The 51134-nt window shown below is 56.5% G+C and carries 47 protein-coding genes, 2 tRNA genes and 8 pseudogenes; 21 read left to right on the top strand and 36 right to left on the bottom strand.

The genetic code is table 11. The features are described from left to right. A partial coding sequence (locus JCM25146_RS08710; protein ID WP_148299012.1) for a DUF3164 family protein occupies positions 1-314 on the bottom strand: 314 nt, incomplete at its 3' end. 151 nt (positions 315-465) lie between these two features. Between JCM25146_RS08710 and JCM25146_RS21995 the strand changes: the two genes are divergently transcribed. After that, positions 466-717 (top strand): hypothetical protein, encoded by a 252-nt coding sequence (locus JCM25146_RS21995; protein ID WP_148299011.1) that lies wholly within the window; start codon positions 466-468, stop codon positions 715-717. 233 nt (positions 718-950) lie between these two features. Here the strand turns inward: JCM25146_RS21995 and JCM25146_RS22895 are convergent, their stop codons facing one another. The 4 genes from JCM25146_RS22895 to JCM25146_RS21360 form a co-directional block, all read right to left on the bottom strand. Beyond that, positions 951-1976, bottom strand: a complete 1026-nt coding sequence (locus JCM25146_RS22895) for a site-specific integrase (RefSeq protein WP_199897721.1) — start codon at positions 1974-1976, stop codon at positions 951-953. Next, positions 1912-2406: a hypothetical protein gene (locus JCM25146_RS22890; protein WP_025827339.1), complete on the bottom strand. Its 495-nt coding sequence runs from the start codon at positions 2404-2406 to the stop codon at positions 1912-1914. The genes JCM25146_RS22895 and JCM25146_RS22890 overlap by 65 nt, the downstream gene beginning before the upstream one ends. Positions 2407-2964: 558 nt before the next feature. Then, entirely contained in the window at positions 2965-3789 is an 825-nt protein-coding gene (locus JCM25146_RS08690) for a hypothetical protein (protein ID WP_025827337.1), read from the bottom strand. Further along, positions 3786-4037, bottom strand: coding sequence for a helix-turn-helix domain-containing protein (locus tag JCM25146_RS21360; protein WP_081774798.1), 252 nt, complete (start codon positions 4035-4037; stop codon positions 3786-3788). The genes JCM25146_RS08690 and JCM25146_RS21360 overlap by 4 nt, the downstream gene beginning before the upstream one ends. Before the next feature lie 156 nt (positions 4038-4193). On the opposite strand from JCM25146_RS21360, the gene JCM25146_RS08685 reads away from it, so the two are divergent. Both JCM25146_RS08685 and JCM25146_RS08680 read left to right on the top strand, forming a co-directional pair. Beyond that, positions 4194-5498 (top strand): HsdM family class I SAM-dependent methyltransferase, encoded by a 1305-nt coding sequence (locus JCM25146_RS08685; RefSeq protein ID WP_159101974.1) that lies wholly within the window; start codon positions 4194-4196, stop codon positions 5496-5498. Continuing rightward, a complete protein-coding gene (locus JCM25146_RS08680; protein ID WP_025827333.1) occupies positions 5499-6191 on the top strand; it encodes a restriction endonuclease subunit S domain-containing protein in 693 nt (230 codons plus the stop codon). On the opposite strand, the gene JCM25146_RS24885 is transcribed toward JCM25146_RS08680, so the two are convergent. The 12 genes and pseudogenes from JCM25146_RS24885 to JCM25146_RS08630 all read right to left on the bottom strand — a co-directional run bounded on the left by JCM25146_RS24885 (position 6184) and on the right by JCM25146_RS08630 (position 17209). Next, positions 6184-6603, bottom strand: coding sequence for an HNH endonuclease (locus JCM25146_RS24885; protein WP_369347404.1), 420 nt, complete (start codon positions 6601-6603; stop codon positions 6184-6186). The two genes, JCM25146_RS08680 and JCM25146_RS24885, sit on opposite strands and share 8 nt — an antisense overlap. A 71-nt stretch (positions 6604-6674) precedes the next feature. Continuing rightward, complete coding sequence (gene mobF, locus JCM25146_RS08675; RefSeq protein WP_025827331.1) at positions 6675-9458, bottom strand: MobF family relaxase; 2784 nt, start codon at positions 9456-9458, stop codon at positions 6675-6677. After that, positions 9458-11353 carry a type IV secretion system DNA-binding domain-containing protein gene (locus tag JCM25146_RS08670; RefSeq protein ID WP_025827329.1) on the bottom strand — a complete coding sequence of 632 codons (1896 nt, stop codon included), beginning with the start codon at positions 11351-11353 and terminating at the stop codon, positions 9458-9460. Before JCM25146_RS08670 ends, mobF begins: the two co-directional genes overlap by 1 nt. Continuing rightward, a complete protein-coding gene (locus tag JCM25146_RS18360) occupies positions 11350-11715 on the bottom strand; it encodes a hypothetical protein (RefSeq protein ID WP_242401021.1) in 366 nt (121 codons plus the stop codon). Before JCM25146_RS18360 ends, JCM25146_RS08670 begins: the two co-directional genes overlap by 4 nt. Before the next feature lie 207 nt (positions 11716-11922). Further along, positions 11923-12504: a hypothetical protein gene (locus JCM25146_RS18355; RefSeq protein WP_025827327.1), complete on the bottom strand. Its 582-nt coding sequence runs from the start codon at positions 12502-12504 to the stop codon at positions 11923-11925. 106 nt (positions 12505-12610) lie between these two features. Continuing rightward, a complete protein-coding gene (locus JCM25146_RS21350) occupies positions 12611-12817 on the bottom strand; it encodes a helix-turn-helix transcriptional regulator (RefSeq protein WP_081774795.1) in 207 nt (68 codons plus the stop codon). A 114-nt stretch (positions 12818-12931) separates the two neighbouring features. Then, positions 12932-14056, bottom strand: a complete 1125-nt coding sequence (locus tag JCM25146_RS08655) for a hypothetical protein (RefSeq protein WP_025827325.1) — start codon at positions 14054-14056, stop codon at positions 12932-12934. Then, positions 14049-15188 carry a tyrosine-type recombinase/integrase gene (locus tag JCM25146_RS08650; RefSeq protein ID WP_025827323.1) on the bottom strand — a complete coding sequence of 380 codons (1140 nt, stop codon included), beginning with the start codon at positions 15186-15188 and terminating at the stop codon, positions 14049-14051. The genes JCM25146_RS08655 and JCM25146_RS08650 overlap by 8 nt, the downstream gene beginning before the upstream one ends. A 136-nt stretch (positions 15189-15324) precedes the next feature. Further along, positions 15325-15415: transfer RNA gene (locus JCM25146_RS08645), tRNA-Ser, on the bottom strand. A 73-nt stretch (positions 15416-15488) separates the two neighbouring features. After that, positions 15489-16133, bottom strand: a complete 645-nt coding sequence (locus tag JCM25146_RS08640) for a phosphoribosylanthranilate isomerase (protein WP_025827321.1) — start codon at positions 16131-16133, stop codon at positions 15489-15491. 6 nt (positions 16134-16139) lie between these two features. After that, positions 16140-16851: pseudogene (pyrF, locus tag JCM25146_RS18350) on the bottom strand (orotidine-5'-phosphate decarboxylase). Further along, positions 16844-17209 carry a lipopolysaccharide assembly protein LapA domain-containing protein gene (locus JCM25146_RS08630; protein ID WP_025827319.1) on the bottom strand — a complete coding sequence of 122 codons (366 nt, stop codon included), beginning with the start codon at positions 17207-17209 and terminating at the stop codon, positions 16844-16846. The pseudogene pyrF and the gene JCM25146_RS08630 overlap by 8 nt, the downstream one beginning before the upstream one ends. 217 nt (positions 17210-17426) lie before the next feature. On the opposite strand from JCM25146_RS08630, the gene pdxA reads away from it, so the two are divergent. The 7 genes and pseudogenes from pdxA (at position 17427) to JCM25146_RS18345 (ending at position 22970) form a co-directional block, all read left to right on the top strand. Next, positions 17427-18398: a 4-hydroxythreonine-4-phosphate dehydrogenase PdxA gene (gene pdxA, locus JCM25146_RS08625; protein WP_025827317.1), complete on the top strand. Its 972-nt coding sequence runs from the start codon at positions 17427-17429 to the stop codon at positions 18396-18398. Continuing rightward, positions 18395-19117: a pyridoxine 5'-phosphate synthase gene (locus tag JCM25146_RS08620; RefSeq protein WP_025827315.1), complete on the top strand. Its 723-nt coding sequence runs from the start codon at positions 18395-18397 to the stop codon at positions 19115-19117. The genes pdxA and JCM25146_RS08620 overlap by 4 nt, the downstream gene beginning before the upstream one ends. Then, positions 19118-19450 (top strand): hypothetical protein, encoded by a 333-nt coding sequence (locus JCM25146_RS08615; protein ID WP_025827313.1) that lies wholly within the window; start codon positions 19118-19120, stop codon positions 19448-19450. A gap of 7 nt (positions 19451-19457) precedes the next feature. Then, positions 19458-20633 carry an anhydro-N-acetylmuramic acid kinase gene (locus tag JCM25146_RS08610; RefSeq protein ID WP_025827311.1) on the top strand — a complete coding sequence of 392 codons (1176 nt, stop codon included), beginning with the start codon at positions 19458-19460 and terminating at the stop codon, positions 20631-20633. Positions 20634-20651: 18 nt separating this feature from the next. Next, positions 20652-21143: a hypothetical protein gene (locus JCM25146_RS08605; protein WP_025827309.1), complete on the top strand. Its 492-nt coding sequence runs from the start codon at positions 20652-20654 to the stop codon at positions 21141-21143. 179 nt (positions 21144-21322) lie between these two features. Continuing rightward, positions 21323-21502, top strand: coding sequence for a DUF3311 domain-containing protein (locus tag JCM25146_RS08600; protein WP_025827307.1), 180 nt, complete (start codon positions 21323-21325; stop codon positions 21500-21502). Continuing rightward, positions 21499-22970: pseudogene (locus JCM25146_RS18345) on the top strand (sodium:solute symporter family protein). The gene JCM25146_RS08600 and the pseudogene JCM25146_RS18345 overlap by 4 nt, the downstream one beginning before the upstream one ends. 91 nt (positions 22971-23061) lie before the next feature. On the opposite strand, the gene JCM25146_RS08590 reads toward JCM25146_RS18345, so the two are convergent. Next, positions 23062-23451: a hypothetical protein gene (locus tag JCM25146_RS08590; protein ID WP_025827305.1), complete on the bottom strand. Its 390-nt coding sequence runs from the start codon at positions 23449-23451 to the stop codon at positions 23062-23064. A gap of 114 nt (positions 23452-23565) precedes the next feature. Between JCM25146_RS08590 and alkB the strand changes: the two genes are divergently transcribed. From alkB to JCM25146_RS18340, 5 genes are all read left to right on the top strand, one after another. Continuing rightward, positions 23566-24264 carry a DNA oxidative demethylase AlkB gene (gene alkB, locus JCM25146_RS08585; RefSeq protein ID WP_242401020.1) on the top strand — a complete coding sequence of 233 codons (699 nt, stop codon included), beginning with the start codon at positions 23566-23568 and terminating at the stop codon, positions 24262-24264. A 13-nt stretch (positions 24265-24277) separates the two neighbouring features. Then, positions 24278-25459: a serine hydrolase domain-containing protein gene (locus tag JCM25146_RS08580; protein WP_025827300.1), complete on the top strand. Its 1182-nt coding sequence runs from the start codon at positions 24278-24280 to the stop codon at positions 25457-25459. Between the two features lie 179 nt (positions 25460-25638). Next, a complete protein-coding gene (locus JCM25146_RS25140; protein ID WP_408734914.1) occupies positions 25639-25857 on the top strand; it encodes a hypothetical protein in 219 nt (72 codons plus the stop codon). Further along, complete coding sequence (locus tag JCM25146_RS25135) at positions 25854-26111, top strand: hypothetical protein (RefSeq protein ID WP_408734913.1); 258 nt, start codon at positions 25854-25856, stop codon at positions 26109-26111. The genes JCM25146_RS25140 and JCM25146_RS25135 overlap by 4 nt, the downstream gene beginning before the upstream one ends. 101 nt (positions 26112-26212) lie before the next feature. Beyond that, positions 26213-27997, top strand: coding sequence for a TonB-dependent siderophore receptor (locus JCM25146_RS18340; RefSeq protein WP_408734915.1), 1785 nt, complete (start codon positions 26213-26215; stop codon positions 27995-27997). A gap of 131 nt (positions 27998-28128) precedes the next feature. On the opposite strand, the gene JCM25146_RS08570 is transcribed toward JCM25146_RS18340, so the two are convergent. From JCM25146_RS08570 to JCM25146_RS08530, 10 genes and pseudogenes are all read right to left on the bottom strand, one after another. Further along, positions 28129-28497 carry a helix-turn-helix domain-containing protein gene (locus JCM25146_RS08570; RefSeq protein ID WP_025827298.1) on the bottom strand — a complete coding sequence of 123 codons (369 nt, stop codon included), beginning with the start codon at positions 28495-28497 and terminating at the stop codon, positions 28129-28131. A 469-nt stretch (positions 28498-28966) separates the two neighbouring features. Beyond that, positions 28967-29637: pseudogene (locus tag JCM25146_RS18335) on the bottom strand (methionine ABC transporter permease). Continuing rightward, the gene (locus JCM25146_RS08560) at positions 29618-30598 is read right to left on the bottom strand and encodes a methionine ABC transporter ATP-binding protein (RefSeq protein ID WP_025827295.1); all 981 of its coding nucleotides are present in this window, start codon (positions 30596-30598) and stop codon (positions 29618-29620) included. The pseudogene JCM25146_RS18335 and the gene JCM25146_RS08560 overlap by 20 nt, the downstream one beginning before the upstream one ends. Beyond that, complete coding sequence (locus JCM25146_RS08555; RefSeq protein ID WP_025827293.1) at positions 30595-31410, bottom strand: MetQ/NlpA family ABC transporter substrate-binding protein; 816 nt, start codon at positions 31408-31410, stop codon at positions 30595-30597. Before JCM25146_RS08555 ends, JCM25146_RS08560 begins: the two co-directional genes overlap by 4 nt. 139 nt (positions 31411-31549) lie before the next feature. Then, positions 31550-32973 (bottom strand): annotated as a pseudogene (locus tag JCM25146_RS18330) (FAD-binding oxidoreductase). A 29-nt stretch (positions 32974-33002) separates the two neighbouring features. Further along, positions 33003-34472, bottom strand: a complete 1470-nt coding sequence (locus JCM25146_RS08545) for a mannose-1-phosphate guanylyltransferase/mannose-6-phosphate isomerase (RefSeq protein ID WP_051544146.1) — start codon at positions 34470-34472, stop codon at positions 33003-33005. A 146-nt stretch (positions 34473-34618) separates the two neighbouring features. Then, positions 34619-34939: a hypothetical protein gene (locus JCM25146_RS23730; RefSeq protein ID WP_242401019.1), complete on the bottom strand. Its 321-nt coding sequence runs from the start codon at positions 34937-34939 to the stop codon at positions 34619-34621. Beyond that, a complete protein-coding gene (locus JCM25146_RS18325) occupies positions 34909-35718 on the bottom strand; it encodes an asparaginase (RefSeq protein WP_242401018.1) in 810 nt (269 codons plus the stop codon). The genes JCM25146_RS23730 and JCM25146_RS18325 overlap by 31 nt, the downstream gene beginning before the upstream one ends. A 405-nt stretch (positions 35719-36123) precedes the next feature. Then, a tRNA-Glu gene (locus tag JCM25146_RS08535) sits at positions 36124-36199 on the bottom strand. Positions 36200-36250: 51 nt separating this feature from the next. Then, a complete protein-coding gene (locus JCM25146_RS08530) occupies positions 36251-37144 on the bottom strand; it encodes an energy transducer TonB (protein WP_159101972.1) in 894 nt (297 codons plus the stop codon). 133 nt (positions 37145-37277) lie between these two features. Between JCM25146_RS08530 and JCM25146_RS08525 the strand changes: the two genes are divergently transcribed. Further along, entirely contained in the window at positions 37278-37751 is a 474-nt protein-coding gene (locus JCM25146_RS08525) for a DUF2946 domain-containing protein (protein WP_025827286.1), read from the top strand. 96 nt (positions 37752-37847) lie between these two features. Then, positions 37848-40008 (top strand): annotated as a pseudogene (locus tag JCM25146_RS24520) (TonB-dependent receptor). An 83-nt stretch (positions 40009-40091) separates the two neighbouring features. On the opposite strand, the gene JCM25146_RS08515 reads toward JCM25146_RS24520, so the two are convergent. Then, positions 40092-41546 (bottom strand): NAD-dependent succinate-semialdehyde dehydrogenase, encoded by a 1455-nt coding sequence (locus JCM25146_RS08515; protein WP_025827283.1) that lies wholly within the window; start codon positions 41544-41546, stop codon positions 40092-40094. A 237-nt stretch (positions 41547-41783) separates the two neighbouring features. Then, positions 41784-42350, bottom strand: coding sequence for a bifunctional adenosylcobinamide kinase/adenosylcobinamide-phosphate guanylyltransferase (gene cobU, locus JCM25146_RS08510; protein WP_025827281.1), 567 nt, complete (start codon positions 42348-42350; stop codon positions 41784-41786). A 60-nt stretch (positions 42351-42410) separates the two neighbouring features. On the opposite strand from cobU, the pseudogene cobT reads away from it, so the two are divergent. Together cobT and cobS are read left to right on the top strand one after the other, a co-directional pair. After that, positions 42411-43455: pseudogene (cobT, locus tag JCM25146_RS18315) on the top strand (nicotinate-nucleotide--dimethylbenzimidazole phosphoribosyltransferase). A 138-nt stretch (positions 43456-43593) separates the two neighbouring features. Next, positions 43594-44286 (top strand): adenosylcobinamide-GDP ribazoletransferase, encoded by a 693-nt coding sequence (gene cobS, locus JCM25146_RS18310; RefSeq protein WP_051544139.1) that lies wholly within the window; start codon positions 43594-43596, stop codon positions 44284-44286. A 76-nt stretch (positions 44287-44362) separates the two neighbouring features. Here the strand turns inward: cobS and JCM25146_RS08495 are convergent, their stop codons facing one another. Then, positions 44363-44626: a hypothetical protein gene (locus JCM25146_RS08495; RefSeq protein WP_025827279.1), complete on the bottom strand. Its 264-nt coding sequence runs from the start codon at positions 44624-44626 to the stop codon at positions 44363-44365. 151 nt (positions 44627-44777) lie between these two features. After that, positions 44778-45890, bottom strand: coding sequence for a threonine-phosphate decarboxylase CobD (gene cobD / locus JCM25146_RS08490; RefSeq protein WP_025827278.1), 1113 nt, complete (start codon positions 45888-45890; stop codon positions 44778-44780). Positions 45891-45901: 11 nt separating this feature from the next. On the opposite strand from cobD, the gene cbiB reads away from it, so the two are divergent. Next, the gene (gene cbiB, locus JCM25146_RS08485) at positions 45902-46891 is read left to right on the top strand and encodes an adenosylcobinamide-phosphate synthase CbiB (RefSeq protein WP_025827277.1); all 990 of its coding nucleotides are present in this window, start codon (positions 45902-45904) and stop codon (positions 46889-46891) included. Then, positions 46888-47526: a 5,6-dimethylbenzimidazole synthase gene (gene bluB, locus JCM25146_RS08480; RefSeq protein ID WP_025827276.1), complete on the top strand. Its 639-nt coding sequence runs from the start codon at positions 46888-46890 to the stop codon at positions 47524-47526. The genes cbiB and bluB overlap by 4 nt, the downstream gene beginning before the upstream one ends. A 34-nt stretch (positions 47527-47560) precedes the next feature. Here bluB and JCM25146_RS18305 read toward each other — a convergent pair. From JCM25146_RS18305 to JCM25146_RS08460, 4 genes and pseudogenes are all read right to left on the bottom strand, one after another. Beyond that, a pseudogene (locus JCM25146_RS18305) lies at positions 47561-49071 on the bottom strand (cobyric acid synthase). A gap of 14 nt (positions 49072-49085) precedes the next feature. Then, positions 49086-49715: a cob(I)yrinic acid a,c-diamide adenosyltransferase gene (gene cobO / locus JCM25146_RS08470; protein WP_025827274.1), complete on the bottom strand. Its 630-nt coding sequence runs from the start codon at positions 49713-49715 to the stop codon at positions 49086-49088. Between the two features lie 45 nt (positions 49716-49760). Beyond that, a complete protein-coding gene (locus tag JCM25146_RS08465) occupies positions 49761-50342 on the bottom strand; it encodes a histidine phosphatase family protein (protein ID WP_025827272.1) in 582 nt (193 codons plus the stop codon). Positions 50343-50466: 124 nt separating this feature from the next. Next, a pseudogene (locus tag JCM25146_RS08460) lies at positions 50467-51134 on the bottom strand (cobyrinate a,c-diamide synthase); the annotation flags it as partial.

Raw genomic sequence — 51134 nt, 5'->3', positions numbered from 1 at the left:
GTCGTTGGTAAACATAATGCGGCTGACACATCCAGCCTGAACAGATCAAACGAGATTAACTCCCACCTGGCATTGCCCATGCCACGGCGCTGCAACCACGCGTAGTCCTTGGCCACATCGAAGGCATCCATCACCATGACTTTCAGGTTGGCGTTGACACTTTCTGACCAGCAGCGCAGGCAATTATCAACCAGCATCTTGGCGGGCTTGATCTCTGGGCCAAAGGACACGACGCTGCCACCAGCGCCGCCCGACAGCATGATTAATGTCGCCCACGGTCGGAGCGGAGCAAGGTAGCGGATGCGCTGCGTCACCACCCTCAACTTTCTGCAAGGTGCCACCGAGCTTCGTGAATGTCTCCGTGGTTACCTCGGGACTGTTGGTGGTTGTTGTGTCCGGTCTTCGCCTCCCGTTCAGATCGAGGCTGTTGATAAGGGCAAGCGCCGCTTTATGGGGTGTGCCCTCATGTCAGTTGGTGCTCTGCTGGCCGTTGCCACCACGTCCGGCTGCTCTGTCACAACGACAAATGGCGTGACGACCATCACGCTGGATGTGGCAAAGGTGAAGGCTTACGGGCAGGCTGGCCTGAATGCGGCCGCCACCGTGAGCAGCTTCCTGTCTGCCTTCCCAGCGCTCGCGCCTTATGCCGCCGCCATCAGCGTTGCCGATACCGCCCTTTCCGGGGCGTTAACCGCACCCCCCTCAACGTCCGCCTAGACAATCTCCGTGTAGGCACTCAAGCTGAGAATATGGCTGACATGGCCCAGAAGGGTAGAGGCCACACAGCTTCCCGTTTCAAGGCAACAGAAATAGCTGCCATCGTGCGCCAGCTTAAAATGGGTATTTCTATCAACCAGCTTGCCCGTGCAACTGGGCGGTCACGCAAAGCCATACGCGCCCTATTAAGCCGTATAGCCCTCAGAGACTCACAGGAGTCCGCACAGGGCCTTCTAGGCTTCACTGGCTCTATCACAACCGCCTAACACCACGGGCCACTCTCGGGCAGTATCTGAGGGAATTAGCGTCATGCTCTTTCCTTTGGATGCTGCCCTTTTGTTCATGGTAGCCATATCATTATCGTGCGCCAGCGTTCGCCTGACAGACTCAGGCATACCAAGAGCAACCATATCCAGCACAGCACGATCATACAGGCTTCTATCTAATTGCCCCACATAGGTGTTGTCGCCCAGCGATTGAGAAACATGCCCAACAAGACGATCACGTATTAGGACTGTGCAGGCAGTGGCACCATTACCCGCAGCAGTTGCAAAATAAGTCATGAATGTGCCTCGGAGGTTGTGAAAGTTGTGCGGATCATCCTTGCCCAGAACCGCCTTCCGAAAATCACCAAATCGCTTTGCGAATGTCCATGACCGCTTGTTATCATCACCCCCCGGTGGCAACTCGGGAAATAGAGGTGCATCTGCATCAGACCCGGCATTGGCTACCCTCCGGGCAATGATAGGTTGCACAAGTGGGTGCAGGGGCACGATACGGAGGGCGTTACGTGCCTTGGCTACCTCTGAGGTAATCTTTACGGCCCAGAGACCCCCTTCCTTTTCAGGCGGGATAACTCTGCCCCTCGTAAGGCTGCATAACTCGTTCTGTCTTGCTCCGGTCATTAGCCCAAGGCGCAGCAGATCAAAAATGGCAGGGCCATACTTCCAGCGTTTGACCGCATCAGGATCAGCCTGCAAAAGCCGGAGTATGGCTTCCTCCTGATATGCAGAGGGTTTATCTTCTGTTTGCTCTTCACGTTCTGCCCGCTTTTTCAGCCCGGACGTTGCGCCGAGCCACGGATTAACGCCCGTCACATATCCTTTCCGTTCAGCCCAGCCCCAGAAGACCTTAAGCGGGCTTATACGGCTCTGAACGGTCTTTGCACGGAGGCCTTTCCTCTGAGCCAGCCATTCAGGAAAAGCACTGATAACACGCCTTGATAGGCTTTCTATCGCTATCGCTGGTTTTACGGTCACGCTCACTTGTCCGTATTGTGGTGCGGTGCGGCAATCCGTTCCTGTCTTCGGTATATACTTCCTCGGTCTGGTCTTCTCGGGTTGACGCCTTGGCAAGCTCTTTTCTGGCTTCAAGAGCCTCTGCAATAGTCTGCTCGTCTTCTGCCCACGGAAAGGCCCAGTCTGGTTGCCAGTCACCGTGCAGAGGGGGCAGGCCTATCTCCTGTAGTCTGACGTCTATTTCTTTGCGTATGTCTTCCAGCGCCTTGTAACGCCTGCCCATTGCTTCCTTGCGGTCGCTTGTGCCCAGCGTCTTAACGACCTCGGCCTTATGTCCGGTTTTTGTTCCGAACGCCTTACCTACGTCTGAACGACGAGCACGCGGCACATGGAAGCGGACACTCCACGTTTGTGAGCCAGCACGGCGGAAGATATTATACATGTCGTTCATATCCTCAGATATGTAACGCTGGACATGTAACGACACAATACAACACTGTAACTACAGGATTGTCTAAGTGGTTGTTTTTATAGGGAAAACAGCAGGTTGGCGGAGAGAGAGTCCGCTATGAATACAATATAATATATTGATAGTAATGGATTTTATTTACAATTTAAATTTTCATCCCACATAAAATACCCACCAAGAGCTTCTGAAGGAACGACACACAATATGCCTGCTAATGCCTTCTTTTAGATTATCACGATATGCCAACGTAGTTACCCAAGGGGTTATAGGTTTTTCCGGCCGAACAGCATGCGATTCGGGTTCGGGGGCTTATCGATGTGGCGGGTGAAATGTAGTCACAAAGTATCTGGGTTGCCCGAGACGGCCGCTTCCCAGCCCTGTCGACCGACAAGCGCGACGTCTCTAACAGGTTCCACGCCAATGACGGACCTTGCGCTGTTAAACTGCTCTCTTTTGAGAGGGTTACCCGCACCATCCTCTGGGAGAGTTCAATCTGGGAAATTTTTAGTAGAAGCAAAAATACAATTTTATTTTATGGACCTAAAGAACATCCGGGATTGGTTCGGGCACGACATCTCCATCGCCTTCTTTGTCGAACAGTGAAACATCTTGCCCAATACCAAGTGCACTGCATTTCTTCAGGAAGGCTTGCAACCCCGGATGAGGAATCCGCTTCAGTTTCCCAAAATTAGTATCTTCATTGAAATCCTTACCCTCGGACTCTTTGCGACCATAAGAGCTCTCATCAAGAGGTTGGCTGGCGGCAAGTTTCTGAGAACCTTTCTTGCTGACAATGCAGGGGGTTTCATAATTACCAAACCACCGTCCGCCCCCGTCCACCAATCGCCGGTCTCGTGCCTCAACGAGCTCAGTCATCGAAAAAACTTCAAGGTCAACGATGGTCGGCGTCATAGCAAGCTCATTTTCGGAATGAGGTTTGAGTTGGTATGCAATGACCAACATCGTATCTGTTTCCGGTACAACGTTTTTGACTGTGACCTTTTGAGTAAGCCGCGCTGACGGTTCTCTCTTGGTTGGAGGTCGCTTCATCTCAAGTTCGGGGTTGTCGATGTATAGGAGCTTCAACTCGGCGCGGAATCCAGAATCATGTTTGTAATCGGGATAGCCCTCACGGTCTCCCAGAATACCTTCATGCTTATGAAGGCCCACTTGGGGGATATCCGTCAGATGCGGAATAAGGGCGTCCATCAAAGACCCTACAATCGTACCAATCTGCGAAGGCTCGAAAGCCTTCATTGCAACCTTTGGGAGTGAAAGGCTCTGAAACTGTGTCCCTATTAGTGGAAGAACTTCTTCGCGCAGAGCTGCAATTTCCGGTGCAGACACCCCTTTTGACTCGCTCATTTGTCGCTAGCCTTAGGCACTGCAATGAGAGGCGGTAAAAGATCTTGAATGACCAAGCTAAGACTTGAGCACCATCGAGCGGCTTCAATTACATCGATACGGCGCTCACATGTTTCAACCTTTGAAACATACGATTGAGGTTTGTTGAGCAACTCTGCCAAGTCTCCTTGAGTATAGCCTCTGGCTTTGCGAGCGCGGCGAAGGCGCCCTATGAACTCAACATATTGAGGGTCATGGACTGTTTTCATTGCTACCCAACTAGCCGCTTGATTAGCATTTTGAATCACCCAAGAAAAAAACCCAAAATGGTATAAATAATAATCAGAGACGGTCGTCTTGACGTCGGTTAATAGGGCTAGTATGGTTAAGACGATGCGCTAAATTGCGTAATGGGTAGGACAATTATGGCGAAACGTCATACTAATCGGGTCTATGATCTTGAATCGATGTTTGTACGGCTAGAAGAGCTAGTTCTTGCAAATTCTGGTGAAAACGAATTCGAAGAGGTTTTTAAGCTCCTAATTGCAAAGCTCTGGGACGAGAAAAATACGAAAACACGCCGCTTCAAAGTGCGGGCTGACAATAATGAAACATATTCAGAGGTTCACGCGCTACTTCGGGAAGCAGAGCGGGCATGGCCAGGCATTCTTGAGCCTGGTGCCCGTCCAGGCCTTACCCCCGAACACTTGCAGGTGTGTGTTGAAGCGCTTTCCAATCATTCGATTTTGGATAGTACCTTTGAGGTTCTCGATAGTTTTTTCGAGTTCATGGTCTCGCGCGCAGCAAAGGGGACGAAAGGGCAATATTTTACCCCACGATACGTTGCGGAGCTGTGTGTACGAATGCTTGCCCCGCATTCGACTGAGACAGTTCTCGATCCTGCCTGTGGGTCGGGCGGGTTTTTAGTTCACGCCCTAAACCATGTGATCAAGCATGAGCAGCTAAAAGGCAAGCTCATTGCTAATTACTGCGAAACAAAACTTTGGGGATTTGATATAGATGACCGTGCTGTAAGGGTGGCTAAGGCTCTTATGGTCCTATCCGGGGACGGAAAGTCTAATATTATACGCGTAAACAGCCTTTTAAAGGAAGATGGCAACAGTTTACTTTCCACTCAGAGTAAAGATGTAAGTACTTTGACGGTGGAGGATGTCATGCGCACCCACCGGCGGCGCCATAAAGGCTTCGATATCATTCTTACAAACCCTCCTTTTGCAGGGGAGGTGCGGGAACGGCAAATGCTCGATTCGTATCAAGTCAGTCACGGGAAAATACGTATCGAGCGAGATATATTATTTCTGGAGAGATGCGTCGAGCTCCTGCGAACAGGAGGACGTATGGCAATAGTTCTCCCTCATAATAAATTTGCAGCGAAAGAGTTTGCAAAAGTGAGAAGCTGGCTCATCCAGCATTGTCGCATTTTGGCGGTAGTAGGTTTAGGGCGCCATACATTTCTTCCGCACACTCATCAGAAGGCAAGCATTCTTTTTGTTCAAAAGCGAGCAGAAAGACAGGCTGCGACCATAGACGAAAATATCTATTTTGCACTGAGTGAAAAAGATGGGAAGACCTCGAAGGGTAAGCTTTTGCTTAAGGAAAACAGAACCGAAGATGGTCCAATCTGGGATAGAGTCGACCACGATTTCGATGAAATCGTGACGGGATTTAGGACCTTCTGCAAACAAGAAAATATAAGGCTAGGATCTTAGATGGCACTTATCACGATCAAACCACGATTTGATATCGGCCCGATGTTCGTTTTGGCTCCTGAGCGATATGATCCTCGCCGAGATAGCCTAAAAAACGGAACTAACGTAAAGACCGTTGTCTTAGGAAATATTGCTTCCTCCGTTCGACAGACGATTAGTCCTCTACGCCGCGACATTGGCAAAAATCGGTATGTCGTCCTGGACACATCTGATGTGCGAGAAGGGATCGTCATTGGTAAGAAACAGCCTCTAGAGCTATCGGCTCTGGGGAGTGCAAAGAAAAGATTGCAGCCAAACGACGTTCTTATCTCTAGATTGCGGCCCTATCTTCGACAGGTGGCCTTTGTCGATAACGATCTAATCTCCGAAAATGGTGCAGATCTATTATGCTCGACTGAATTTTTTATTTTACGCCCTAAAACAGAGGAATCTATTGCCTTTCTAGTCCCGTTTTTGCTTTCCGCTCCAGTTCAAAAAGTTCTGTCTGCTTCACAAGAAGGTGGACATCATCCGCGCTTTGGCGAAGACGTATTACTAACTCTTCCGATCCCAGACCAACTTCTCGATACGAGAGTCGACACATCGAATGAAGTCATCCAAGGCGTTGCCGCTTATAGAAGGTCAGAGCGGACGCTCACACAACTTATTGAAGTTGCGGAATCAGCGATGAAGGTCACTAAGGTAATCATCTAAAATTGTCGCATGGGGTGAGCCGCGCCCCTGTCTTTGGACAAATTTGACGGATGGGTAGGTTATATTTCGGAGATCTGCTGACACGGAATGGCGACTGCTTCGGTGCGCTCGCAATCCGACAGTGGACATTCCGCCTCCCCCAAAAGTTGACAACATTCATCCATTTTTCGAACCGTCTTACTCGCTCTAGCAATTCGTTGTTTGAGATTGCTTGGTCGGCTCCAAAATGCGCCTGTCGGTGACAAGTTGGGCGCAGCGCAGCGACTGAAGCGGGGTGATCTGAGCCACCGTCACTCAGTTTGTGAACATGATGCGCTTCAAGATAAGGCTGCCCAGTGCCAGTCAAAAACGGAGCCGGGCTTCTGCAAGTTTCACACGTCCCTACGGCGCGGGTCAGAACGTAATCTCGCACTGCTTTACTACCAGCTCTCACATTGCCCAACGCAATACGCGGGCTCGCCGCAGCAGACACAACGGCGTGCCTCAAAGAGCGAGACTGGCTTCCTGAGCCTTTTCTCGCGCCTTGTAGTTCCCGTCCTGCATCTCGGCTCCGCGCTCTTTGAGTGCCCGCGCCGCCATTCCTGCACGCTCCTGGAGCCCAAGCTGCATTTTTGAGCGCTCATCCGTGTAGAGCACGCTCTCAGCCTTGGACCGTGAGAGGGCCACATAGAAGCTCTTCTGCTCCAAAAGATGCGTGGCCGAGCTCTCCGCATTGGCAAACACCCGATCCGCCGTTCGTCCTTGGGCCGCAAAAGCTGTGCACACATAAGCATGAGACAGATGCTGGTCTCGTGTGCGCTCCAAGCGGATCGTCTCAATCCGGTTGCCTTGGAGTTCGACGCGGGCAAGGCCTTGGTCTGCGTCGATTGCGAGCACGTCCCCAATCTGCCCATTCACGCGTCTCGCCGCTTTGTCATTCCGCGTAAACTGCACCCGATCGCCCACGCGGAGTTCTAAAGCTTCCTCGCGATAGACCTGAGCTTGTGCCGCGCCCCATTGCCTCGGATGCCAGGCGAGTTCTCGTCCGCGTTCATCTTGAAGCGTGACCACATTCCTGGCCTCATCCGCCTGAATGACCCGATAGGCGCCATGCCGAGAGATGCCTTTATCGGCGTAATCCTTGGCAAAGCGCACAATGTCGCCGAGCTCATAGCTCTCCGCCCGCTTGGCCTCCGCTTTTGTCAGATCTTTGGAGACAAACTTCGTCGCGTTGAGAGCCTCAGCTCCCAGCTGCCCGCGTTCAATGAGCTTTTTCCGAATATCCTGCGTCAGAGCATCTCGTCCTTCACGCGAGGGCTCAATGACCAACGTTTTCTGGCGTTCTTCGGTGCTGAGAGCGGCATAGTCCTCAGCAATCTGCGCAAAGCGGGCTTCACGACCAGCAATCTCCACCACACGCCCGCCGCCACGATCCAAAGCTTCTAATGCCTTCTTGGCGTTCCCCTCCAAACTGGCCTCAACCGCCGCTTTTGTATGTTCATTGGTCTGACGCAAGATCGTCGTCAGCTTGGCCGTCTCCATGCCGGCCTCTTGGAGCTGTTCAAACGCCGCCCCAGCCTCAATGGAGCCAAGCTGTTTGATATCGCCCACCAAAAGCACCCGCGCCCGATGGCTCTGGGCGGTGTTCAAGAGCTTCGCCATGTCTTTGGCAGACACAAGCGACGCCTCATCGACAATCCAGAGCTGAGGCTGGGAGGTCGGTCGTCCGGGGGCCAGAAGATGTCGCGCCAACGTATCGGCTCGACTGTCGAGCGCATCCCCCAGCCCCTGCGCGGCTGAGGCGGTCGGAGCCAGGGCTGTGACGCGATAGCCTTGCGCTTCCGCGCTTTTCGCAACAGTCGCCAAGACCGTCGATGTCTTAGCGGTACCCGCGTAGCCTTGGAGTCCAACGATCTGATTGGTGCTTTTGAGGATTTGAGCAGTCGCGGCACGCTGTTCCTCATTCCACGCATGTCCTTTTAGGGCTGAGCGTTGCTCAGCCTGAGCCACGGCTTTACCCGCCTCAAGGGGGGAGAGTATGGGTGCGGCTTTGTGGCGTCCTTCTTCTTCCAGCCGCAAGAGCGTCATCTCGTGCGCGATATTGGTTGCGGTCGTCATGCCGTCAAAGGCGGCACCCCGATAATCAAGATAGGTCCGCCTTTCCAGGCCGCCAGCCGTCTCAGCCCGTGTGATCGCGTCGGCAATCTCGGTCTGACTGACCGTGCCGAGCCCAAAACGTCCTGCCGCCTCATGCAGCGCTGTCGTGGCAAAGACAGAATTACGCTCGCCCAGCATCGCCGCCCCTTGAGCAACAGCCTGATCCGCCAACAACTCCCGACCAAACGCGTTGGAACTCTCTTGACCGGCTTGCGCCGCCAGGCGCCCCTGAGCTTCTGCCACAAGCTGACGGCGCTTTTCCTCTGTCAGTCCGGCTGAATCTGCGGCTTCTCTCCAAGCCTGCACGAGTTCAGCCTGGGGCACGGCCTCTTTGGCTTGGCGAGTATCCAGCGCGATCGTCTGTTTTTCGGCAGCACTCGCCTGAGCACGGGACTTCCCACGCTCCGCCAGTTGCGCCTCGATTGCCTGCGCTCTTTGGCTAAATGCCTCCAAGCTCTCAGGAGAGAGACCGGCAATCTCAAAGCTCGAATCTTTGCCTTTGCTGATCTCGTAGCCTAGCTGTGTCACCTCATGCGCTAACTCTTGCCGATAAAGCGCCCCCAGCTGCTTTTGGAGTTGATACAGAGCGCGGGGTTCCAAACTTCGCCAATGGCCGTCTTGATCCTGCGTCATGTTCAAAATGACGTTGTGGCTGTGGAGCTGCGGATCAAGTGCGCGGCTCGTCCCGTGCCGGAAGCTTGCAATCACAAGGTTCTGTGTCACCTCACGGCGCACCGCCCCATCTTCTCGGATGCGGGTTGCCGCCAAATGCTGCTCGGCAAGGGCAAGGGTGCGCTGGACGGCGGCCTCATGGGCTTCGATCAGACGACGATCGCCTGCTACTTCCGCCATGACCGATACAGACTTTGGCGCACTGAAGGTGAGATCCCAGCCAGGACGATGGCTCCATTCTCCATCGCGCTGCGTGCCCAAGCGCTGATCCTCGGCAATCTGTCCGTGTAGGAGGCATGTAAACGCCTCCTGATCGACGTCTCCAGAAAGGCCCAGCTCAGCCGCACCTTTTCCCAGCCAGACAGACGGCGCATGACCATCCTCAGAATAATAGTCTTCAGCCTCATAATAGGCACTGGCTTGCGCCGCATTGGTCAGTCCGGAAACGGTCGCCACCATCAGACAGGCCCCCGATCACGCGCGGGCTTGGGTGGAATGGCTGATGTCGGTTTTTGCGCCGTCTTGGATGGCGTTTTCTCAAGGGCGGCTTCATCACGCACAGCATTCTGTCTGTCTTGTTTGCCCCAGAATGTTTTGGCGGGGTCGATCGCTTCAAAAGCTGCGGCTTTTGGAGCGCCACGGGCCGCAATGTGGTCTGTGCTGAGCGTGATCTGCGCCACCGGAAAACCATCCGGGAGGAGCAGATAACCGCGTCCTGGAGGGAGGCGGAACAGGCTCTCCATCACAGCAGGCCGGACTTCCCGCCGAGAGCTCACGGTGATTTGGGGTTTGCGGGTCTTGGTATCCATCACGCCCGAGACAGTTTGGATCTCCACCTCGACCTTGCCGATCGTGCCAGAGGCGCGCTCGCGGCTTTCCGTATCTGAAAGCTGAAGAAACAGCTTTGTGTTGCAGTTGCCTAGAATGGCCTGGGCATCTTGCTCACCGTAGCGGCTGCGCATCTGGCCGATGGTCTGAAAAGTCAGGATGACCGCTGCCCCGAACTGTCGGCCTTGCGGCAAGAGGCGCGTCATATTGTCAACGCGAGGAAGATCAGGGAATTCGTCGAGCACAAACCACAGGCGCCGCGTGTTTGAGGGTGGTAACGCTAGAGTGGCGGAGGCCGCGCATTCGAGCCAAAGCGCCATGAGCGGTTTGACGGCTTCAAAGTAGTCTTCCTTGCGCGGCACAAAGACCCATGGGGCGCGTGTTCCGTTTTTGTGCTGATCCAAGATTTTGAAGAAGGCAGCAAAAGAGAAGCTCTTCGCGCCCGGTTCCGGCTCGGCCCGCAGGAACATCAGCAGATTGACGGCCTTGGCGAGCATGAAGAGCACGCTGGCTGTGGCGCGTTCAGCATCCTGGGCAAAGGTCCGCGCTGAGGAGGTATGGGCCAGCCATCGGCCCAGTTCTTCGCTCGTCATATATTGGAGCGCTTCAATCAGCGCGGTCGGTGTCCCACGCTTTTCCTCCCAAAGCTGGCGCAAGATATTGGCGACCAGGATGCGCGCCGTCTCCAACCAGACATCACGATCTCGGTCTCCGGTCTCGTTGATCAGATAGCGCGCAAGACGCGCTGCATCTGCCGGATGCTGGATCTCGTCGAAGAGATTCCAATAAGCTCCGCGGGCATCAAAGGGGCTGAGAATGATGTCGCCCCGCACGGGGTTATAATACTGAGCAACGAAACTGCCGGAGATGTCATAGATAATCGCAGGCTCGCCACGGGCTTCGATGCCGTCGAGCATCTGACGCATGGCTGTGGTTTTGCCGGACCCCGTCGAGCCATCCAGCTCAAAATGGCGGGTTTCAAAACCGCGCGGAATCGGCACTGATCCGATGAAGAGTGGCGCAGGGTCATCAGGGTTGGCCGTGGCCTTGGCGAGCGTTTGGGCTGAGACCAGTTGCGTTCCGCTGATATAGCGGTCTGCCAGCTCAGCAGCGGCTTTGCGCTGTCGTTTGTCTTTGGTGAGCCAAAGACCCGCAATTGCGGCACCGCAACCCAGGATCAGGCCGATTGCGACGCGCTCAAAAAGGCCAACCATGCGCCCCCGGAGCCAAGGCTCGCTCAGAACCTCCTGCGCGCCGGTGTCGTAGGTTTTGCCTTCAATACTTACGTGCATGGGCACGTCTTTGCCCGTCATCGCCATGACGGGGCGTTGCGCCTCTGCGTAGAGAAAAGGACCTGCCAGGCGCAGCGTCTCCTGTGGTGTCGTGGCAAGACCTGCCAGCAGGCCAGTCACGAGGGCCGCGAAGAGGACGATGAGTAGAGCCTGACGCGCACGGGCGCCGCTCTCGGAGCGTCGAAGGGCGCGCAAAGCTTGGGCATGAGCGCGTTGGTCGAGATCATTGCTCATGAGGCGTCTCCGGCATGAGAAAGCTGGCGCTGAAAGGCGGCCGTGATGTCATCACTGAGTTGGGTGTCATCGACACGGGCTGGTGCTGCGGCGCGGGCATAGACATAGGCTGCACACGCGACATAGAGCGTGCGTTCTGTCAGGCGCTCGACATGGGTGACGCGGGCGCTGAGGGCTCCCAGCTCCCACGCGATCTCGTTAAGGAGCGGGGTATGGTCGCGCTCGTCGATAACGCTCGCGAGTCCAGTGCGCACGCAGAGCTGTAGGAGCGCATAAGGGGTCAGCTCGCGAGCCGCCGCATGCTTGCGCAGAGCCTGATCGAGCGCCCTTGGCAGGCGCAAGGTGTGCTGCACGGTGCTCATGGCTGCACCTGCCCGTGTAGGCCATCCGCACTCTCGAAAAATCTAGGCGCGCCAAGGTGTCGAACAGAACTGCCGAATGTGTAGGCGGATCGCACGCGCTGAAAAGCGCAGCCCCAAGCCGCAGGCCAGTGCGTGGGGTGTGTTCTTCTTTCTGTGGCCCGAGACAAAGTCTCGGGTCGGTCGAACGGGAGAGAGACAGGCCGTCGTTTAGACATGCTGACCTCCCTTGGATGAGAAGGTCGAACGGCGGCGCTTCTGCGTTTTGAGCGGCGCAAACCGTGTCTCTAATGAGTCTAGATGAAACACTGAGGCCGTATCGTCAAGAAGCGTGTCGAGATCGACTGTTGGGCCTGGCGGATGGCGAGGCTCAGGGGCAGGCTCGCGCTCTTGATACTCCGCGACCCAATCGACGATCGTGCTTTCGATGGCCTGCTGGATCTGTTGGTCCAGGTCGTACGCGTCTTCTGGCGGTAGGCGAACATCGAAGCCGGGTGTCTCAATAATTGCCCCTGTTGGACGGTAGGCTTTGCCGTGCTCCAGCAACGGGCCAGAGATGACACAGGTCGATGTGGAGCCATGATAATAGGCCAGCGGGGGCACGTCATAGCGAAACCAATGCGATGTGGCGCAACGGTAGCTCTCGCCGATTTTGTCATCAGTGATGAGCTTCTCGATGATGGGGCCAACCCCCCGTAGAATACGGGCTGGCGCTGTGACCGAGAGGGTCAGGTCAGAGGCAGGCGATAGCCAGGACTGAAGGCGTGCAAAAGCACTCAGGAACACGGGCATGCGAGATCCTTTTCACGTTCGAGGACGCAAATTCGTGGAAGGGTGAGAATGTTCGGGAGGTCTGAGGCGGCGCGGCGCTTAACGACGCAAGCGCTGCCTCAGACCGTTAACGGTAGGATTGGGTCGGGAGGCTATTGAGCCAGTGCTCAATGTCGCCAGAGCGCCATCGGACGCGGCCTCCGCCGACCATGATCGGTAGCGGGATCTGGGAGCGCTTCATCAGGCGATAAATGCTCGATCGGCTGCGATAGCCTGTCATGCGGAGCACATCGTCGATCGTCAGGAGAAGAGTGTTTGGCGTCAAACTGTCCATGTGTGTGCAATCCCATTTCAAGTTGCACCACCACGTTGGACGCTTTGAAACTAAACGATAATATCGATGACGAATTATGATGAAAGATGATTGTTTTTGAAAAAATTGAGCTTCTTAAGAATCTGATCTTTTGTGGGACAGCGTGGAAAAATAGGGTCGGATATCTTTGGTGCCTCTTTTTCCGAGAAGCAAATTCGTCAGAGTTGTGCGACCAAAACCGCGAATTTTACGGGTCTTCATTTGAAGCTTGTCTCTGATCTCATCCTCGATATGTTCCTTTATTTTTTCGAGTGCGCCTCTGGCGCTTCCGCGCTTTAACTCGCGCCTCGCAACTGTGAGCGCCGTTTTGTAAATTGTCGACTTATAAGGCGGTATCTCGTCCAGAAGGAACGCATCTAGACACGTTTCGAACAATGATTCATCGCCTTGGCAGAGCCAATCATAGTCGAGATTTTTATTGTGATTAGGCTCCTCACGAGAAATGAGGGGCTGGCCGTCGTTGTGGCTTGGATCACTGCTATCGTGGGGGAGTTCTGCTACGTGGTCTTTAGTAGGCAACTGTCGTGAGGTCTCTGAGTCACCACCTTCATCATTCCTGATTATTTCGGGTTGACTGAGTTCAGGGTGCCTTAAAACGTATACTGGTCTGTCAAACCCCGCACCAAAACGAGAGACCGAAACATATGACCAAAGTTTCTTGCGCTGCGAAGCAAGCAGGGGAGAATATCGATTACGATAAAAATCAGGCGAAATCCTTTTATCGAGACAGATATTGTTTTTTGAGATTTTGGTATCGAGTGCAACTGCTCCTGGTAGCGCGCGATAGAAACTTTCCAGACGACCATTGAGTAAATCGTCAAAAATCTCAGAGAGGTAATTTTCTAGGGGATCAGCTGGCGTGAATTTATTCTCGTTTGTGCCCCGGTTTTGATTGAAATGGATGAATGGTACTATTCCGATCGCGGCTAAAATACTCGCAGGGAATAATAAAATACTAACTACATGGTAAATTTGATTCTGAGTGTTTATTGTTAAAAAAACACCAAACATAGAAATGACAAAAATAATTATGCATATAACAAAAAATATAGACGATAAATTATTTAACCTCCTAGCCCTGCGGAAAATATGTTTTATGTCGTTCTCAATATCGTTGTTGTTTTTTTGACTTTTATCGACAATGTATTGATTGAGTGTTACCGCTTCCAATTCGTGTATATTTGTGAGCGTATTAGACACAGTACTGCCCCCAAGCATTCATCATCACTCGCCGTTTATCGAGTAAGTTTCCTCGGCGATAAGCGGCCTCAACTTTATTTCCGATCGCATGGGCCAGGGCCATTTCAGCGATATCACCATCAAAGGTGGTTTCTTCTGCCACCCAGTCGCGGAAAGACGATCGGAAACCATGTGGGACGGCTTCGATTTTGGCGTCTCGACAGATTTTAGTCAGCGTCATGTCCGACAGCGGCTTCGCTCCTCGCTGTCCTGGAAAGACCAGAGGGCTCCGCGCCTCTCTATAGGCCGCAGCTTTCCGCAATAGCGCGAGTGCTGGTGGAGAGAGAGGAATGACATGCTCCCGGCCGGCCTTCATACGCTCAGCCGGGATCGTCCAGAGGGCATTCTCGAAGTCAATTTCATCCCACGTTGCGCCCCGGACCTCGCCCGAGCGTGTCGCCGTGAGGATCAAGATCGACAGCGCTAAGCGACCGATCGAATCACCGTCTTGAAGGTAAGACAGAAATTGCGGAACCTCCGCATAGGGAAGTGCCGCATGATGAACGGGCTTGGCTCTAATTCTGGGAAGAGATTTATCCATTGCTGCAAGCGGCAATGGGAGAGTTCGGTAGCCTTTGCCAATAGCCCAATCCACGACGCTGCCAATGCGTTGGCGGACCCGGCGCGCTGTTTCGGGCTTCTCTAACCAGATGGGGGCGACAACATCGCGCGCATGATGGCCGTCGAGCTCCGAGATGGAGAGGTCACCGATGATAGGGAAGGCGTAGCGCTCCAGCGTGGACAACCACTGAGCGCGGTGCTTCTGATTTTTCCAGCTCGCTTTGTTCTCAGCAAAGACCAGAGAAACGGCCTCGCGGAATGTGGGGATGCCTGCCTCTTTGCGGCGCTCTGAGACGGGGTCAATTCCGACCTCGACCTGCATGCGTGTTTTGACGGCGCGCTCCCGAGCAAGAGCCAAAGGCACCTTCTTGACGCTGCCTAAGCCGATATCCCGTCGCTTGCCGTTTTTCTGAACCCTGCAAACCCAGGATTTGCTGCCTGACTGCGTCACGACGAGATAGAGCCCATCGCCATCTCCGTAGCGTCCAGGCTCTTTGGTGGCTTTTACAGAGGTCGCTGATAATCGGCCCATCTATTCCCACACTCCATACCACGCGTGATGTGGGATACAGTGCAATTTGATGACTCGGGATGCAACACGAAATGAGAGGATATCCCCAGAAATCCGCCATTTGTGATACAGCTTAAAACTGTATTGTAAGGGTGATTGGCGGAGAGAGAGGGATTCGAACCCTCGGTACGCTATTAACGTACACACGCTTTCCAAGCGTGCGCCTTAAGCCGCTCGGCCATCTCTCCAGCGCGAGGACGGTAATAGCAAGATTATCAGAACAGGCAAGAGGGAAAGAAACACTTGTCTGTTTTTTTTCTCCTAAGCCCGGCCTGCCGTACGCGCATTACGCACAAAACTGGCAATTAAGGCGGGGTCTTTAATACCCGGTGCACTTTCCACACCAGATGAAACATCGACCGCAGGCACCCCTGTGCGCCGGACTGCCTCGGCCACGTTATCTACGTTCAGCCCTCCGGCGAGCATCCAAGGGAAGGCAGGCTTCCACCCCTCCAGCATAGACCAGTCCAGCTTTTGGGCATTCCCCCCCGGACGGGTCGCATTTTTAGGTGGTCTGGGCTCTATAAGCATCCGTTGAACAGGACAGGATTGAGGCAGGTCCTCCTTCTCCGCAACCGGGAAAGAAAGCCAGACCGGCAGGCCAAACACATCCGCCACCTGCCTGGCGCGCTCATCCGATGCATAAATCTGCATCACATCAAGCGGTGTGTGCTCCAGCACCCGTGCAATATCCTCATCCGTCGGATGAACAAACAGCCCCACGGTTCTAGCCTGCCCGCGCTCTCTCTGCGCAAGGCGTGCCGCGTTTTGTGGTGTTACAAACCGGGGGGAGCGCTCGAAAAAAACAAAGCCTATCCAATCCGCTCCATTTTCCACACAGGCATCAAAACCCGCCTCTTCTGTCAGACCGCAGATTTTAACACCTGTGTGACAATGCCCGGACATGGTGCCTCAGCCTTCCAGTTCCGCCACTATGGCAGCAGCAGCTGCTGCCGGGTCGGCAGCCTGTGTTATGGGCCGGCCAACCACCACCCAGTCCGCGCCCGCGTCACGCGCCTGAGCCGGGGTCATGACACGATTCTGATCCCCTTTGGCAGCGCCAGCCGGGCGAATACCCGGCGTGACAATAACCGGCTTGCTCCCCAGATCATCGCGCAGCACATCCAGTTCATGCGCGGAGCAGACCAACCCGTCCATGCCGGACTCAACTGCAAGCCGCGCCAGACGGCGCACCTGCGCACGCGCGCCATCTGGCACGCCTGTTTCCGCCAGCCCCTGATCATCCAGACTGGTCAGAACCGTAACACCGAGCAGGAGAGGACGCTGACCTTGTGGAAAAGCCTCGTCACACGCAATGCGGGCCGCTTCCATCATGCGCGGCCACCAGAGGCATGGAGGGTCAGCATCCGTGGGCGCAGGTGTGACAACGCACGCACCGCTGCCCCGACCGTGTTGGGGATATCATGCAGTTTCAGGTCCAGAAACAGCGGGCTATCACCGGCAACATCCGCCACGGCCTGAAACCCGGCAGCATAAGTAAATTCAAGCCCCAGCTTGATAATCCCGGACACAGGAGCAACATCCTGACCCACGCGCGCGCCTGAGCGGGGTCCTGCGTATCCAACGAGACAATAAGGCCGGTGCGCCGGGTTGTATTAGACATTTGAGTGTTCTTCGCTCCCTGCAAGATGGGGTTGTGATGTCACGACGGGTGGCACATCGGCGGCAGGCACAACGGGCGGCGCACGATTGGCGAGAATAGCCCGCATCTGCGCCAGTTGCGCCTCCAGGTCCCGGACCTGCTGTTCGGCCCTGCGCGCCCTGCGCCCCTGCCGGAACTCAACGACCCAGAGACAGAAAGCCCCGAGCAGAAAAGACAAAGCCCCCACGCTCAGGGCCAGCACTCCCAGCGAGCACTTCCAGCTATATGTGAGCATCCACATATCCAGCGGGTCCTGATTACTGGCACTGAACACAACAAGTGCAAGCAGGAATGGAACAACGATTATGAGCCTGATCATGGTAATGTGGTAGCCCTATCCTACGTAAAGAACAAGAATGCGGACAAACCCGCCGCATTGCCTCTTGACGCGACCCTACCACGCTCTTCTGGTTGCGTGTGACCTAAACACATTAGGCATTGACCTGCCTTAACACGCACCTACCCCCCTTTACGCATGCACTGTTCTGCGTTTTGCTGGCACAGATACATTATCCCGCAGATGGAGAAGAACAGACATGCTGGTACTGACACAGGGTGATCCGGCCAGTATTGCGCCAGAAATTACGGCCTCGGTCTGGCAGAAACTCCGCCAGAGCGGGCCTGCTTTTGTATTCATTGGCGACCCCACCCTGCTGGAGCGGCGTGTGCCGGTACAGACCATCCGCTACCTGTCCGAAGGTGCTGATATTTTTAGCCATGCTCTGCCTGTTCTACCCCTGCACCTGAGCACCCCACCCGCACCGGGGGAGCCGGACCGACGGAACGCCGCCAGCGTGATAGAAAGCATCCGACTGGCTGTTGAGCTGACCCTGAGCGGCGAATCCTCCGCCGTCATCACCAACCCGATCAGCAAGGATGTGGTGCAAAGCGCAGGCTTCAGACACCCCGGCCACACCAGCTATCTGGCCGAATTGTGCCAGACACCGGGTGATGAGGTCATGCTGCTGGCTGGCCCGTCCCTCAAGGTCGTGCCCATTACCGTACATGTTGCCCTGCGTGCTGCCATTGCCCAACTCTCCACAGAGCTGATTATCCGCACGGCCCACACCGTAGCGGCGGGTCTGCGGCGAGATTTTGGCCTGCCACACCCCCGGCTGGCCTTTGCTGGACTGAACCCCCACGCAGGTGAACACGGGCTGATGGGACGTGAGGAGCAGGAGATCATTCTCCCCGCCATAAACACCCTGCGTGCACAGGGGCTGGACGTCAGCGGACCTTTGCCGCCAGACACCATGTTTACCCCCGATGCACGGGCGCGCTACGATGTGGCCATGTGCATGTACCACGATCAGGGCCTGATCCCACTGAAAACGCTGGATATGGCCGAGGGCGTGAATGTCACACTCGGTCTGCCCATTATCCGCACATCCCCCGACCATGGCACTGCGTTTGACATTGCAGGGCAGAACAAGGCAGACCCACGCAGCTTGGAAGCCGCCATAAGACTGGCAGCAACACTGGCCGAGAACAGAAGGAAAAACGCATGAGACCGGCCATCAGGCTTGGCGTCAACATTGACCATGTTGCCACAGTCCGTAATGCCCGAGGGGGCCAACACCCCGACCCCGTAGCCGCAGCCCTTCTGGCTGTGCAGTCCGGGGCAGATGGCATAACAGCCCACTTGCGTGAGGACCGCCGCCACATCCGCGATACGGACCTTGAGCGCCTGCGCGCCGAGGTTGACGCCCCCCTGAATATGGAAATGGCCGCAACGGACGAAATGGTCGCCATTGCCCGCACCCTGCGCCCCCACGCCTGCTGCCTTGTGCCAGAACGGCGCGAGGAACTGACGACAGAAGGCGGGCTGGACGTTGCCGGTCAGTCCAGCACCATGGCACCCAAAGTTCATGCGCTCAAAGCTGCGGGGATTCGGGTTTCGCTGTTTATTGACCCTGAGCCAGCCCAGATCGCAGCAGCGGCAGCAACTGGCGCGCAGGTTGTGGAACTGCATACCGGCGCTTACGCACAGGGCAAGGCTGGTGAGCTTGAACGCCTCCAGCGTGCTGCCACGCAAGCCGCAAGCCTTGGTCTGGAAGTGCATGCAGGCCATGGTCTGACGTACGAAAACGTGGAACCTGTTGCCGCCATTGCCGAAATACGGGAACTGAACATAGGGCATTTTCTGATCGGTCAGGCCATTTTTGACGGATTGCCGACCGTCATCCAGACCATGCGCTCCCGCATCAACAACGCGACAGGACACTGAATGGAAGAGCCCGACTACAAAACCCCCAGAGCACTCATGGCTGCGGTCGTGGGCATGGGCGTTCTTATTATCGTGGGGGTGATTGTGCTGGTCGGGGTGGTGATTCACCGCATGAACAGCCCGCACCACCCGGCGCTCACCAGCAGTATTCCCCTGACTGATGCTCGCATTGCCCAACTGGCTCTGAGCCCGGACGAGTATATGACCACCATAACCCGTGTTCATGATGACCTTCTGGCCATTCATGTTGTCGGCGACAAGGGCGAGCGGATCATGCTCTGGAATGTCATCACCGGGCAACTCCAGCGGGGACTGGAAACATCCAGCCACTGATGTGCTGATGCCCACCACCTCCTCCTCTCCACCCGATGGCTGCCTGAACGCACTGGGGCTTATGAGCGGCACATCGCTTGATGGCGTAGATGCAGCCTTGGTCCGTACAGATGGCACGTCCATCAAGGCTCATGGTCCAGCGCTGACACTCCCGTATTCCCCACAACTACGGGCACAACTGCGCAACCTGCTGGACACGGCCCCCGACCTTACCCCGGACAACCCTGTGCTCAAGGCGGTGGAGCATGGGCTGACGCATGTCCATGTGCAGGCCGTGCAGCGCCTGCACAAGCTGGCTCCGGGCATGGCGGTGGATGTTGTGGGCTTCCATGGCCAGACCATTCTGCACAAACCGGGGCGAACCTGGCAGATAGGGGATGCCGCCTATCTATCCGCCCAGACCAACCTGCCCGTAATACACGACTTCCGAACCGCTGATGTTGCTGCTGGAGGCGAGGGCGCGCCCTTGGCACCCCTTTACCATGCAGCCCTGCTTTACAAGCGCCCACGTCCTGTGGCCGTGCTCAACATCGGTGGCGTTGCCAATCTGACCCTACTCACGAGCAGTGGGCAGGTTGTGGCATGTGATACCGGGCCGGGGAATGCTTTGATGGACGACTGGGCATTCCAGCACACAGGCACCCCATGCGACACAGACGGACACCTTGCCACGCAGGGCACGCCTGACCACGCTGTGCTTGAGCGTATGCTGGCGCATCCATTCTTCCACCAGCCCGCTCCCAAATCGCTTGACCGGCTGAGTTTTCATCACGCTCTGGCGCAGTGTGCGGGACTGAGTGCTGCCAATGGTGCCGCAACATTACTGGCCCTGACGGTACAGGCCATTGCCCGCACTCCATTGCCCGAACAGCCACAGAAGTGGTTCGTCTGCGGCGGTGGGCGGCGTAACCCCGCCCTTATGGCAGCCCTTGCCCAAGCCCTGCCCGGCTCTGTTTGCCCCGCCGAGCAGCTTGGCTGGAATGGGGACGCGCTGGAGGCCGAGTGTTTTGGCTTTCTGGCCGTACGCAGTCTTGCCGGGCTCCCTCTTTCCCTCCCCACCACAACGGGTGTAGCCTTCCCTCAAACAGGGGGGCGGCTGACCTGCATGACCATTACGCCCTGGGGGCGCCAGCTCTGGCCTTGGCCGCGCAAGGATGTCCCGCCCCTTTCTCATTCAGACTGACAAGGAAAGACCTTCTTGATGAAACGTTCTTTCGCGCTTTGTGTTGTGTTGTCTGGTCTGTGCCTTGTGGCCATGGACCGTAGTGCAACAGCCCAGACCATGCTTGACAACAGTGCCGAAAAGGCCAGCCCATTTGTCAAGGCAACACTCAAAGCGCTGACAACCCGCTTTTCTGGCGCGCACCCAAAGTTCCGCAATCTGGTGGTGCATACCAATAACGACAAAAAGCAGGTTGTCTGCGGGCAGGTTAGCCTGAGCGCAAGCAAAGCCCCCGCCAACGAGAGCTTTTTATCCTTTGGGGCATCGGAAGATACGGAACAGCCAATTGTTTATGAGGCACGGACCATTCCCACCGTGCTGGACTCGCGCGAAGCCAACCAGTGGATCAACCATGGTGCTGATCTGGAAGAACTGGAAGAACTGGGCTGCGTGCCCGAGGGCAGCTACCGCCAGTATGGGGATACGCTGAACAAAGTGCTCCAGGACAGCAAGACCAACGCCACACGCTAGACCTACCATGCCCCTGTTTTTAACGATCGCGTTATAACAAGGGCATACCTGATGCGCGAAAAACACAATTCTGATTATACTCGCCTGAAATCGCTTCAGCGTAATTGACATAAGCCGGTTTCCATCGGCATGTTCAGCCGGTTGCGAACAAAAATAACAAAACATGCCGGTTTTACGAAATGAAATATCTTAATCTCCTCCTTCTGCTACCCTTTTTGGGTTTGCTCTGGACTCCGCTGTATGACCGGCATGACCCGGTCCTGCTCGGTTTTCCCTTCTTCTACTGGTACCAGTTCGCCTGGGTGCCGGTGACATCCATCCTGATCTGGGTCGTCTGGAAAAAAGGGAACCGCGCATGAACGCGATCAATCCATGGGCGCTTGGCGTCTTTATTCTCTTTTTTGCCGCGACCATTGTCATCGGCTCCTCCATCCAGTGGATCCGGGGGCTGTTCAGCAAAAAAACCAACGCCTCCTCGCATGAGGAATGGTCGCTGGGCGGACGCGGCTTTGGCCCCTGGGTTACCTGGTTTCTGGTCGGGGGAGATTTTTACACGGCCTATACCGTTATTGCCGTGCCTGCACTGGTGTACGCTGTTGGCGCTTATGGCTTTTTTGCGCTGCCCTACACCATTGTCGTCTATCCGTTTATTTTTCTGGTCATGCCCAAGCTGTGGAAAATTGCGCGTGAGGGCGGGCATTCCACTGCGGCCGACATTGTACGCGCCCGCTTTGACAGCCGGACACTGGAAATTGTTGTGGCACTGACCGGCCTTGTCGCCGTGATGCCCTACATTGCCCTGCAATTGATTGGCATCCGAACCGTTATTCAGGCACTCGGCCTGCCGGGCGACCTGCCGCTTGTTATCGCGTTCCTTTCGCTTGCCGCATATACGTGGCTGGGCGGGCTACACGCCCCAGCACTGACCGCCTTTATCAAGGATATCATGATCTATATTGCTGTTCTTGTAGCAGTTACGGTCATTCCCCTGCATACGGGCGGGTATAGTGCACTGTTTGCCTCTGTTGAGCATGCACAGACCATTCTCAAACCCGGTCAGGGCCTGCCTTATGCAACACTGGCCCTGTCCTCTGCTCTGGCTGCCTTTTTGTACCCCCATACGCTCACAGGTATTCTGGCCTCCCGCTCGGCGGATACCATTCGCCAGAATGCTGTATTCCTGCCGGTTTACACCATTGTGCTGGGGCTGATCGCCATGCTGGGCTTTATGGCGCATGCGGCTGGCATTGTTACAACCAACAACTCCATGGTTGTGCCCATGCTGTTCCAGAAAGTGTTCCCTGCATGGTTTGCGGGGTTCTGTCTGGCCGCCATTGCAGTAGGTGCCTTGTGCCTGCAGCAGTCATGGCTATTGGGGCGGCCAACCTTGTCACCAGCAACCTCCTGCCCACACAAAAGGACCCAGTGCGCACCAGCCGCCTGACATCCCTTCTGGTCAAGCTTGGGGCACTGGTGTGCGTGCTGTTCCTGAACGCGCAGTTTGCCATTGATTTCCAGCTCCTTGGTGGCGTGTTCATCCTGCAAACCTTCCCAGCCCTTATTCTGGGCCTGCTGAAGATCCGCTTTTCTGCCGTGGCCATGCTAAGCGGCTGGCTGATTGGTACTGTGTTCGGGGTCAGCGTATGCTGGATGGACGGACTCAAGCCTATTCATCCGGTTAATTTTGGCCTGTTCTCCGGCAATGTTTCCACGGGCCTGTTGGCTCTTGGGGTGAATATTCTGATTGTTCTGGTGGTCTCGGCCTTTTTTCCGGCCAAAAAAACAGCCCCCCCCCCACAACAGGATAGCGTGGAAAACCCGGCCTGAACCGCCTGAACACCCAAACGTTCTAACAAAAAAGGGATGCTCCTCAACCGGAGCATCCCTTTTTTACATTCCAGCCTACCATCATACAGATTTACAAGCTGAGCAGGATGGCCCCTGCACTCGCCCCCTCCCCACCGCCGGGTTGGAAAGCCGTGACCTGCTCACGCACCACAGCATAAAGATCTACCCCGCACCTACGGGCTGGCTCGGCCATCTGCTCATAAATTTCTTCCAGCAGGTAATTTTTGCGTCCCTCATCACTCATCCGCAAAGGGGAGCGCTGCTCGCGCTGGCACAGTTTTAAAAATGACCGCAGAGCCGCTTCGCCCTGCGGTTCCAGCCCCGCCACCGTGCTTGCAAAAAAATCGACCTCGGCACTCAGCCCGACAAACACCCCGCGATAGACTGCACGCGGCATCTGATAACTGATAAGGGCCGGAATACCGCCAATAAGCATAATATCCTGCGCAGATGGGGGCATGGGTTCAGTCTGACTCCTTGCAAGCTAGGGCATGGTTTGGCAATGCTGATAGCAGTGTTCTGTCCTGTGCCAAAGAACGTACAGGCCCGCAAACGGTTTTCAGCAATCACCACCATGACAAGCCCAGACCCTACAGCCCGGCAGATGGATCTCCTGCTACCAGACACCCGCCCCATGCGTGAGGAACTGGGAACCGGGGCCATGCTTTTGCGCGCTTTTGCCAAACCCCGCGGAGCAGAATATCTGCAAGCTCTTGAGCATGTCGCCCGGCAAGCTCCTTTTAGGCACATGCACACACCCGGTGGAGGTACCATGTCTGCCGCCATGACCAGTTGCGGCACCTTGGGGTGGGTTAGCTCCCTCCAAGGTTATACCTACACAACGCTGGACCCGGCCAGCCAACAGGCATGGCCCACAATACCCCCAAGCCTGCTAAGTCTTGCACAGGCTGCAGCACAAACTGCGGGTTATGCTCACTTCATCCCCAATGCCTGCCTGCTCAACCGCTATCAGAACGGCTCCCATATGGGACTACATCAGGACCGGGACGAGCACGACACCACACAGCCCATTGTCTCTCTCTCGCTCGGCCGGTCCGGAATCTTCCTATGGGGTGGCCCCGACCGGCGCAGTAAAGTCCGCACACTCATGCTTGAGCATGGAGATGTACTGGTCTGGGGTGGTCCGGCCCGCCTGCATTACCACGGCATTAAAGGACTAGGCCCACACGCGCACCCCCTAACAGGCTGGACCCGCTTTAACATCACCTTCCGCCACGTTGTGGCTCCCCCTACACCAGCCCCTCAGACCTGATGGAGCCCCGAGCATGCGTCCGCCCCTCCCACTGACCCGCCGCCAGCTCTTTTATTCCGGTCTGGCACATGCCACGTGTGTGACAGGCATTGCCGAAAGGGCTTATGCCCAGACTCTCCCGTCTACACCGTTCGCCACGGTGGAAACTATCTTTCGCACAGCCATACAGGCCAATAAAATGCCCGGTACTGTAGCGGCCATCGGCCATCAGGGGCGGATGGTCTGGCACGGTGTGTTTGGCCAGCGCGCCCAAATCCCCGCGGCAGAACCCATGACATGGAATACCATTTTTGACATGGCATCCATGACCAAGGTGTTAATAACCGCGCCAGCAGTCATGCAGTTTTATGAGCGGGGCCTTATTTCGCTCGATACACCTGCCTGCAAATACCTGCCCGCTTTTGCCGCCAACGGCAAACAGGACATTACCATCCGCCAGTTGCTGACCCATTATTCGGGCCTTCCCCCCGATCTGGACCTGAGCTTTGCCTGGCAGGGCAAGCAAAGCGCCATACAGATGGTTATGGATACGCGCCCACAAACCAAACCAGGCGAAAAATTTGTTTACAGTGACATCAATTTTATAACACTGGGGCTAATTGTCGAACGACTCTGCGGCCAAAGCCTCGCCTCATACGCAACAGAACATATTCTTAAACCTCTTGGTTTAAAGGCCTCTTTTTTCTGCCCCGCTGACAGTCTCCGGCCCTCCATAGCGCCCACGCAGTATGATGAGAGCGGACATATGCTACGCGGCGTTGTCCATGACCCTACAACCCGGCGCATGGGTGGTGTGGCCGGGCATGCGGGGCTGTTTTCCTGCGCACAGGACTGCGTGACTTACGCAACGGCTCTTCTGGACAAACTTGCGGGCCTGCCATCGCCTTTTCCTCTTCAGGCCCAAACCTTGTATCTCATGTCCACCCCCCAGCAACCTACGGGAAAAACGGATCTGCGTGGATTGGGGTGGGACATTGCAACCCATTACTCTACTGCGCGCGGGGCCTATTTTCCCGCATCTTCTTTTGGGCATACCGGTTTTACTGGCACATCCCTGTGGCTTGTACCCAACAGCCGCAGCTTTGTTCTGATTCTGACCAGTCGTTTACACCCAGATGGACATGGCAACGTTGTAGCCCTGCGCAGGGACGTGGCGACTGCCGCGGCCCTTGCCCTCCGTACAATGCCGCCTTGAATCTTCCGTTTATTGCCAAAAACGGGGCTTACAAAGCTGGTGTGTTATTCTTGCATCACCTCATGAGTATATTCTACCATATATAGGTTTGTGTTCCGTTATATATAGACAAACGCCCTGCTCGCCCGCAGAAGATGGCTCCTCCTTACACACCTCCAGCCCGCGGATGAGCCAGTTCCATGCACGATCGTTTCCATATTTTTTTCACCACCGGAACATTTGGCGCATTGCTGCTAGCAACTTCGGCTCTGGCGGCAGCCCCTGTAGCGCCTGCGCAACAGGCCACAACCAGCAAGCAGGCCGTTAACAAAACGACCGCCCCCAAAAAGCCTTTGGCAGCCCCGAAAACCACAACCCCGATTGCCGGGATTCTGGACGCTCCAATGGTGAAACCGTGAATGTTCACGGCCACCATGCCGCCGATGGCACGGGTGCTAAATACATGAACAAAGTTGTCTATCTGGGACCACTGGGCAACCGCGACACGCTGGATACACCTTACTCCGTCATGGGGGTGCCCCATGACGTGGTAGTCAACCAGCAGATTCGTAACATCAACGATATGGCGCAGTATCTGCCTCTGTTCAGCTTGAAATTCGCGGTGACCCCAACACATCCCGCCCCCAGTCGCGCGGGTTCGAGGCTGATGTGATCTCCAACTCCCGACTGGATGGGTTGAATATCGTCTCCACGACCCCATACCCTGCGGAATGGGTCGACAACCTACAAGTGCTCAACGGGTTGGCAGGCGCCATGTATGGGCCAGAAAACCCGGCTGGTGTGTTTGAATATACCCTCAAACGTCCCACTGACCGACGGACCGAACGCCTTTCGGTCGGGGTGGATTCTATTGGCACACCCACAGTCAATGGCGATATTTCTGGCCGGGTAGGCAAAAACGGCTGGTTTGGCTACCGCCTGAACATGCTGCACGCCAATGGCACGGCCTATGTGCCCGGCAGTTGGATCCGGCGCGAAATGGTCAGTGCTGATTTTGATATTCATCTTGATGACAAGACGGTTATCGAACTCGATGCCAGCCATTATACCTATGACGAGCGCGGTATGGCTCCAGGCTTTGGCATTCCAGCGGGCAAGGCTGGCAACCCAACCGGAATCGGGGGACAATTGCCCGATGCACCGGACCTGGGCATCCGTCAGGCTCCAGAATGGAGCGGCTATAATATGGAAACCAATACCTTCCTGGCCAAGATCAAACACCAGATCAACAAGGACTGGAGCTTTACGCTGGGAGGGCTTTATCAGGATGCCATGCGCCAGTCCTTTGGGGTTGCGAATACACTTACAGCAAGTGGTGGCAGCAACGGGGATTATACCTCAAGCGCAAACGCTGCCACCACGGCAAACGATTTCCGTGTGGGCAGTAATATGGCTTATTTTAACGGTCGCGTTTACACCGGCCCGCTCAAGCATGACCTTGTCATCGGCACCAATGGCTACATGATGGGCAACTACAACCCGCTGACATATGATGCGAGCCAGACAATAGCCGGAACGTATAATATGTATAGTAATCCGCAGATCAACGGCGGGTCACAGCCTTATTATTACGGGCGATACAAATCAAGCAGCGTAACAAGCCAGTCTTTTATTGTGGGTGACACAATCCGCATCAACAAACACTGGTCGATCATGGGAACCCTGTCTTGGAGCTGGATCAGCCAAGACGGTACCATCACAAAAAGCAATGCAACAAAAACGGGTACAATCATTCAGGGCCGTACTCATACGTCCGTTGATGCAGCTTTTAGCCCGACAACCAGTGTGATGTACAAACCCACAGACAACCAGACCTTCTATTTTACCTATGGCCGATCGGTTGAAGCAGGACCTGTTACCTCTAACAACACTAATTACGTCAATGCCAACCAGTATCTCGCACCTTCACATGCTGAAGAATATGAGGTCGGGTACAAGCTGCGTTACGGAAAAATGCAGGTCAATGTCTCTGGTTTCCGCATGACGTCTCAATATGCCATGTACCTCCCCGACGGCAATCTACAAAAATATGCGTACGGTGGCACACAGCGTAACTATGGTGTTGAAGCGCAGATTTCGGGCGAGTTGCTGCCAAATCTATCCGCTCTTGCGGGGATGACCTGGCTGGATGCGGAACTGGTTGGCAGCCAGATCGCGCAGTATAACCACAAGCAGATTGTTGGTGCCGCGCCATTGCAGGCGAACATACTGCTGGATTACAGGCTCCCCTCATCTTTAGGCTCTTTTGCATCCGGTTGGGCTTTCAACGCCAATGTCCATTACATGGGCAACCGTGCAGCCAATATTACCAACACATTACACACCGGGTCGTACACAACCTTAGATCTGGGCACCCGTTACGGCTTCCATGTTGCACGCTTCCCCTGGGTTGTACGCTTTGGGGTCAGCAATGCGACAAATGAGCGCTACTGGGCATCTGTTTTTACGGGGGCAGTTGCTGGCACATCTGGTGCGGCATCAACCCTTTATGCGGGCTTGCCACGCGTCTATCACTTTACTCTGTCCATGGAATTCTAATAACTGCTGGCAGGATGAGTTTTATTAACACTCATCCTGCCATGCTTTTGCAAAACATATATCTGACTAAATTGAAATAAAACTTCCCAACCACATAACACCAGATGTGTTATCAAACATAAAAATCCAGATCAGTTTTCCAACTGTGCTGTTCTGGCCTGTCGCTCCATCCATTTTTGGGCCGAGACTTTGCGCGATGCATCAAGCATCCGGTAAAGTGAGACCATGTCCCGCTCATCGGGTGAAACAATCAGGTCAATATCTTCCTGCACATACCCGGTTAAAAACACTTCTGGTTCCACATGCAAAAGTGCTGCGAGTTTGGGGATATGCTTACGCGCACTTCCCTCGCGTCCGGTTTCCCAAAATGCTATGGCAGGGCGGGATACACCAAGGGCATCCGCAACCTGCTGCTGCGTCAACCCCGCAGTTTTGCGGAGAATTTTGATACGTTGCCCAAGTTCAATACCCGGCGCGATAACCTTGTCCAGTTGAGCCATGCCTATTCCTCCACTTTATTATTTTGTGGCAGAATGTTTTTTCAGAAAATCCGTACCACGTTTAAAAATGCACAGAGTGCAGGCCGCTCTGCCTCAAATCATAGTCGTGAGAAAAGCGGAAAACCAATGTACCAAAAAACACCTGTATCCAGTGATAACACAGCACGAGCCGCACGCAACAAATTACGGGCTGTTAATTTTTAAAATCGGCCTACGTCCATCACAAGTTCGTGTACACCTGCAGCAGAATAAATAACAAAACTCTTAAAATTCTTTTTTTGGTTTGTTTATAATAGGAAAATAATATTTTCGGGCTTTCATCCCATCTTGGGACAAATTCTACCGACAGCCAGAAAAATAGCCCAGTTATTAAAAAACACGGCCTTCTAGCGTACTATATAGACGCGGATAAAACATGACTCGGAAAAGCAGGAAGACCTTGGGTATATAAAATCCCTGCTTTTGCTTTCTACACCCTATGTTCAGTGTGTGTGTGCCGCAAATACTGTGAAAGGAAATTGCCAGCCCCCTGCAACAGCATGACCAGCACAACCAGCACGGCCACCACGCCCAACATAACCGTGGTGTTAAAACGCTGGTAGCCATAACGGATGGCCAGATCACCCAGCCCACCAGCACCAATGGCCCCCGCATGGCAGAGGCTCCTACCAGAGTAACCAGCGTAACGGTAAAGCCCGAAATCAGCCCCGGCAGACTTTCTGGCAGCAGCACGTACCGCACCACCATCCACCGCGTGCCCCCCATGGCGCGCACGGCATCCACCAACCCCGCATCGACCTCCCGCAAAGACACCTCAGCTATCCGTGCAAAATAGGGGATGGCAGCTATGGACAGAGGAACAATGGCAGCCGTTGTGCCCAGCGCCGTCCCAACCACCATACGTGTGAAAGGAATAAGCAGCACCAGCAGAATAATAAAAGGTACAGCCCGCACCGCATCCACAATGCCACCCAATATGCGGGATAACAGAGGCAGCGGATACAGCCCCGCGGGCGAGGTTAACACCAACAACACAGCCAGAGGCAGACCACCGGCAACGGCAAGCAGCCCGGAGGTCAGAACCATTTCCAGTGTTTCAGCGGTTGCACGCCAAAGCAGGTCAAGAATGAGCCGGGACATATCCAATTACCTCGGCAGCACAGGCATGCGCCTGAAGAGCGTTCATGGTTGAAACAGAAAGGCCATCAGCCTGCACCACAAGATCCACCTGCCCGTCTCCTTCCGGGCTGGGCAGCGTATGCAGGAGCGCAAATCTGGCCTGGCACTGCTGCTCCAAGGAGTGCAGCAATGGCGCGCATAACGCCTGTATCCCCACTGTCAGGCGCACTATGGCGTGACTGCCGTCCTGTGGTGTCTGGCTGAGATTGGGGGGAAGAATGGCTGCCATCTGGTTGGCATCCAGAATATCAGCAGGAGTACCGCGCGCAACAATACGCCCTTTTTCCAGCACCAGAACCTGTTGCGCCAGACGGCGCACAACATCCATTTCATGCGTAATAAATACAATGGTCAGGCCCAGAACCTGATTGATGTCTGCCAGTAGAGCAAGAATAGACTCTGTTGTCTCCGGATCCAGTGCGGATGTCGCCTCATCACACAACAGCAGTGCTGGATGTGCCGCCAGTGCGCGGGCAATGCCAATCCGCTGCTTTTGCCCGCCAGAAAGCATGGCCGGATATTTGCCCGCGTGGTCCGCCAGCCCCACCAGTTCCAGCAGTTCGGCCACGCGCTTGCTGCGCAAGACCTTGGGCATGCCTGCAATTTCTAGCGGTAGAGCCACATTGGCCGCAACCGTACGTGACGTGAGCAGGTTGAAGTGCTGAAAAACCAGACCGATCCTACGCCGGAGCACCACAAGTCTTGCCTCAGGCAGGGTCGCCATATCCTCCCCTTCCAGCAGAATTCTGCCGGATTGAGGGCGGTCCAGACCACTCAGGCAGCGCAGGAGGGTGGACTTGCCTGCTCCTGAACGCCCGATAATACCCAGCCTTTGACCTTTGCCGACATTGAAGGAAATGTCATGCAGGGCCGCCTGCCCGCCAAAGGCACGGTTAAGACGCTCGACTTCTAACAGGTTCATGGCCACGATGGCAGCACAGCGCCATGGAAGGCCTTATCCAGCGCCTGCCTTACATTGGGCTGCTGGTAAGCGCTCACCAGCTTGGGCACCCATGGTGCGGATTTGTCAGCCCCGTTAACTGCTATGATGCAGATATACGGGTTATTTTCTGCCGTTTCCTGTGCGATACGTGTCTTTTCAATATCAACACCAACTTTTTTAGCCCAGTCGGTGTTGATGACCGCACCATCAAGATCCGTAAGTGCGCGCCCTACTACACCAGCATCCAGTTCACGAATGCTGATGTTATGTGGGTTTTCCGTAATATCCAGCGCGGTTGGCGTATTGCCGGCGTCAGCAGCAAGTTTGATAAGCCCCAGCTTTTGCAGCAAAAGCAGAGCTCTGCCCTCATTTGTCGGGTCGTTGGGCACACCAATCACTGCTTTGTCAGGCAAAGCCGCAACAGATTTCCAGCGTGTTGAATAAAGCCCTATTGGCGCAACATAGGTATGGCCAACTGGCACAATACCATATCCTTTTGCCTTGTTCTGGGCATCAAGGAACGGGCCGTGCTGGAACGCGTTGGCGTCCAGTTCATGTTCTGCCAGTGCCTCATTTGGTGCATTATAATCCGAGAAAGTGACCAGCCGGAGTTCCAGCCCCTCCCGCGCGGCGTTAGCAGCGACTACGGGCCACACGTCCTCATCCTCCCCCGCCATGATACCCACACGCAGAACCTGCGGCGCGGCCAGTGCAACAGGGCCAGCCAGAACGGATGCCAGAGCGACACTACCAGCCAGAACTGCCCGTCGAGCAAGAACGGAAAAAGCCATAACAAAAAACCCCGCAAAAAGGGAACAGAGCACAGAATAAATCACTATCAGTTTTGCTTGAATAAAATATAGCACCTGATTGTCAAGTTTATTTGTGATGACCTCACCACTCTGTTCCCCAAAGACAGACCTGTATCTACTAGCCGATATAGGCCAACCCTTCTGGCAGAAGCTTGCCTGGGTTAAGAATATTGCGCGGGTCCAATGCTACTTTCAGTGTTCTCATCACCGTCAGGGCAGGCTCTCCATGCTCGCGCTCCAAGAACTCAAGCTTACCCAGCCCTACGCCGTGCTCCCCACTGCATGACCCTTCCAGTTCCAGTGCACGGGCCACAATCCTACGGTCAAGCTCCAGCGCCTGTCCGTACCCCTCCGGGCTGTCGTCGGTGATGATAAGCGTGTGAAAATTACCATCCCCGACATGTCCCAGAACGGCGGCCTGCAACCCGGAAGCCTGAATATCGGCCTTAACGCCACAATCAGCTCTGCAAGGCGAGAAATCGGCACAATGCAGTCCGTGCTGATAACCCGTGCGCCGGGACACAGAGCCTTGACCGCCCAGAACGCATTGTGCCGCGCCTTCCACAACCGGTTGCGCTCATCCGGCGTGTCTGCCCATGCAAAGGCAAGACCGTTATTGTCCCCGGCCAGCATTTCCGTCACCGCGACCTGCTCACGCACAGAGGCGGGTGCTCCTGCAAATTCAAAAAACAGGGTCGTGATCGGGCGCAGTTCATCCAGACCGGAGTAGCGGATGCTGGCCGCCATCTGCACGTCATCCATCAGTTCCACGCGTGCAATGGGCACACCAGCCTGAATAATCTCGACTGCCGTGCGCACCGCATCTTCAAGATTTTCAAACTGGCAGATCGCGGCTGAGAGCTGTTCGGGAATACCATGCAGACGCAACTGGATTTCCGTAATAATGCCCAAGGTTCCCTCGGAGCCGACAAACAGGGATGTCAGGTCATACCCGGTAGAAGATTTCCTGACCCGCCCACCTGTTTTAATCACCTCCCCATTCGCCATGACCACAGTCAGGCCCAGCACATTTTCCTTCATTGTACCATAATGCACGGCGGCAGTACCGGATGCGCGGGTCGCGCACATACCGCCTAAAGTGGCTTCTCCTCCCGGATCAACCGGGAAGAACAACCCTGTATCACGCAGGCGGGCATTCAGGTCCTGCCGGGTCAGTCCAGCCTGTACGCGACAATCCATATCGGCGGCATTAACCTGCAAAACCTCCGTCATACGGGACAGGTCAAGGCTGATGGCATGCTCCGGCGGAGTTACGTGCCCTTCTACAGACGTACCGGCTCCAAACGCCACCACAGGCACATAAGCGGCATGGCAGATTGCAAGAGCGGTCGAAACATCTTCTGTTGTTTGCGCAAATATAACGGCTGCGGGCATACGCGCCAGATCCAGCGCCTCACCATGGCTATGGGCCTCGCACACCGCATGGTTGGTGGAAACTTTTTCCCCCAGATAAGTCTTCAATTGTGCCAAAACAGCAGTCAAACGATCTGCTGCATGGGGAACAAAAGAAACGTTCGGCATTTTCTTTTCCCCAATCCTTTTTCAATACGTCACTCAGCCCGGCTATAAATATCTTCAAACCGAACAATATCATCCTCACCCAGATACGACCCAGACTGTACCTCGATCAGGGTTACAGGAATACGCCCCGGATTTTCGAGCCTGTGCAAACTCCCAAGAGGCAGATAAATGCTCTCGTTCTCACGCACAAGCGTCTGCTCGTCACCGCGCGTCACAAGTGCAGTGCCTTCCACCACAACCCAGTGCTCCGCACGGTGATAATGTTTTTGCAAGGAGAGCTTCTGCCCGGGACGGACAACTATTTTCTTGACCTGAAAACGGTGGCCCTCAGTCAGAGCCTCATAATGTCCCCAGGGGCGGTATGTCAGGCGGTGCATTTCCGCCTCTGATCTTTTGTTTTTTTTGAGGATTTGAACAAGAGTTTTTACATCCTGCGCCCTGTCCTTGCCACTCACCAGAACGGCATCCTGTGTCGCTACGACAACAAGGTTATCCACCCCAAGGGCCGCGACAAGCATGCCATCCGTCCGAACATAGGACTGGCTCACATCTTCCAGCAGAACGTTCCCATGCGCGACATTTCCCTGAGCATCCTTTTTTTCCAGATCCCACAATGCATCCCAGCTTCCCACATCGGACCAGCCAAATCTGCCGGGCACAACTGCTGCCATATCCGTCCGTTCCGCCACAGCATAGTCAACCGAAATATCAGGAGATCTGGAAAAGCTCTCTACATCAAGTCGTTCAAAATCCATATCCGTCTTGCGTTTTTGCACAGCCTCCTCGACACAGGCGTAAAGGTCGGGTTCATACCGTTTTATCTCGGACAAAAACGTAGCGGCACGGACAACAAACATGCCCGAATTCCACAAATACCCACCCTGCCCCAAAAACGCTTCTGCCCTGTGCTTATCCGGTTTTTCCACAAAGCGGCTGACTTTGTACACTCCGGGCATATCATCAATGGCAGCCCCTTGTTCAATATAACCATAGCCGGTCTCAGGTCGGGTCGGGGTCATACCAAAAGTGACGAGATAGCCAGCTCTGGCTGCGACAACGGCATGGTCCAGAGCTGCATGCAGTTTGGAGACGTCCTCAATAGCCGCATCCGCCGCCATGACCCACAGCACCGCATCTGGGTCCTGTTCCGCCACCACAAACGCGGCCGCAGCAATAGCAGGAGCCGAGTTACGCCCTACCGGCTCAAGAATGATCCGGGCATTCTGCACAGACACATCCCGCAGCTGCTCGGCGATTATAAAACGGTGTTCTCCGTTGCACACGACAACCGGAGCAGTCATGCCTCTGCCCTGACCGCGCAGCACGGTATCTTGCAAAAGAGTGGAACTACCGAGCAGAGCCCAGAACTGCTTGGGGAAACTCTTGCGTGAGACCGGCCACAACCGGCTCCCCGCACCGCCGGAAAGAATGACCGGCACCACAGGGGACAGCTTGTCCTGCGTTGCAGTGCTGTCTGCCCGCTTCTGACAATCAACCAACTTTGTTACCCCCAATCCCGGCGGCTCCACCAGCGCAGCCCGCCCACAATCCGTAATACACGCATAGACCTGTGACAATCATGGCAGACCCGCAATGGAGCCAGACATAAATCACGCAATGGGTTATGGGGAAATCGCCAAGGATATTAAAAGCCTGCGCTAAACGCTTTTTGAATATCCGCTGCCAATGTTTTTCCATTAGCCAGCAGAAGCTGCAGCAGTATCCGTGCTTTTTGCGGGTTCAGGTCCATGGAGACCACAAGCCCATAATGATCATCATCCACTTCGACATCGCGGTTTACAAAACCATTACCGACACGCGTGGAGCGCACAACCACAACACCAGCTTTTGTCGCGCGTTCTATGCCTGCCAATGCTTCTGTTGAAACATTGCCATCCCCCATACCAGCAATAACAATACCGCGTGCGCCATCTTTCACGGCATTATCAATCTGCTGCGCATCCATATCTGCGTGGGCGTATACAATTTGCACGCGCGGTAATTTATGATCTGCGGGGAGATCAAGGTGCAGCCTAGCTTAGCTGGGGCCACAAAGCGTACGCTTGAAGGATCAACATAGCCAGCCGGGCCAAGGTTGGGTGAATGGAAGGTTTGCAGCGCAGTGGTATGCATTTTGCTCACAGCCCGCGCGGACTGCACCTCATCATTCAGTACGACGAGTACACCTCTCCCACGGGCCTGTGGGTCAACTGCCACCTTTACGGCTTCATACATATTGGCCGGACCATCTGCACTTATGGCCGTGCTCGGCCGCATTGCCCCCGTTAAAATAACCGGACGCGCATCACCAACCACATTATCCAGAAAAAAAGCGGTTTCTTCCATTGTGTCCGTCCCGTGGGTGATCACAATGGCATCCGCTTCGTTCTTGGCAAAAGCCTGCCGAATTCGTTCCGCCAGCCTGAACCAGATCTGACTGTTCATGTTCTGCGAAGCAATGTTGGAAATCTGCTCCACCTGCAACTGCGCTAGTTTTTCAACCCCGGGCACGCCTGCAATCAACTGCTGCCCAGTTACAGCACCAGCGTCATAGCCAATAGCAGAACGGTTATCCGCTTTGCCTGAGATAGTACCCCCCGTAGCCAACACAAGCACACGCGGCAAAGAGACCTGTTTATGTGTTGCAGAGGGCGCGCCAGCACTTTCTGCGTAGAGAGAAACAGGCATAACGGAAGCTACTCCCAAAATTGCAGCAAGAATGGTCAGACCACGGACAGAAACCATAAAAATACTCTTCCAGAATTTAAAAAGTCGCTCTCCTGACAAGGAAAAACTTCCCTTACCGGCACGACCATCACCAAACCTGAGATTTTATGGAATCAGGATACGCTTGTTCAACCATCTTACGCAACGCGTAGCGCACCACACAGCACCGACAACCTGCCCCGTTCGCAAAGCTGTTCCAGCATCGCGCCGAATAGCCTGAACTGGACGACCATGCACTCGTCAGGCACGCCACCAGAGGTCGGCAGACACCCACAGCCCAAGACCGCCAGCCACGGAGGTGCTGAACCGCGTACGTATATTGGGAGCAGGTAAAAGTGGTCCCTCAATGCAACACGAGCATGTTGCACAACAAGGAAAAACACATCTGATTTTTATTGAAAAATCATTGCCTTGCTAAACGTATGGTATCCCGTACGGGATTCGAACCCGTGTTGCCGCCGTGAAAGGGCAGTGTCCTAGGCCTCTAGACGAACGGGACAGAGGCAATGGATAGTCTCCTACCGCAAAACCCTGCCGGGCACAAGCACAATTACTGGATATGAAAACCAACAGGAATACGCCCGGTAACAACAGCCGTGCCGGGTGGCGTGCAGTGCAGGTTTTTTACGGTTTGCAGGGCCTGATCGTCCAGATCATCATAGCCGGTGCTTTTCACCAGTCTGGCAGCAATAACCTGCCCTTTGGTGTTAATGCTGACCTCTGCCAGAGCCTCCCCCTCCTCATGCAGGTGGCGGGCTGAGACAGGGTAATGCGCTTCCGGTGCTGAGCAGGAGAGCTGAAAACCCCCTTTCTGCCCGGCAGCAGCAGTGCTGGCGGGGGCAGCAGACTGCCCACCGGTGGCCGCCTTGTCTGTTCTGCCCTGTGCCGGACCTGTTGCTGTTGTTGCCCCTGTATGCGCTGCATCCGTTGCAGATCCAGCACTCATATGAGGCTCCCTGTCATGGCGCATGGTTGGGAGTGCCAGCTTTTTAGGCACGGCCGAGACTGGCGGCAGGTGTTCGGATTCCGGCTGCACAGACGGTGGAAGAATCGTAGCGGCATCCTGTGCGAGAGACTGCACATCCATGTCCGGCATATCCCGCATGACAGCCGAAGGTCTGGGGGGGACCTGCGGCTCCGGATGTGCCTGCCCGGCTTGGGGTGGTTCTGTTCTGGGCGCTTCAAACAGCATGGACACTGCCGCAGGCTGCTGTGTGCCGGTTTGGGGGGCGACCCGCATCATCAACCACACGGTCATGGCCAGATGGGCCGTTATGGCCAGTGCAAAAGCCGCCAGCCAGACAAGTCTGTTATGGCGCAAGGCCCCAGAAGCAAGTCGGTGCTGCCTGGCAACCCCGGCTAGATGCCGCTCAGGCACACACAGGGCTGTGGTCGCAGCCACCTGACCTGTGGGGTCCTGTCTGTCTGTATGCCATATGCTCACGGTACGCCTCCGCGCTGAACTATGGCATAGCCGTGTTTGATTTGACAGGCCGGTCCATAAAAGCGCAAACATGGCACAAGTTTGGCAAAATGCCTGTTTACATCTGAGTCTTGAAAAGTTACTGACCCGCCCCATGTCCCGTCGCAACCCCATTATTCGCGCGCTGCTTGTATGGCCGCTGGTCATGGTGACGCTAGCGGGCCTTGTGGGGCTGATGGCGCTCCAGTCCCTCTCCCTCCCTGACGAACTGCCCCGCGCAACACTCATCCGCCTAACAGGGGTGGATATTGCTCCACGCGCAATGCAGCCCGCCCAGCCGGTTCATTGCACGCACATGCAGGAAGCCATGCATCACATGCACTGCATGGCCATGGCGCAAAAAGGTCAGCAGCACCCCATCCACCATCATGATGAGGCAAGCTGCCCACTTTGCCCGTTGCTGGCATTTTTTGCTGCATTGCCCGCCGTCTTTTTGCTACTGCCCGCCCCTGTTCTGCGCTGGGTCCGCCGTGGCAGTGCGGCCTCTGCCCCACGCGCACCCCCAGTGTGCATACTGGGCCTTCCACCATCTCGCGGACCACCATCCTCCCTGCTTCAGGCTTTCTGACACTTCACTCTCTGGCTCCACGCGCGTGTGCATTCGCAGACGAGCGCTTGCAAGCCGAGACCCTCTCAGTATGCTTTGAACAGGGTTTTTCTGTTTATGTCCTATCCCTTTTCTGCCTACGGTCAGCGTATCTGGCTGTGGGCTGCGGCTGTGTGCGCACTCCCCTGCGCCGCATCCTCTGCTTTTGGCGCAACCGTTGTCACCCTTCCACGCGTGGACATCTCCACCGCGCAGGAAGATGCCTCCCTTGCGGACAGTCTTTTAAGCGCCTCCACGGTTGATAAAGCCTCGGCCCGCATGTCCCGCCTTTCCAGCCCCGATGCTGCCTCGCTCTTTCGGAACCAGCCGGGGTTCAGCAGTTATGGCGGGGGGCGGCTGGCCAACCTGCCCGTGCTCAACGGCATGGCGGATGACCGGGTAGCAACCGTTGTGGATGGTGTGCGCATCAACCCCGCCTGCCCCAACCATATGAACCCGGCCCTCTCCTACATCGACCCGGACAGCGTGGAGAGCGCAACCTCCGTTGCGGGTCTGACATCCGTCAGCAACGGGGGGGACAGCCTTGGCGGCACCATAGATGTGGAGCGCGCTGACCCGCGCTTTGCCCGCCACGGAAAAATCCTTTTTACCGGGCGCGCACGCGGCACATACCGCAGCAATGCGGGCGGCTATTCCGCCGCAGGCAGCATGACCGTGGCTAACGACACGTTCAGCCTGCGCTACAATGCCTCCTACGACCAGTCGGGCAACTACAGCGGCGGGGGCGGCATAGGTCAGGTCGGCTCAACCGAATACCTGCGCTACACCCATGACGTTACGCTGGGCGTACATAAAAAGAACCACCTCCTCACGCTGACCTTTGGCCAGCAGGACGCCCCGCGTGAAGGATTTGCCAACCAGTATATGGACATGACCAACAACCGCTCCACCTATGTGAACGGCAAATACGTGGGCGACTTTGACTGGGGTACGCTCGAGGCCCGTGGTCACTGGCAACGTATAACCCACGCCATGAACATGCTGGATGACAAAGGCGGCCACACCGCCACCAAAGGCATGCCCATGAATGATGACCAGCGCTCAGCAGGCTATTCCATCAAGGCCACCCTTCCCCTTGGCCACCAGCACACGCTGCGCTTGGGAGCTCCTTTGACCATGAGGGGCTAAAGGACTGGTGGCCCCCACTTGAAGGCAGCTCGATGATGGGGCCGGGCACCTTTAACAACATCAATAACGGCCACCGTGACAGGCTTGGTCATTTTGCGGAATGGGAAGCCCAGTGGACGCCCCGCGTTTCCACCCTGCTGGGTCTGCGCAATGATCTGGTGATGATGAATACGGGCGATGTCTCCCCCTATTCATGGACGGGGATGATGAGTGCGGCCGACATAAAAGCGGCGCAGAACTTTAACAGCATCAAGCACGGACGCACGGACGTAAATTTTGATGTTACAGCCCTGACTCGGTGGAAAACCACGGACAGCCTGACCATAGAGGCAGGCTACGCCCGCAAATCCCGCGCCCCCAACCTGTACGAACGTTACGCATGGGGTCAGGGGAGCATGGCCTCCAAGATGATCGGCTGGTTTGGTGATGGCAACGGCTACGTTGGTAACCCGAACCTGAAATCCGAAGTCGGGAATACCGCCAGCGTCACATTTGACTGGCATGACCCCTCCATCGCACAGAAATGGGGGCTGAAGGTGCAGCCCTATTACACCTATGTGCACAACTATATTAACGTAAATTTTGTTAAAAATCTTAGCGCGAACAGCAACCAGTACATGTTCGCAAACCACAATGCCCAGATGTATGGCATCAATTCCTCTGGCCATTATACCGTATGGAACACAAGCCGTTATGGAAAAGGGGAACTGACCGGCGTGCTCAACTGGGTGCGCGGACAAGATAAGGTAACCCACACAGGCCTGTACCAGCAGATGCCCCTGAACGGCACACTCGGCCTGAACGAAACCGTAGGACCATGGACTGGCCGGGTCGAGATGAACTTTGTCAAAGCCAAAAGCACTGTGGACTCACTGCGGAACGAACCGCACACCCCCGCTACGCCCTGCTCAACATGAATGGTAGCTACAACTGGAAGATGATGACCCTGACAGCAGGGATCGATAACGTACTCAACCAGCCCTATTACATGCCTCTTGGCGGTATTTTAACATCCGACATAAAAACCGGCCGCATGCCCATGCCCGGTATGGGGCGGTCATTTAACGTCAGCCTTGCTGCCACGTTCTGAATTTTTCGGGATTGATACAAAAAGACCGTGCGCCACAACAGCGCACGGTCTTTTTTAAACACCCCCGCAAATAGCGGTGTATTTTAGTACTCGGCAGGCCTTTGCAGGCTGGAGACCAGCTTGATGATCGTGTGCGCCCGCAACGCCGCAGGACCACCCTCCGTGCCGTAGCCGGAATCCTTGACCCCACCAAACGGCACTTCTGGCACCCCAATACCGTGGTGGTTAATGGCGACCATACCCGCTTCCAGCTTTTCGCCCAGCAGGCGCTGGGTGCGCTCGCAACGCGTGTAAACATATGCTGCCAGACCATATGGCAGGCGATTAGCCTCCGTAAGCGCATCCGCCAGATCGGAAAACTCGTCCATAATGGCGATCGGGCCAAACGGCTCTTCCTGCATCACCCGCATATCCAGCGTGGGTTTGAGCACCAGCGTGGGCGGGAAGAAAAAGCCTGTGTTGGGCAGAGCCGTATCGGGCTGCCATACCTGCGCACCCTTGGCGCGGGCATCGGCCACCAGTTCGGTCAGGGCCTTGACGCGACGTTCGTTGATGAGCGGGCCCATGGTCACCCCCTCGTCCAGACCACAGCCGATTTTGAGCGCGCTCATCTGGGCCTTGAACTTTTCAATGAACGCTGCGGCAATATCCTTGTGCAGCAAAAAGCGTGTGGGGGCTATGCACACCTGCCCCGCATTGCGGAACTTGGCTGCGGCCACGCGCTCGGCTGCCTGATCCAGATCCGCATCACGGCACACGATAACCGGACCATGGCCACCCAGTTCCATGGTGACCGGCTTCATCTGCCCACCGGCCAGCGCGGCCAGGTGCTTACCCACAGGGGTTGAGCCGGTAAAGGAAATCTTGCGCACCACGGGGTGAGCAATCAGATACTCCGAAATTTCGGCAGGTGTGCCATACACAAGGGACACAGCCCCCGCAGGAATACCCGCATCACAGAAACAACGGATCAACTCGGCGGGAGAAGCTGGTGTATCTTCCGGCGCCTTGACAATAACGCCACACCCGGCCCCAAGCGCTGCCCCAAGCTTGCGGGCAATCTGGTTGATGGGGAAGTTCCACGGCGTAAAGGCAGCCACCACGCCAATGGGGCGGTGCAGCACGCGCTGCTCAACATTGGGCACGCGGGCGGGCACCAGTTCGTCGTTCAGGCGGCGGCCTTCTTCACCAAAATATTCAATAACGCCTGCGGCTGCGTTAATTTCGATCACGGCCTGCGCAAGGGGCTTGCCCTGCTCACGGCTCATGATCCGACCGATGGATTCTGCCCGCTCACGCAGCAGTTCCGCCGCCTTGCGCATGATTGCGTAACGATCCCATGCGCTCAGGTTCCGCCATGCTTCATACCCTTGCGCCGCTCCGGCCACGGTTTTGTCCAGATCAGCAACGGAGGCATGGGCGACCTTGCCTATGGTCTCACCACTCGCGGGGTCGAGTATGGGGAGCGTGCGACCATCCGCCGCGTCCTGCCATTGTCCCGCGATCAGAAGCTGGGTGTTTATAGGTGTTTCCGACATATGCATCTCTCAACCAAAATAAACGGGTCTGCTGGCAACACAGGTCTGCCCACACAAGTATCCGCCACTCACCATCTTCCGACTGACTGCGCAAGAGGCAGGCCACATTTTACCGCCCACAACAGCACTGTCGGCAACTCAAAGCACAAATATACCGCCAAAGCATACGCCACCGAACAAAAGGGGTTCCCCCCAACCCTGTTATACGCGCAGCACAACCCACCCGTTGGGGGAGTGTCACGCTTGGCTTGGCATGCCTGTGTTCTTAAGCACCAGCGGCAACCCTGCGGCCACAAACACGACCTTGCCCATACAGGCTGCCAGACGTTGGTGCAGCAACCCTGCCTCGTCCCTGAAGCGCCGCCCCAGCGGGCTTTGTGGCACAATACCCAGCCCGACCTCATTCCCAACCATAACGGTTGGGGCTTTGCGCACATTCAGGCTGGCAAGCAGGGCCTGAACCGGCCCCTCCACATCACACTCGGCCAGCAAAAGGTTGGTCAGCCACAAGGTCAGGCAGTCCAGCAGCACAGGAGTGGTAGCATACTGGCGGAGCACGGCTGCCACATCCAGCGGTTCCTCCACCGTCTGCCAGCCCGACTGACTGCGCTGCTGTTTGTGCCGGGCAATGCGCTCGTGCATTTCCGTATCAAACGCACTCCCCGTGGCCAGATAGATCCATGGTCCAGGCAAGGCGGTTATTGCGCTCTCGGCAAAGCGGCTTTTGCCCGACCTTGCCCCACCCAACACAAGCAGGCTACCTGCCGCACCACCTGCCCCCGCACAAAGGGTTATGCCACTCATACGCCCGTCCAGCCCTGTTTCCATTTGCCTGAACCTCCATAACAGCACACAATTGCCACCATGCCTTCTTCCTTATCACCACGCCCCAGCGCTCCCCTGTCCCTGCACGCACTGCGCGCGCTGTGCATGGACCTGCCCCCCGCCAACACGCAGGTGCAGCACGCCATTGCCCAAAGGGAGGCCACACTGACCAAACCTCCGGGCAGTCTTGGACAACTGGAGGAGATGACACGCTGGCTAGGCGGATGGCAACACAGCGCCACCCCACGGCTGGAGCATGTTCATGTGCTTATTTTTGCGGGTAATCATGGTGTTATGGCGCACCATGTCTCCCCCTGGCCGGTGGAAGTTACGGCGCAGATGGTGCAGAACTTCCAGCGTGGTGGCGCTGCCATCAACCAGATTGCGCGCGTAGCACACGCCAGACTGGCTGTGGTGGCGGTGCATGATCTGGCCCCTACAGCAGATTTTACCCTTGCCCCGGCCATGACAGAAGCGGAGTTCCTGTCCGCCGTGCAGGTTGGGTTTAACGCAGTACCCCCAGACTGCGACCTGCTGTGCCTAGGCGAAATGGGCATTGGCAACACCACGGCCGCATCAGCTATGCGCAGCCCTGACCCACCAGAGCGGCACAGACTGGGCAGGACAGGGCACCGGGCTGGACGCAGCAGGCACTGCGCACAAAGCAATGGTCATTGATACCGCACTGGCCCACCATGCGGCCCATCTGGACGACCCGCTTGACGTCGCACGGCGGCTGGGTGGGTATGAACTGGCAGCAACACTCGGTGCCGCCCTTGCAGCACGGCTGATGCATATTCCTGTCATACTGGATGGTTTTGTCTGCACCGCAGCCGTGGCCCCTCTGGCACACCTGCACCCCAATGCGCTGGACCACACAGTGCTCTCCCACTGCCCAACCCCCACTGGGCAAACCGCCCGTCTGGCACAACACCTGCGGATGACACCAATTTTAAGCGGTCTTGGCCTGCGTCTGGGAGAGGCTTCTGGCGCCGCACTCACCATTCCTCTTTTGCGCGCAGCAGTTGCCTGCCACACCGGCATGGCAACCTTTGCACAGGCTGCTGTCTCTGAAAAAGCATGATGCCAGCACCAACCCTGCCCAAGACTCTGGCAAGCCGGTGCAGGCTGGACCTTGCCTGTGGCCTTGCCCTGTTGACCCGCCTGCCTGCCGCATGGTTAGCCCCCCCTGCCTTCAGAACCAGGTGCTGCACCATGGCCAATGGCGCGCTCCATCTGGTGCTGGCCCCTGATTGCCGCAGGAATTGGGGCAGGCAGCGGCTGTGTACTGGCCATGTTACGCATGGCACATGTACCCGCTCTTGCTGCTGCCGGTCTTGCCCTTGCCTGCCAGACCGCACTGACTGGCGCTTTACACGAGGACGGCCTAGCAGACATGGCCGACAGCTTTGGCGCTACCACACCAGAGCGTAAACTGGCCATCATGCGTGACAGCCACGTGGGCAGTTATGGAGTTATCGCACTGAGCCTGAGCCTGCTGGTCCGCGCTGCGGCTCTGGCGGCATTGCCTGTGCATTCCGCCATTATGGCCTGCGCCATAACCGCCTGCCTTGCCAGAATGGCCATGCTCCTGCTGCCCGCATCCATTCCACCCGCCCGCCCGGACGGACTGGCCCGTATGCTGTACCCCGTCCCTCGCAGCTCTTTGGGGGGAGCAGTAGTTTGTGCATTGGCGGTCGTGCTGGGTCTGCCTTTTGCAGGGCATACCGGGGAGCTACCCCTGTGGCCCTATTTTGCACACACCGTAGCCCCCATAGGCATAGGCTGCGCCACGGCATGGCTGGTGGCACTATGGGCAAAGCGTATTCTGGGCGGTTTTACGGGGGATGTGCTGGGCGGCTGCGCAGTGCTGGTGGAATGCCTGCTGCTCAGCTTTTATGCCGCTCTGGCCTGACTGCAAGCGGCAGGCACCACATGGAGGTGTACCGCGCGCCCACCCTCTTAAAGACGGGGCGCGCGGTGCTGCCTGCTCAGGCCTTGGGGGCCTCTTCTTCTTCGTCTTCTTCGTCCCAGTCTTCGTCATCTGCTTCAAAGACCAGTTCAACGGTAATGGTTGCGTCATCACCTTCCTGCAGGGCTTTGGCGTCGGCTTCCGCCTCCTCTACTTTTTCGTAGAGTTTGCCTTCATTGGGGTCTTCCTGCCACTCGTTACGCGGCTCCCAGAACGACAGTTCGCCCTCCGCGTCTTCACGCTGGATGAGGTAGCCTACGACAACTTCGTCTTGGTCTTGCATGGCGTTATCCTTTTCTGCCTGTTTCCTTCTATGAAGCATGCCGCAAAAAAGGGAAGAGGAAAGCGTGACAAACAGTTTGATGAAAATATGACAAGACGAATAATTCTGGCCCAAGCGCCTTAATCCGCACGTTCACCCTCGCCCCAACACCCTATGCCGCACTATGGCCTGCCTGCCATGCTGCCAGTGCGCACGCCAGTCGGGACCATTCTGCCTCGTCTGCTGGCAGACCAATGCGCAGGCAGTGTGGCCGCTCTGCAAACCGACGGGTGACAATGCCGTGCTGGCATAAATGCACCCACAAGGCATAAGCCTGCGCCACATCCACCAGAGTAAACAGGGTTGACTGGCCCCGGCACGCAAGCCCCGCCTTATGCAGCATGCTAACCAGCCGGTCATGGGCCATGCGGGCCTTGTGCGCTGCCTGCTCCAGCCACTGCGTATCCACCAGTGCCTGCTGCCCTGCAGCCAATGCCAGCGCACCGACCGGCCATGCCCCCAGCAGGTCCCGCGCGCGCTGTGCAAGGACCGCGGAAGCCAGCAGAAAGCCCAGACGCACACCGGGGAGCCCATAGGTCTTGCCAAATGAACGCAGCACCACAAGTGCTGGGTGTGGCAGCAGGGGAGCCATGCTCTGGCTCTCAAAATCCCCAAAGGCCTCGTCCACCACAAGCCAGCTTTGTGCCCGCGCACATTGATCCGCCAGAGCGAGCAGAGTGTGCCGCTCCAGTAGCCGCCCATCAGGATTATTCGGGTTGCAGACAACACACGCCACGCCGCCCTGCTGCGCGGCAAGGCTAAGTTGATGCACATGCGTAGCCCCCTCGCACGGCACCGCATTGTGCTCCCACGCAAGCCGGTGACCGGAATAGGTCGGCCCCAGAACACAGGCTTTTTGTACCTTCAGCAGACGTGGCAACAACGCAATAAGGCTCTGGCTCCCAGCCCCGCTAACCACCATATCGGGTGTGGCAACACCATAAGCACTGGCCGCCGCCTGCTGGAGAGCCTGCTCCTCCCCCTCCTCAGGCAGGTGATGCAAAGCCCTGCGCTCAGGCAAAACCAGCGGATAGGCAAAAGGGCTAATTCCAGTCGACAGGTCAACAAATGGCTGCTCTGCTCCGGCAAAATACTGCATGACGGCTTTGACCTGCCCACCATGGCTAAACAGCGGCACCTGCTCCCTTCCGGCGGACAAAGCATTAGGTGGCACACCCTGCGGCATGGTAGCGTCCATGACCTTTTGTGTCTGCTTAGTGTTCATACCCACCTCCCATGCTGCTTTTTCCCCTCTCCATCACCCTGCCTGTTGCTGCCCTTGCCGCTGGCATGGAGGCCCTGTGGGGCTATCCACCCCGCCTGCTGGGCCTGATCGGCCACCCCGTTATGTGGGTTGGCGCACTGATAGACAGGCTGGAGCGCGCACTGAACAGGGCCGACACTCCAGAACAGATGCGCCATATGCTGGGCTTTGTAGCGCTGGCCCTGATTATTGCCATACCCGTTGCCCTGACAGCCGCCCTGCTGGGGGTGGGTTATACTCTTTTGCCAGCGCCTGTCATGCTGCTTGTGCAGGCTGCTCTGGCCAGCACACTTGTTGCGCAGCGCTCCTTGTGGGGCCATGTGCGCGCTGTGGGCACGGCCCTGCGCCAGAATGGCCTGCCCGGTGGCCGAAAAGCCGTTAGCATGATTGTCGGGCGGGACACATCAGCACTGGATGAAGCGGGTATTGTGCGTGCAGCGCTGGAAAGTCTGGCTGAGAACTTTTCCGATGGTATTGTTGCCCCGCTCCTGTGGACCGCACTCTTTGGGCTGCCGGGGGCTGTTTTTTACAAATCCGTCAACACGGCAGACAGCATGATCGGGCATATGAGCCCCCGTTATAAAGCTTTTGGCATGGCAGCCGCCCGACTGGATGATCTGATAAACCTGCCAGCCTCCCGCCTTGCCGCCCTGTGCCTTATGCTGGCAGCCCCACGGCAGAAATGGCCCCACATCTGGCAGACCGTCAGACGGGATGCGCCACGCCACCGCTCCCCCAATGCTGGCTGGCCCGAGGCCGCCATGGCCGCAGCCCTGAACACCCTGCTGGCAGGCCCACGCTCCTACGGTGGACACATGACCAAAGACCCATGGATTGGCAGTGGCACGTCAGGAGCAAGAACCGCCGATCTGGAGCGTGGGTTACACCTGTACCGGCGGGCCTGCGGCGTGCTGATTGCCGGCTTGCTGTGCACCGCACTTGGCTGCATGATAGCACAATGAACGCACCCTCCTTCTCCCCCGTGTTTCTGGCCGAGCTTGAACAGCTTTTTACGTGGCGAAGGGATGTGCGCCATTTTCGGACAGACCCGTTGCCTGACCACACCTTGCAGCATCTGCTGGAAACCGCCTGCATGGCACCCTCCGTGGGGCTGAGTGAGCCATGGCGCTTTGTAAAAGTGGACAGCCCAACCCGCCGCCATGCAATCCGCGAGAACTTTGCCTTAAGCAATGCACGCGAACTGGCCGGGCGCGGTGGAGATGACGCCCAACGATACGCCTCTCTCAAGCTAGCAGGGCTGGATGAAGCCCCCCACCATATTGCCGTGTTCTGCGAAACCCATCCCCAGCAGGGCCGTGGTCTGGGCCGCGGCACCATGCCCCAGACCACCACATGGTCCGCCGTTATGGCCATTCACACCTTCTGGCTGGCAGCCACCGCGCGGGGGATCGGCGTGGGCTGGGTTTCCATTCTGGACCCCAGAGAAGCCAACAGGGTGCTGGGCATCAACCCCGAGTGGCAGTTTTTAGCCTATCTGTGCGTCGGCTACCCGCAAGAGCCTGCCAGTTCACCCGAACTGGAGCGCCGCGGCTGGGAGCACCGCAACCCCGCACGCCGCAAATGGATAGCCCGTTAACCCCAACACCATGCTGGCTGCCGCACGGCGGAGCTTAATCAACGTAAACAGGCGGACGGGCCAGCGCGAGCAGACTGTCCACGTCCATATACTGCTCTAGGTGGTCAGCCAGACGGTCCAGTGCTGCATCCACCGTGCTGTCATGGTTGTCGGGCAGGCCCTCACCCGCACGTGCCCACACGCCATCCGGTGCAAATGCCGCCCCGCCAGCACGCGCCAGCAAGGCCAGACGCGCGGCACGGTGTGTGAAAATACCGTGCAGATATGTCCCCCAGATCAGTCCGTTACCCGCCACGCACCCTTCCGCATGCCCGTTAAGCTGTAAAAATGGTGTAGCGTCCAAAGCCCGGTCTGTCTGGCCCATATGCATTTCGTACCCGGCGACAGGCTGCCCCTCCTGGGCCAGAAAACCTGTTCCGTATTCAAGTTTTTTTTGTCCCCCCAGCACAGTATGAACAGGCAATAGTCCCAAGCCCTGCGCGGTGCTGGCAGTTCCCTCCGTGCCAGATGGGTCAGCAACGCTGTGGCCCAGCATCTGGTAGCCACCGCAAATACCCATAACAGCCCGGCCACTTTGCGCATGCTCCACAATCTGCCCTGCCCAGCCACGCCTGCGCAAACAGGCCAGATCAGCCAGAGTTGCCTTGGAGCCGGGGAGCAGAATCACGTCACCTTCTGGCAAAGTTTCCCCTTCCAGAGCAGGCACAACCTCCACCCCCGGCTCCACACAAAGCGGGTCCAGATCATCAAAATTGGCAATCATGGGTAAAATGGGCACAACAATACGCAAGCGCGGCGTACCGCCATGCCCCCTCTTATGCCGAACCCGCAGAGTGCTCAGAAGGTCAGCGGCATCCTCTGCTGGCAGGTCATGCACATCGCAGATGGGGCACCAGTCCCAGAGCCTGCCACCCTGTTTTTTGGGCAACAAACTGCATGCCATCGGCAAACAGGGTGGGGTCACCACGCATACGGTTGACCACAAACCCTTTTATTTTTTCTGCATCTTCCGCCGATAAAACAACCTGTGTCCCAACAAGGCTTGCAATCACACCACCCCGGTCAATATCGCCTACAAGGACAACGGGAGCCTGTGTGGCATGGGCAAAACCCATATTGGCAATATCATGCCGCCGCAGGTTTACTTCCGAAGCGGAGCCAGCACCTTCGACCAGAACAATATCGGCTCTGGAGACAAGGTTTTTAAAACTCTCCAGCACCTGCGGCATAAGGCGCTCTTTGCGCGTCTGGTAGGTTCTGGCCTCCACCGTATCAACGCTGGCCGCGCACGACGAGCTGCGCCCCAGTCTCGCCCTGCGGTTTGAGCAGCACGGGGTTCATGTCCGCCATGGGCGCCACACCACAGGCCCGCGCCTGAAGAGCCTGTGCCCGCCCGATCTCTCCACCATCCAGTGTCACAGCGGCATTGTTGGACATGTTCTGGGGTTTGAAAGGCAGCACCCGCAGGCCGCGCCGTGTTAACGCACGGGCCAGCCCCGCAACCAGAGTGGATTTTCCAACACTTGAGCCTGTGCCTTGCAACATAAGAACACGGGCACTCAAAACTCTACCCCCTCCTGTGCCTTGACCCCGGCCTTGAAGTGATGTTTGACCAGCGTCATTTCCGTCACCAGATCAGCCGCGTCCAGCATAGGCTGGCGAGCGTTGCGGCCCGTGACCACCACATGCTGCCCCACAGGACGGGCGGCTATGTCTGCCAGAACCCGCTCTATATCCAGATATTCATACCGCAGGGCCACATTCAGCTCATCGAGCACAACAAGAGCCACATCCTCCCTTGCCAGCGCCTGCACGGCCACAGCCCATGCGCGCTCGCAGGCCGCCACGTCCCGCGCGCGGTCCTGTGTTTCCCACGTAAATCCCTCGCCCATTGAGTGCCATTCGACCAGCTCACCAAAGCGTTCCAGTGCGCGACGCTCGCCGGTATGCCATGCCCCCTTGATAAACTGCACCACCACAACACGCCGCTCATACCCCAGCATGCGCAGTGCCAGACCAAAAGCCGCCGTGGACTTGCCCTTGCCCGGCCCGGTATTGACCAGCAACAGCCCTTTCCGGGTTGTTTTTTTGCTGGCAACCTCGCGGTCCTGCACGGCTTTGCGCTTGCGCATTTTCTCCCTATGCCGTTCTGCGTCGTGCTCTGCCGTGTTGTGCTGCTGATCGCTCATACTGCCCCGTGTTCCCTACCAGTCTATTTGGTCTGTACGTTCTGCTTAACCTGCCTGAGCACAGGGCAGAGCCGGACTTACCGCCTGCTCGACCATAAACAACCGTGCAAACCCCTGCGGAATGGAAGGAGCAAGCAGTTCAGGCTGTTCACCCACTGCCAGCGCGCTGAGAATACGCAGCGGCCCCCCGTGCGAGAGCACACAGACAGATTCCCCCTTATGCTGCACCTCCTGCCAGAAGTCGGTTATACGGTGGCATAGTGCGCGCCCGCTCTCTCCCTGAGGGGGGGCAAAGGCTGATGGGTCTTTGGCCCATTCATCCAGTTGCCTACGCTCAATATCCTGCCAGCGCAGTCCTTCCCACTGGCCAAAATCCAGCTCGGACAGGCGCGGGTCCACGCGCAGTTCCATCCCTGTTGCCTGTGCGAGCCGTTGCGCCATTTCCCGGCAACGCCGGGCGGGGGAGCTATATAGCACATGGCAGACAGCCCCTTTGGCCAGAACCGAAAGCCCGGATACAATTTTTTCCCACCCCGGGCGCAACGCTACATCCTGCCTGCCATAGCAGACACCATCAGGCAGCAGCACGGGAGCATGCCTTACCAGCAACACCGGAAAAGACTGCATGGCCTGTCTCCTCTTTAACTCTGTGTCCGTTGTTCAAGCGCGCAAGACAGGTCAGACAAACCCATTGTCTGTGTCTGCCACTCACATTGCCTGCAAGCCCGACACACCACCACCCCCTTTTGGGTCACGGAGTAGGGATGGCTGCATCCACCCGCTCAGGTACTGTGGCCAACACATGGAAAAAAGAACCGGACACAAAACCACGCTGCCCCCCACAGGCCCCCAGAGCCTCCCCCAGACCCGAGTTCAGGCTGGCCAATGGTGCATCCCGCCCCGCGTCCAGCACGGTTGCATAATGGAACTCATGCCCGCGCAGGCGCGTCCCACGCGGCCCTAACACGCCATCATCAAGCAACGTGGCCTCACGGTAGCCAAGGTTCAGCTTCCGCCGTGCAAAGGACGTGGAATGGTCCAGAAGTCCAGCCATGGTATGCCGTACGCCCTGAGCATCCTCCAGCCCCTGCCCGAGCACCATAAACCCCCCGCATTCACCATGGACCGCGCGGGTCTGGGCAAACCGGGCCAGCCCGGAGCGGAATGTAGCTGCCTCCGCAAGCTGCCCGGCATGCAACTCGGGGTAACCACCGGGCAGCCAGCAGGCCGTGCAGGACGGGTCAGGCGCTTCGTCCGCTAGGGGGGAGAACGGCACCAGCTCGGCCCCGGCCTGCCGCCAGAACAACGCCAGATGACCATAAAGGAACGAAAAAGCCGCATCGTCCGCAACCGCAATGCGCTGGCCCGGCGGCGGGGGCAACCCGGCCAGCGGCCCCCCAGCACCCGGCTGGGCAAGCG

The sequence above is a fragment of the Acetobacter okinawensis JCM 25146 genome (assembly GCF_000613865.1).
GTDB lineage: Bacteria > Pseudomonadota > Alphaproteobacteria > Acetobacterales > Acetobacteraceae > Acetobacter > Acetobacter okinawensis.
The sequence above is the reverse complement of the archived record's forward strand: the minus strand, read 5'-3'. Positions and strand labels throughout refer to the sequence as shown.

Bases quoted from the DNA above. Each gene is read 5' to 3' on its own strand.
- JCM25146_RS21995 (WP_148299011.1), top strand. From the start codon at position 466: ATGTCAGTTGGTGCTCTGCTGGCCGTTGCCACCACGTCCGGCTGCTCT.
- JCM25146_RS22890 (WP_025827339.1), bottom strand. From the start codon at position 2,406: ATGAACGACATGTATAATATCTTCCGCCGTGCTGGCTCACAAACGTGG.
- JCM25146_RS08690 (WP_025827337.1), bottom strand. From the start codon at position 3,789: ATGAGCGAGTCAAAAGGGGTGTCTGCACCGGAAATTGCAGCTCTGCGC.
- JCM25146_RS21360 (WP_081774798.1), bottom strand. From the start codon at position 4,037: ATGAAAACAGTCCATGACCCTCAATATGTTGAGTTCATAGGGCGCCTT.
- JCM25146_RS08685 (WP_159101974.1), top strand. From the start codon at position 4,194: ATGGCGAAACGTCATACTAATCGGGTCTATGATCTTGAATCGATGTTT.
- JCM25146_RS08680 (WP_025827333.1), top strand. From the start codon at position 5,499: ATGGCACTTATCACGATCAAACCACGATTTGATATCGGCCCGATGTTC.
- mobF (WP_025827331.1), bottom strand. From the start codon at position 9,458: ATGGTGGCGACCGTTTCCGGACTGACCAATGCGGCGCAAGCCAGTGCC.
- JCM25146_RS08670 (WP_025827329.1), bottom strand. From the start codon at position 11,353: ATGAGCAATGATCTCGACCAACGCGCTCATGCCCAAGCTTTGCGCGCC.
- JCM25146_RS18360 (WP_242401021.1), bottom strand. From the start codon at position 11,715: ATGAGCACCGTGCAGCACACCTTGCGCCTGCCAAGGGCGCTCGATCAG.
- JCM25146_RS18355 (WP_025827327.1), bottom strand. From the start codon at position 12,504: ATGCCCGTGTTCCTGAGTGCTTTTGCACGCCTTCAGTCCTGGCTATCG.
- JCM25146_RS21350 (WP_081774795.1), bottom strand. From the start codon at position 12,817: ATGGACAGTTTGACGCCAAACACTCTTCTCCTGACGATCGACGATGTG.
- JCM25146_RS08650 (WP_025827323.1), bottom strand. From the start codon at position 15,188: ATGGGCCGATTATCAGCGACCTCTGTAAAAGCCACCAAAGAGCCTGGA.
- JCM25146_RS08640 (WP_025827321.1), bottom strand. From the start codon at position 16,133: ATGTCCGGGCATTGTCACACAGGTGTTAAAATCTGCGGTCTGACAGAA.
- JCM25146_RS08630 (WP_025827319.1), bottom strand. From the start codon at position 17,209: ATGATCAGGCTCATAATCGTTGTTCCATTCCTGCTTGCACTTGTTGTG.
- pdxA (WP_025827317.1), top strand. From the start codon at position 17,427: ATGCTGGTACTGACACAGGGTGATCCGGCCAGTATTGCGCCAGAAATT.
- JCM25146_RS08620 (WP_025827315.1), top strand. From the start codon at position 18,395: ATGAGACCGGCCATCAGGCTTGGCGTCAACATTGACCATGTTGCCACA.
- JCM25146_RS08615 (WP_025827313.1), top strand. From the start codon at position 19,118: ATGGAAGAGCCCGACTACAAAACCCCCAGAGCACTCATGGCTGCGGTC.
- JCM25146_RS08610 (WP_025827311.1), top strand. From the start codon at position 19,458: ATGCCCACCACCTCCTCCTCTCCACCCGATGGCTGCCTGAACGCACTG.
- JCM25146_RS08605 (WP_025827309.1), top strand. From the start codon at position 20,652: ATGAAACGTTCTTTCGCGCTTTGTGTTGTGTTGTCTGGTCTGTGCCTT.
- JCM25146_RS08600 (WP_025827307.1), top strand. From the start codon at position 21,323: ATGAAATATCTTAATCTCCTCCTTCTGCTACCCTTTTTGGGTTTGCTC.
- JCM25146_RS08590 (WP_025827305.1), bottom strand. From the start codon at position 23,451: ATGCCCCCATCTGCGCAGGATATTATGCTTATTGGCGGTATTCCGGCC.
- alkB (WP_242401020.1), top strand. From the start codon at position 23,566: ATGACAAGCCCAGACCCTACAGCCCGGCAGATGGATCTCCTGCTACCA.
- JCM25146_RS08580 (WP_025827300.1), top strand. From the start codon at position 24,278: ATGCGTCCGCCCCTCCCACTGACCCGCCGCCAGCTCTTTTATTCCGGT.
- JCM25146_RS25140 (WP_408734914.1), top strand. From the start codon at position 25,639: ATGCACGATCGTTTCCATATTTTTTTCACCACCGGAACATTTGGCGCA.
- JCM25146_RS18340 (WP_408734915.1), top strand. From the start codon at position 26,213: ATGTATGGGCCAGAAAACCCGGCTGGTGTGTTTGAATATACCCTCAAA.
- JCM25146_RS08570 (WP_025827298.1), bottom strand. From the start codon at position 28,497: ATGGCTCAACTGGACAAGGTTATCGCGCCGGGTATTGAACTTGGGCAA.
- JCM25146_RS08560 (WP_025827295.1), bottom strand. From the start codon at position 30,598: ATGAACCTGTTAGAAGTCGAGCGTCTTAACCGTGCCTTTGGCGGGCAG.
- JCM25146_RS08555 (WP_025827293.1), bottom strand. From the start codon at position 31,410: ATGGCTTTTTCCGTTCTTGCTCGACGGGCAGTTCTGGCTGGTAGTGTC.
- JCM25146_RS23730 (WP_242401019.1), bottom strand. From the start codon at position 34,939: ATGGATGCGCAGCAGATTGATAATGCCGTGAAAGATGGCGCACGCGGT.
- JCM25146_RS18325 (WP_242401018.1), bottom strand. From the start codon at position 35,718: ATGGTTTCTGTCCGTGGTCTGACCATTCTTGCTGCAATTTTGGGAGTA.
- JCM25146_RS08525 (WP_025827286.1), top strand. From the start codon at position 37,278: ATGTCCCGTCGCAACCCCATTATTCGCGCGCTGCTTGTATGGCCGCTG.
- JCM25146_RS08515 (WP_025827283.1), bottom strand. From the start codon at position 41,546: ATGTCGGAAACACCTATAAACACCCAGCTTCTGATCGCGGGACAATGG.
- cobU (WP_025827281.1), bottom strand. From the start codon at position 42,350: ATGAGTGGCATAACCCTTTGTGCGGGGGCAGGTGGTGCGGCAGGTAGC.
- cobS (WP_051544139.1), top strand. From the start codon at position 43,594: ATGGCGCGCTCCATCTGGTGCTGGCCCCTGATTGCCGCAGGAATTGGG.
- JCM25146_RS08495 (WP_025827279.1), bottom strand. From the start codon at position 44,626: ATGCAAGACCAAGACGAAGTTGTCGTAGGCTACCTCATCCAGCGTGAA.
- cobD (WP_025827278.1), bottom strand. From the start codon at position 45,890: ATGAACACTAAGCAGACACAAAAGGTCATGGACGCTACCATGCCGCAG.
- cbiB (WP_025827277.1), top strand. From the start codon at position 45,902: ATGCTGCTTTTTCCCCTCTCCATCACCCTGCCTGTTGCTGCCCTTGCC.
- bluB (WP_025827276.1), top strand. From the start codon at position 46,888: ATGAACGCACCCTCCTTCTCCCCCGTGTTTCTGGCCGAGCTTGAACAG.
- cobO (WP_025827274.1), bottom strand. From the start codon at position 49,715: ATGAGCGATCAGCAGCACAACACGGCAGAGCACGACGCAGAACGGCAT.
- JCM25146_RS08465 (WP_025827272.1), bottom strand. From the start codon at position 50,342: ATGCAGTCTTTTCCGGTGTTGCTGGTAAGGCATGCTCCCGTGCTGCTG.